The sequence below is a fragment of the Arcanobacterium sp. S3PF19 genome (assembly GCF_000758825.1).
Lineage (GTDB): Bacteria > Actinomycetota > Actinomycetes > Actinomycetales > Actinomycetaceae > Arcanobacterium_A.
Window position 1 is genome coordinate 230,687 of sequence record NZ_JRMX01000013.1, and the last position, 55,102, is coordinate 285,788.

General features: G+C 56.8%; 59 protein-coding genes and 2 pseudogenes (2 of these 61 cut by a window edge). 48 read left to right on the forward strand and 13 right to left on the reverse strand.

Annotated elements, in window-relative coordinates:
* The 28 genes from rplW to rplQ all read left to right on the forward strand — a co-directional run.
* A protein-coding gene (gene rplW, locus HMPREF1631_RS03660) for a 50S ribosomal protein L23 (protein WP_198017370.1) crosses the window boundary here: on the forward strand, nt 1-102 show its 3' end. It extends 192 nt beyond the left edge of the window; 102 of the gene's 294 nt are visible here — the last part of the coding sequence; its start codon lies off the left edge, out of view; its stop codon occupies nt 100-102.
* Nucleotides 103-133: 31 nt separating this feature from the next.
* Nucleotides 134-970, forward strand: coding sequence for a 50S ribosomal protein L2 (gene rplB, locus HMPREF1631_RS03665; protein ID WP_034232519.1), 837 nt, complete (start codon nt 134-136; stop codon nt 968-970).
* A gap of 17 nt (nt 971-987) precedes the next feature.
* Entirely contained in the window at nt 988-1,269 is a 282-nt protein-coding gene (rpsS, locus tag HMPREF1631_RS03670) for a 30S ribosomal protein S19 (RefSeq protein ID WP_034232521.1), read from the forward strand.
* 31 nt (nt 1,270-1,300) lie between these two features.
* The gene (gene rplV / locus HMPREF1631_RS03675) at nt 1,301-1,666 is read left to right on the forward strand and encodes a 50S ribosomal protein L22 (protein ID WP_034232523.1); all 366 of its coding nucleotides are present in this window, start codon (nt 1,301-1,303) and stop codon (nt 1,664-1,666) included.
* Nucleotides 1,667-1,668: 2 nt separating this feature from the next.
* Complete coding sequence (gene rpsC, locus HMPREF1631_RS03680; RefSeq protein ID WP_034232524.1) at nt 1,669-2,493, forward strand: 30S ribosomal protein S3; 825 nt, start codon at nt 1,669-1,671, stop codon at nt 2,491-2,493.
* A 5-nt stretch (nt 2,494-2,498) separates the two neighbouring features.
* Complete coding sequence (rplP, locus tag HMPREF1631_RS03685) at nt 2,499-2,915, forward strand: 50S ribosomal protein L16 (RefSeq protein WP_034232527.1); 417 nt, start codon at nt 2,499-2,501, stop codon at nt 2,913-2,915.
* Nucleotides 2,915-3,145 carry a 50S ribosomal protein L29 gene (gene rpmC / locus HMPREF1631_RS03690; RefSeq protein WP_034232532.1) on the forward strand — a complete coding sequence of 77 codons (231 nt, stop codon included), beginning with the start codon at nt 2,915-2,917 and terminating at the stop codon, nt 3,143-3,145. Before rplP ends, rpmC begins: the two co-directional genes overlap by 1 nt.
* Nucleotides 3,146-3,165: 20 nt before the next feature.
* On the forward strand, nt 3,166-3,432 hold the full coding sequence (rpsQ, locus tag HMPREF1631_RS03695; protein ID WP_034232828.1) for a 30S ribosomal protein S17: 267 nt from the start codon (nt 3,166-3,168) through the stop codon (nt 3,430-3,432).
* Between the two features lie 87 nt (nt 3,433-3,519).
* Nucleotides 3,520-3,888, forward strand: a complete 369-nt coding sequence (rplN, locus tag HMPREF1631_RS03700) for a 50S ribosomal protein L14 (protein WP_034232534.1) — start codon at nt 3,520-3,522, stop codon at nt 3,886-3,888.
* The gene (gene rplX, locus HMPREF1631_RS03705) at nt 3,888-4,232 is read left to right on the forward strand and encodes a 50S ribosomal protein L24 (RefSeq protein WP_034232536.1); all 345 of its coding nucleotides are present in this window, start codon (nt 3,888-3,890) and stop codon (nt 4,230-4,232) included. Before rplN ends, rplX begins: the two co-directional genes overlap by 1 nt.
* An 8-nt stretch (nt 4,233-4,240) precedes the next feature.
* The gene (gene rplE / locus HMPREF1631_RS03710) at nt 4,241-4,795 is read left to right on the forward strand and encodes a 50S ribosomal protein L5 (protein ID WP_034232538.1); all 555 of its coding nucleotides are present in this window, start codon (nt 4,241-4,243) and stop codon (nt 4,793-4,795) included.
* A gap of 2 nt (nt 4,796-4,797) precedes the next feature.
* Nucleotides 4,798-4,983 carry a type Z 30S ribosomal protein S14 gene (locus tag HMPREF1631_RS03715; protein WP_034232540.1) on the forward strand — a complete coding sequence of 62 codons (186 nt, stop codon included), beginning with the start codon at nt 4,798-4,800 and terminating at the stop codon, nt 4,981-4,983.
* A gap of 55 nt (nt 4,984-5,038) precedes the next feature.
* Entirely contained in the window at nt 5,039-5,437 is a 399-nt protein-coding gene (gene rpsH / locus HMPREF1631_RS03720; RefSeq protein ID WP_034232541.1) for a 30S ribosomal protein S8, read from the forward strand.
* A gap of 18 nt (nt 5,438-5,455) precedes the next feature.
* On the forward strand, nt 5,456-5,992 hold the full coding sequence (gene rplF / locus HMPREF1631_RS03725; RefSeq protein WP_034232543.1) for a 50S ribosomal protein L6: 537 nt from the start codon (nt 5,456-5,458) through the stop codon (nt 5,990-5,992).
* The gene (gene rplR, locus HMPREF1631_RS03730; RefSeq protein ID WP_034232545.1) at nt 5,992-6,363 is read left to right on the forward strand and encodes a 50S ribosomal protein L18; all 372 of its coding nucleotides are present in this window, start codon (nt 5,992-5,994) and stop codon (nt 6,361-6,363) included. The genes rplF and rplR overlap by 1 nt, the downstream gene beginning before the upstream one ends.
* A gap of 23 nt (nt 6,364-6,386) precedes the next feature.
* Nucleotides 6,387-7,091 (forward strand): 30S ribosomal protein S5, encoded by a 705-nt coding sequence (gene rpsE / locus HMPREF1631_RS03735; RefSeq protein ID WP_034232547.1) that lies wholly within the window; start codon nt 6,387-6,389, stop codon nt 7,089-7,091.
* A complete protein-coding gene (gene rpmD, locus HMPREF1631_RS03740) occupies nt 7,088-7,267 on the forward strand; it encodes a 50S ribosomal protein L30 (RefSeq protein ID WP_034232549.1) in 180 nt (59 codons plus the stop codon). The genes rpsE and rpmD overlap by 4 nt, the downstream gene beginning before the upstream one ends.
* The gene (gene rplO, locus HMPREF1631_RS03745) at nt 7,267-7,743 is read left to right on the forward strand and encodes a 50S ribosomal protein L15 (RefSeq protein ID WP_034232550.1); all 477 of its coding nucleotides are present in this window, start codon (nt 7,267-7,269) and stop codon (nt 7,741-7,743) included. The genes rpmD and rplO overlap by 1 nt, the downstream gene beginning before the upstream one ends.
* A gap of 207 nt (nt 7,744-7,950) precedes the next feature.
* Nucleotides 7,951-9,237 (forward strand): preprotein translocase subunit SecY, encoded by a 1,287-nt coding sequence (gene secY, locus HMPREF1631_RS03750; RefSeq protein ID WP_034232552.1) that lies wholly within the window; start codon nt 7,951-7,953, stop codon nt 9,235-9,237.
* Complete coding sequence (locus tag HMPREF1631_RS03755; protein ID WP_034232554.1) at nt 9,234-9,824, forward strand: adenylate kinase; 591 nt, start codon at nt 9,234-9,236, stop codon at nt 9,822-9,824. Before secY ends, HMPREF1631_RS03755 begins: the two co-directional genes overlap by 4 nt.
* 80 nt (nt 9,825-9,904) lie before the next feature.
* On the forward strand, nt 9,905-10,753 hold the full coding sequence (map, locus tag HMPREF1631_RS03760) for a type I methionyl aminopeptidase (protein ID WP_034232556.1): 849 nt from the start codon (nt 9,905-9,907) through the stop codon (nt 10,751-10,753).
* Between the two features lie 131 nt (nt 10,754-10,884).
* On the forward strand, nt 10,885-14,241 hold the full coding sequence (locus tag HMPREF1631_RS06810; RefSeq protein WP_052047035.1) for a hypothetical protein: 3,357 nt from the start codon (nt 10,885-10,887) through the stop codon (nt 14,239-14,241).
* Between the two features lie 293 nt (nt 14,242-14,534).
* A complete protein-coding gene (gene infA / locus HMPREF1631_RS03770) occupies nt 14,535-14,756 on the forward strand; it encodes a translation initiation factor IF-1 (protein ID WP_034232558.1) in 222 nt (73 codons plus the stop codon).
* A gap of 60 nt (nt 14,757-14,816) precedes the next feature.
* Nucleotides 14,817-14,933, forward strand: a complete 117-nt coding sequence (gene rpmJ, locus HMPREF1631_RS06985) for a 50S ribosomal protein L36 (protein WP_084707396.1) — start codon at nt 14,817-14,819, stop codon at nt 14,931-14,933.
* A 140-nt stretch (nt 14,934-15,073) separates the two neighbouring features.
* Nucleotides 15,074-15,442: a 30S ribosomal protein S13 gene (gene rpsM / locus HMPREF1631_RS03775; protein WP_034232560.1), complete on the forward strand. Its 369-nt coding sequence runs from the start codon at nt 15,074-15,076 to the stop codon at nt 15,440-15,442.
* A 46-nt stretch (nt 15,443-15,488) separates the two neighbouring features.
* A complete protein-coding gene (gene rpsK, locus HMPREF1631_RS03780; RefSeq protein ID WP_034232562.1) occupies nt 15,489-15,884 on the forward strand; it encodes a 30S ribosomal protein S11 in 396 nt (131 codons plus the stop codon).
* Nucleotides 15,885-15,985: 101 nt separating this feature from the next.
* On the forward strand, nt 15,986-16,987 hold the full coding sequence (locus HMPREF1631_RS03785) for a DNA-directed RNA polymerase subunit alpha (RefSeq protein WP_034232832.1): 1,002 nt from the start codon (nt 15,986-15,988) through the stop codon (nt 16,985-16,987).
* Nucleotides 16,988-17,019: 32 nt separating this feature from the next.
* Nucleotides 17,020-17,496 carry a 50S ribosomal protein L17 gene (gene rplQ / locus HMPREF1631_RS03790; protein WP_034232564.1) on the forward strand — a complete coding sequence of 159 codons (477 nt, stop codon included), beginning with the start codon at nt 17,020-17,022 and terminating at the stop codon, nt 17,494-17,496.
* Nucleotides 17,497-17,679: 183 nt separating this feature from the next.
* Here the strand turns inward: rplQ and HMPREF1631_RS07230 are convergent, their stop codons facing one another.
* The 4 genes and pseudogenes from HMPREF1631_RS07230 to HMPREF1631_RS03805 all read right to left on the reverse strand — a co-directional run bounded on the left by HMPREF1631_RS07230 (nt 17,680) and on the right by HMPREF1631_RS03805 (nt 21,088).
* Complete coding sequence (locus HMPREF1631_RS07230; protein ID WP_232215420.1) at nt 17,680-18,036, reverse strand: endonuclease domain-containing protein; 357 nt, start codon at nt 18,034-18,036, stop codon at nt 17,680-17,682.
* A gap of 354 nt (nt 18,037-18,390) precedes the next feature.
* A pseudogene (locus tag HMPREF1631_RS07300) lies at nt 18,391-18,513 on the reverse strand (type IV toxin-antitoxin system AbiEi family antitoxin domain-containing protein); the annotation flags it as partial.
* A 213-nt stretch (nt 18,514-18,726) separates the two neighbouring features.
* Entirely contained in the window at nt 18,727-19,566 is an 840-nt protein-coding gene (locus HMPREF1631_RS03800) for a purine-nucleoside phosphorylase (protein WP_034232570.1), read from the reverse strand.
* A gap of 97 nt (nt 19,567-19,663) precedes the next feature.
* The gene (locus HMPREF1631_RS03805) at nt 19,664-21,088 is read right to left on the reverse strand and encodes a cytosine permease (RefSeq protein ID WP_034232572.1); all 1,425 of its coding nucleotides are present in this window, start codon (nt 21,086-21,088) and stop codon (nt 19,664-19,666) included.
* Nucleotides 21,089-21,409: 321 nt separating this feature from the next.
* On the opposite strand from HMPREF1631_RS03805, the gene HMPREF1631_RS03810 reads away from it, so the two are divergent.
* Entirely contained in the window at nt 21,410-23,650 is a 2,241-nt protein-coding gene (locus HMPREF1631_RS03810) for a bifunctional UDP-sugar hydrolase/5'-nucleotidase (protein ID WP_052047037.1), read from the forward strand.
* 408 nt (nt 23,651-24,058) lie between these two features.
* Nucleotides 24,059-26,323 carry a hypothetical protein gene (locus HMPREF1631_RS03815; RefSeq protein WP_034232574.1) on the forward strand — a complete coding sequence of 755 codons (2,265 nt, stop codon included), beginning with the start codon at nt 24,059-24,061 and terminating at the stop codon, nt 26,321-26,323.
* Between the two features lie 426 nt (nt 26,324-26,749).
* On the opposite strand, the gene HMPREF1631_RS07170 is transcribed toward HMPREF1631_RS03815, so the two are convergent.
* Nucleotides 26,750-27,328: a TetR/AcrR family transcriptional regulator gene (locus HMPREF1631_RS07170; protein ID WP_034232578.1), complete on the reverse strand. Its 579-nt coding sequence runs from the start codon at nt 27,326-27,328 to the stop codon at nt 26,750-26,752.
* Between the two features lie 101 nt (nt 27,329-27,429).
* Nucleotides 27,430-28,227: an ROK family protein gene (locus HMPREF1631_RS07100; RefSeq protein ID WP_052047039.1), complete on the reverse strand. Its 798-nt coding sequence runs from the start codon at nt 28,225-28,227 to the stop codon at nt 27,430-27,432.
* A gap of 106 nt (nt 28,228-28,333) precedes the next feature.
* On the opposite strand from HMPREF1631_RS07100, the gene truA reads away from it, so the two are divergent.
* The 4 genes from truA to glmM all read left to right on the forward strand — a co-directional run bounded on the left by truA (nt 28,334) and on the right by glmM (nt 31,845).
* A complete protein-coding gene (truA, locus tag HMPREF1631_RS03835) occupies nt 28,334-29,188 on the forward strand; it encodes a tRNA pseudouridine(38-40) synthase TruA (RefSeq protein WP_232215421.1) in 855 nt (284 codons plus the stop codon).
* 260 nt (nt 29,189-29,448) lie between these two features.
* Nucleotides 29,449-29,892, forward strand: a complete 444-nt coding sequence (gene rplM, locus HMPREF1631_RS03840) for a 50S ribosomal protein L13 (RefSeq protein WP_034232581.1) — start codon at nt 29,449-29,451, stop codon at nt 29,890-29,892.
* A 37-nt stretch (nt 29,893-29,929) separates the two neighbouring features.
* Nucleotides 29,930-30,418: a 30S ribosomal protein S9 gene (rpsI, locus tag HMPREF1631_RS03845; RefSeq protein ID WP_034232583.1), complete on the forward strand. Its 489-nt coding sequence runs from the start codon at nt 29,930-29,932 to the stop codon at nt 30,416-30,418.
* Nucleotides 30,419-30,513: 95 nt separating this feature from the next.
* Nucleotides 30,514-31,845 carry a phosphoglucosamine mutase gene (gene glmM, locus HMPREF1631_RS03850; protein ID WP_034232585.1) on the forward strand — a complete coding sequence of 444 codons (1,332 nt, stop codon included), beginning with the start codon at nt 30,514-30,516 and terminating at the stop codon, nt 31,843-31,845.
* Nucleotides 31,846-31,847: 2 nt separating this feature from the next.
* Here glmM and coaA read toward each other — a convergent pair whose 3' ends face one another.
* Complete coding sequence (gene coaA, locus HMPREF1631_RS03855; RefSeq protein ID WP_052047042.1) at nt 31,848-32,939, reverse strand: type I pantothenate kinase; 1,092 nt, start codon at nt 32,937-32,939, stop codon at nt 31,848-31,850.
* 69 nt (nt 32,940-33,008) lie between these two features.
* On the opposite strand from coaA, the gene glmS reads away from it, so the two are divergent.
* From glmS to HMPREF1631_RS03905, 10 genes are all read left to right on the forward strand, one after another.
* On the forward strand, nt 33,009-34,868 hold the full coding sequence (glmS, locus tag HMPREF1631_RS03860; protein WP_034232586.1) for a glutamine--fructose-6-phosphate transaminase (isomerizing): 1,860 nt from the start codon (nt 33,009-33,011) through the stop codon (nt 34,866-34,868).
* 25 nt (nt 34,869-34,893) lie between these two features.
* Nucleotides 34,894-36,483 (forward strand): bifunctional ADP-dependent NAD(P)H-hydrate dehydratase/NAD(P)H-hydrate epimerase, encoded by a 1,590-nt coding sequence (locus HMPREF1631_RS03865; protein ID WP_034232588.1) that lies wholly within the window; start codon nt 34,894-34,896, stop codon nt 36,481-36,483.
* The gene (gene alr, locus HMPREF1631_RS03870; protein WP_232215422.1) at nt 36,476-37,621 is read left to right on the forward strand and encodes an alanine racemase; all 1,146 of its coding nucleotides are present in this window, start codon (nt 36,476-36,478) and stop codon (nt 37,619-37,621) included. Before HMPREF1631_RS03865 ends, alr begins: the two co-directional genes overlap by 8 nt.
* Nucleotides 37,622-37,675: 54 nt before the next feature.
* Nucleotides 37,676-38,206, forward strand: coding sequence for a tRNA (adenosine(37)-N6)-threonylcarbamoyltransferase complex ATPase subunit type 1 TsaE (tsaE, locus tag HMPREF1631_RS03875; RefSeq protein WP_034232590.1), 531 nt, complete (start codon nt 37,676-37,678; stop codon nt 38,204-38,206).
* 13 nt (nt 38,207-38,219) lie between these two features.
* Nucleotides 38,220-39,128, forward strand: coding sequence for a hypothetical protein (locus HMPREF1631_RS03880; RefSeq protein WP_034232592.1), 909 nt, complete (start codon nt 38,220-38,222; stop codon nt 39,126-39,128).
* Entirely contained in the window at nt 39,109-39,813 is a 705-nt protein-coding gene (tsaB, locus tag HMPREF1631_RS03885; RefSeq protein ID WP_052047044.1) for a tRNA (adenosine(37)-N6)-threonylcarbamoyltransferase complex dimerization subunit type 1 TsaB, read from the forward strand. Before HMPREF1631_RS03880 ends, tsaB begins: the two co-directional genes overlap by 20 nt.
* Nucleotides 39,813-40,367, forward strand: a complete 555-nt coding sequence (locus HMPREF1631_RS03890) for a GNAT family N-acetyltransferase (RefSeq protein WP_052047046.1) — start codon at nt 39,813-39,815, stop codon at nt 40,365-40,367. Before tsaB ends, HMPREF1631_RS03890 begins: the two co-directional genes overlap by 1 nt.
* A gap of 199 nt (nt 40,368-40,566) precedes the next feature.
* Nucleotides 40,567-41,232, forward strand: a complete 666-nt coding sequence (locus HMPREF1631_RS03895) for a succinate dehydrogenase cytochrome b subunit (RefSeq protein WP_052047047.1) — start codon at nt 40,567-40,569, stop codon at nt 41,230-41,232.
* Nucleotides 41,233-41,246: 14 nt separating this feature from the next.
* Nucleotides 41,247-43,220: a fumarate reductase/succinate dehydrogenase flavoprotein subunit gene (locus tag HMPREF1631_RS03900; RefSeq protein ID WP_034232595.1), complete on the forward strand. Its 1,974-nt coding sequence runs from the start codon at nt 41,247-41,249 to the stop codon at nt 43,218-43,220.
* Nucleotides 43,217-43,948, forward strand: coding sequence for a succinate dehydrogenase/fumarate reductase iron-sulfur subunit (locus tag HMPREF1631_RS03905; protein ID WP_034232597.1), 732 nt, complete (start codon nt 43,217-43,219; stop codon nt 43,946-43,948). Before HMPREF1631_RS03900 ends, HMPREF1631_RS03905 begins: the two co-directional genes overlap by 4 nt.
* A 73-nt stretch (nt 43,949-44,021) precedes the next feature.
* Here HMPREF1631_RS03905 and HMPREF1631_RS03910 read toward each other — a convergent pair whose 3' ends face one another.
* The gene (locus tag HMPREF1631_RS03910) at nt 44,022-45,236 is read right to left on the reverse strand and encodes a class I SAM-dependent methyltransferase (protein ID WP_034232599.1); all 1,215 of its coding nucleotides are present in this window, start codon (nt 45,234-45,236) and stop codon (nt 44,022-44,024) included.
* 243 nt (nt 45,237-45,479) lie between these two features.
* Here HMPREF1631_RS03910 and groES point away from each other — a divergent pair, with 243 nt between their 5' ends.
* The gene (groES, locus tag HMPREF1631_RS03915; RefSeq protein ID WP_034232601.1) at nt 45,480-45,776 is read left to right on the forward strand and encodes a co-chaperone GroES; all 297 of its coding nucleotides are present in this window, start codon (nt 45,480-45,482) and stop codon (nt 45,774-45,776) included.
* Between the two features lie 185 nt (nt 45,777-45,961).
* Nucleotides 45,962-47,812 carry a phosphoenolpyruvate carboxykinase (GTP) gene (locus HMPREF1631_RS03920; protein WP_034232603.1) on the forward strand — a complete coding sequence of 617 codons (1,851 nt, stop codon included), beginning with the start codon at nt 45,962-45,964 and terminating at the stop codon, nt 47,810-47,812.
* Between the two features lie 137 nt (nt 47,813-47,949).
* Here HMPREF1631_RS03920 and HMPREF1631_RS07235 read toward each other — a convergent pair.
* A pseudogene (locus HMPREF1631_RS07235) lies at nt 47,950-48,255 on the reverse strand (WhiB family transcriptional regulator); the annotation flags it as partial.
* A 201-nt stretch (nt 48,256-48,456) separates the two neighbouring features.
* Here HMPREF1631_RS07235 and guaB point away from each other — a divergent pair.
* On the forward strand, nt 48,457-49,968 hold the full coding sequence (gene guaB, locus HMPREF1631_RS03930; RefSeq protein ID WP_034232605.1) for an IMP dehydrogenase: 1,512 nt from the start codon (nt 48,457-48,459) through the stop codon (nt 49,966-49,968).
* Nucleotides 49,969-50,127: 159 nt separating this feature from the next.
* On the opposite strand, the gene HMPREF1631_RS03935 is transcribed toward guaB, so the two are convergent.
* Nucleotides 50,128-50,865 carry an exonuclease domain-containing protein gene (locus HMPREF1631_RS03935; protein ID WP_156956219.1) on the reverse strand — a complete coding sequence of 246 codons (738 nt, stop codon included), beginning with the start codon at nt 50,863-50,865 and terminating at the stop codon, nt 50,128-50,130.
* A gap of 205 nt (nt 50,866-51,070) precedes the next feature.
* Between HMPREF1631_RS03935 and HMPREF1631_RS03945 the strand changes: the two genes are divergently transcribed.
* Complete coding sequence (locus tag HMPREF1631_RS03945; RefSeq protein ID WP_034232611.1) at nt 51,071-52,186, forward strand: GuaB3 family IMP dehydrogenase-related protein; 1,116 nt, start codon at nt 51,071-51,073, stop codon at nt 52,184-52,186.
* A gap of 204 nt (nt 52,187-52,390) precedes the next feature.
* Here the strand turns inward: HMPREF1631_RS03945 and HMPREF1631_RS03950 are convergent, their stop codons facing one another.
* From HMPREF1631_RS03950 to pta, 3 genes are all read right to left on the reverse strand, one after another.
* Nucleotides 52,391-52,846, reverse strand: a complete 456-nt coding sequence (locus HMPREF1631_RS03950; RefSeq protein WP_034232613.1) for a GNAT family N-acetyltransferase — start codon at nt 52,844-52,846, stop codon at nt 52,391-52,393.
* A gap of 167 nt (nt 52,847-53,013) precedes the next feature.
* Complete coding sequence (locus HMPREF1631_RS03955) at nt 53,014-54,192, reverse strand: acetate/propionate family kinase (protein ID WP_034232614.1); 1,179 nt, start codon at nt 54,190-54,192, stop codon at nt 53,014-53,016.
* Nucleotides 54,193-54,229: 37 nt separating this feature from the next.
* Nucleotides 54,230-55,102, reverse strand: partial view of a phosphate acetyltransferase gene (gene pta / locus HMPREF1631_RS03960; protein WP_034232847.1) — the 3' portion only. The gene runs 756 nt beyond the window's last position; 873 of the gene's 1,629 nt are visible here — the last part of the coding sequence; the start codon falls outside the window, past its right edge; the stop codon is at nt 54,230-54,232.

A 55,102-nucleotide genomic window follows, 5' to 3' on the forward strand; every position in this document is an offset into this window, starting at 1 on the left:
CGTCGGACCCGTGATGGCATCGGTCGCCGCAAGGCAACCAAGCGTGCTATCGTCACCCTGCGTGAGGGCACAATCGACATCTACGGCGAGATCGCCGGCTAAAGCCGACGAGGATATTGAGGAATAAGATCTCATGGGAATTCGTAAGTACAAGCCGACGACTCCGGGTCGTCGCGGTGCGAGCGTTGCCGACTTCGCAGAAATTACCCGGACCACACCGGAGAAGTCGCTGCTTCGCCCACTCCACAAGACCGGCGGCCGAAACAACAGCGGCCGCATCACAACACGCCATAAGGGCGGCGGCCACAAGCGTCAGTATCGTGTGATTGATTTCCGCCGTCACGACAAAGACGGCGTGCCTGCCCGCGTGGCACACATCGAGTACGATCCGAACCGCACTGCGCGGATTGCCCTGCTGCACTACGCAGACGGCGAAAAGCGCTATATTCTGGCTCCGGAAAATCTGAAGCAGGGAATGACGGTTGAAAACGGTCCGAGTGCCGATATTAAACCCGGCAACAGCCTTCCGCTGCGCAACATTCCGGTCGGTACCGTGATCCACGCTGTCGAGCTGCAGCCGGGCGGCGGGGCAAAGATTGCCCGTTCCGCAGGTACGTCTGTGCAGCTGGTGGCGAGAGAAGGAAAATACGCGCAGCTGAGGATGCCCTCCGGGGAAATCCGAAATGTCGATTCGCGCTGCCGCGCTACCGTCGGCGAAGTCGGAAATGCCGAACAGTCCAATATCAACTGGGGTAAAGCCGGGCGTATGCGCTGGAAGGGTGTCCGCCCGACCGTCCGCGGCGTGGTTATGAACCCGGTCGACCATCCGCACGGCGGCGGTGAAGGAAAGACTTCCGGCGGCCGTCATCCGGTTTCGCCCTGGGGTCGGAAAGAAGGCCGTACCCGCCATCCAAACAAGCCCAGCGACAAGCTCATTGTACGCCGGCGCAAGACTGGCAAGAAGCGCTGATCAGGAGGTTATGAGCGATGCCGCGTAGTTTGAAAAAAGGGCCGTTCGTTGACGGACATCTTCTGAAGAAAGTTGATGAACAAAACGAAAAGGGCACGAAGAATGTAATCAAGACCTGGTCACGCCGGTCGATCATCACACCGGATTTCCTTGGTCACACGTTTGCCGTTCACGACGGACGCAAGCATGTTCCGGTATTCATAACGGAGTCTATGGTTGGGCATAAGTTGGGCGAATTCGCTCCGACGCGCACTTTCAGAGGCCATGTTAAGGAAGACCGTAAGGGTCGCCGCCAGTAGGCAGCAGTACGAGAAAGAGATAGGCAAAAATATGGAAGCTAAGGCGCAGGCACGATTTGTGCGCGTCACGCCCCAGAAGTCGCGTCGCGTGATTAACGAAATCCGCGGAAAGCGTGCGCTGGATGCCGTCGACGTGCTGCATTATGCACCACAGGCTGTAGCCCGGGATGTAAAGAAAATTTTGGAATCCGCAATCGCCAATGCGCGTTTCGCCGCCGACCGTGCGGGGGAGAAGTTCGACGCCGCAAATCTTGTGGTATCGGCAGCGTATGTGGATGAAGGTCCGACGATGAAACGTATTCAGCCCCGGGCGCAGGGCCGGGCGAACCGTATTCTTAAGCGGAGCAGCCACATCACCGTTATCGTCAGTGATGTCAAGAACGAGAAGGGAGCCTAATCGTGGGCCAGAAAGTAAACCCAACTGGGTTCCGTCTCGGTATTACCACCGATCACCGTTCCAAGTGGTTCACCGATTCAGGAAAAGAAGGTCAGCGTTATGCCGACTATCTGGGTGAAGATATCAAAATTCGCCGTCTGATGGAGAAGAACCTGGACCGTGCGGGAATTTCGCGTGTAAACATCGAACGCCGCACGGAACGCGTGGTAGTGGATATTCACACTGCCCGTCCCGGAATCGTGATTGGACGCCGCGGCGCGGAGGCCGACCGTCTTCGCCAGGATTTGGAGAAGCTCACCGGCAAAGCCGTGCAGCTGAACATTCTCGAAGTGAAGAATCCGGAAGCGGATGCGCAGCTTGTTGCGCAGGGAGTTGCCGAACAGCTGGCAGCCCGTGTGTCTTTCCGCCGTGCGATGCGTAAGGGTATTCAGTCCGCGCAGCGCGCAGGGGTGAAGGGAATCCGCGTGCAGTGCTCGGGCCGTTTGGGCGGCGCCGAAATGTCGCGCGCGGAATTCTACCGCGAAGGAAGAGTACCGCTGCACACACTGCGTGCAAATATCGATTACGGTTTCTATGAAGCACGGACCACCTTTGGCCAGATTGGCGTAAAGGTTTGGATTTACCGCGGCGATGTTACCGACAAAGAGTATTTCCGCAGCCTTGCGGAAGCTCCCCGCGGACGCGGCAGAGGCAATGACCGCCGCGGACGCCGCGCAAACCGCGCGGCGCGTAATCAGCGTCCGGAAAAGAATGCAGCACAGGCAGCGGAAGCGCCCGCAGCGCAGCCCGCAGCCGAAGCAGCAACTACACAGGAAACGGAGGCCTGAGTTAAATGCTCATTCCCCGCCGCACAAAGTATCGTAAGCAGCATCGTCCGGACCGTCACGGGATGGCGAAGGGCGGTACACAGCTCGCTTTCGGCGAATACGGTATCCAGGCACTTGGCCCGGCATACGTAACGAACCGTCAGATTGAGGCCGCGCGTATTGCCATGACCCGTCACATTAAGCGTGGCGGAAAAATTTGGATCAACATTTTCCCGGATCGTCCGCTCACAAAGAAGGCTCTTGGTTTGCGTATGGGTTCCGGTAAAGGTCCGGTTGAAACATGGGTTGCAAACGTGAAGCCCGGCCGTGTGATGTTTGAACTTTCGGGTGTTGACGAGACGCTTGCCCGCGAAGCCATGCTGCGCGCAATGCATAAACTCCCGATGAAGACCCGTTTTATCAAACGTGAGGATGGTGAATAATGGCTAAGGGTATCAGTACCGCAGATCTTGACCGGCTTACAGACGATGAGCTCGCCCGGAAGCTGAAGGAAGAGAAGGAAGAACTGTTCAACCTGCGTTTCTCGGCTGTTACACACCGCCTCGAGGACTCGGCCCGTCTGAAGGAAGTGCGGGGCAATATTGCCCGCATTTACACCGTTGCCCGCGAGCGTGAGCTCAAAATCCGTACGGCTCCAACCGCTAAGAAGTGAGGTTCCAGGTGAGTGAAGAGATGACTGAAACCGCAGCACGCAACCACCGTAAGGTGGAACGCGGATATGTGGTTAGTGACAAAATGGACAAGACCGTTGTGGTTGAGGTGCAGGACCGCCGGAAGCATTCGCTTTACGGCAAGGTTATGACCCGCTCCCGGCGTGTCAAAGCCCATGATGAGAATAATGAAGTTCGCGTAGGCGATCTTGTACGTATCATGGAAACCAGACCGTTATCCGCAACCAAGCACTTCCGTGTGGTTGAGATTATCGAGAAGGCAAAGTGATTTTCGGCCGGCTTCGGCCGGCTGATTTAACCATCCGTTCGGCAAGGCTCAAATAATGAGAACCGGCACGACGACAGGAGATAATAAATGATCCAGCAGGAGTCTCGGCTAAAGGTCGCCGACAACACAGGTGCAAAGGAACTGCTCTGCATCACTGTTCTCGGTGGATCCGGCCGGCGCTACGCCGGAATCGGCGACGTAATCGTCGCCGCCGTCAAGGATGCAATTCCCGGCGGAAACGTTAAGAAGGGCGACGTCGTAAAAGCGGTAGTCGTCCGGGCAAAGAAAGCAACACGTCGCGTTGATGGATCCTACATCAGCTTTGACGAAAATGCTGCAGTTATTCTGAAGAACGAAACGGAGCCGCGCGGTACCCGTATTTTCGGACCCGTGGGCCGCGAACTTCGCGACAGGAAGTTCATGCGTATCGTTTCTTTGGCACCGGAGGTGATCTGATGGCGAAGATTAAGAAAGGTGATCTGGTACAGGTCATTGCAGGCCGCGACAAGGGGATGCAGGGACACGTATTGCAGGTACTTACTCAGTCCGACCGTGTGATCGTTGAAGGCGTGCAGCGCGTAAAGAAGCATACCAAAGTAGGGCGTACCGACCGCGGTGCGGCCACAGGCGGTATCGAAACGGTTGAAGCTCCGATTCACATTTCAAATGTTGCCCTCGTGGGCCCCGACAAGAAGCCGGTTCGCGTCGGTTTCCGCCCGGTTCCCGTTGAGCGCAACGGAAAGAAAAAGATCATGCGTGAGCGCATCGGTCGCCGTGGCGGAGAGGAGATTGAGCTGTGAGCGAGAACATGGAAAAGGTAACCCCGCGTCTGAAGACGAAATACCGGGAAGAGATTACCAAGAAGCTTCACGACGAGTTCAATTATTCAAACATTAACGAAACAGCCGCTCTGGTAAAGATCGTTGTGAACATGGGCGTTGGCGAAGCGGCCCGTGACGCAAAGATCATGGAAGGCGCAATCGCCGACCTGACCGCGATTACGGGGCAGAAACCGCAGATCACCAAGGCCCGCAAATCCATTGCGCAGTTTAAGCTGCGTGCCGGACAGGCGATTGGTGCGCACGTCACCCTGCGCGGCGACCGGATGTGGGAATTCCTCGACCGGCTGCTGTCGACGGCACTTCCGCGTATCCGCGATTTCCGCGGTCTTTCCGCGAAACAGTTTGACGGACACGGCAACTATACTTTCGGCTTAACCGAACAGTCCGTATTCCATGAAATCGACCAGGATAAGATCGACCGCGTCCGCGGCATGGATATCACCGTTGTTACAAGCGCAAAGACGGATGATGAGGGAAGGGCGCTGCTGCGTCACCTCGGATTCCCATTCAAGGAGAACTGAACATGGCGAAAACGGCTTTAAAAGAAAAAGCAAATCGCAAGGCGAAGTTCGCTGTCCGCGCCTATACGCGCTGTCAGCGCTGCGGCCGTCCCCATTCGGTATACCGCAAGTTCGGTCTTTGCCGTATCTGCCTGCGTGAGATGGCCCTGCACGGCGAGCTCCCAGGCGTAAAGAAGTCCAGCTGGTAAGAAATCTACGTCGTAGGTCTGAATAGGAAACCACGACGGGAAAGGGCTTTGCCCGATGTCAATGACAGACCCAATTGCAGACATGCTTACACGTCTGCGGAATGCCAATTCGGCATTCCACGAGTCGGTTTCGATGCCGTACTCAAAGATGAAGGCAAACATTGCCGAGATCCTCGAACGCGAGGGTTACATCGAAAACTTTGAAGTTGAGGACGCGAAGGTTGGAAAAACCCTCGTTCTCAACCTGAAATTCGGTCCGGGCCGCGAGCGGGCGCTTGCGGGACTGCGCCGGATCTCCAAGCCGGGACTTCGCGTATATGCGAAGTCGACGAACCTCCCGAAAGTGTTGGGCGGACTTGGTGTGGCTATTCTTTCCACATCTTCCGGTCTGCTTACCGACCGTGAGGCACAGGAAAAGGGCGTAGGTGGGGAAGTCCTCGCCTACATCTGGTAATGAAAGGAGCGTTGGACAATGTCACGTATTGGTAGACTCCCGATTGCCATTCCTGCCGGTGTGGAAGTAAAACTTGCTGACGGTACGGTCACGGTGAAAGGTCCCAAAGGCGAACTTTCCCAGACTGTGCCCGCCCCGATTGAGGTTCGGGTTGAGGGAAACGAAGTCCTCGTAACCCGTCCGAACGACGAACGCGAATCGCGTTCGCTGCACGGACTGACCAGAACGCTGATCAACAACAATATTATTGGCGTGACCGAAGGCTACTCCAAGACTCTGGAAATTGTCGGTACCGGTTACCGCGTAGTGGCCAAGGGCAAGGATCTGGAATTCTCCCTGGGCTATTCGCACACGATTGTGGTGAAAGCACCCGAAGGTATTTCCTTTGCGGTGGAAAACGCCAACAGGTTCAGTGTGAACGGCATTTCAAAGCAGCAGGTGGGAGAACTTGCGGCACAGATTCGCAAGCTGCGCAAGCCCGAACCCTACAAGGGCAAGGGCGTTATGTACGCGGGTGAACATATCCGCCGCAAGGCTGGAAAGGCTGGTAAGTAATGGCTGTATCATTCAAAGGCAAAGGCAAATTTGTGGCGCGCGCACGCCGTCATGCACGTTTGCGCAAGCGTCTCTCCGGTACCGCCGAGCGTCCACGCCTCGTAGTTACCCGTTCCAATCGTCACATGGTGGCTCAGATTGTGGACGATACGGTGGGCAGAACTCTGGTTTCGGCATCTACGCTTGAAGCCGGGCTGCGCGCAAAAGAAGCGAACAAGGTTGATAAGGCACGTGAAGTTGGCGAACTCGTGGGGAAGCGCGCTTTGGAAGCAGGTATTTCCGAAGTTGTGTTCGACCGCGGCGGCAATAAGTATCACGGCCGTGTGGCCGCCGTTGCCGACGGCGCACGTGCTGCCGGATTGGCTTTGTGATGGCACAACGAGAGGAAAAGGATATGGCTGCAGAGCAGCAGGTACACGCCACCTCAGAGCAGGGCGGAGAGCGCAGAGCGCGCGATAACCGTCGCGAAGGTCGCCGCAGCGACCGCCGCACCGATCGTCGCGCCGAAGACAAGAATGCTTACGTGGAGCGCGTCGTTACGATTAACCGTGTGGCAAAGACCGTTAAGGGCGGCCGGCGGATGTCTTTCACCGCTCTTGTGGTGGTCGGCGACGGTAACGGCACCCTGGGTGTGGGTTACGGAAAAGCGAAGGAAGTTCCTTCGGCAATTGCAAAGGCTACTGAGGACGCAAAGAAGAATTTCTTTAAAGTTCCCCGGATCGGAACCACAATTCCGCATCTGGTACAGGGCAGAGACGCGGCCGGCGTGGTTCTTCTCCGCCCGGCTTCCGCAGGTACCGGTGTAATCGCCGGCGGCCCGGTGCGTGCCCTGATGGAGTGCGCGGGAATTCATGACGTTTTGAGCAAGTCGCTCGGTTCGTCGAACGCGATCAACATTGTGCGCGGGGCGGTTGCCGCCCTGAAGCAGCTCGAACAGCCCGAAGCCGTGGCCGCCCGCCGCGGACTTCCGCTGGATCGTGTCGCGCCGGCGCAGATGCTGCGCAAACGGGCTGAGTTTGAGGCCAAGGAACGCGAAGAAGCTCAGATTGCGGCACAGGTTGCCGAAAATGAAGCGGCGGCGGCAGGAGTTGGCGCATGAAACTCAGAATTACACAGGTAAAAGGTCTTGTGGGAGCGAAGCGGAATCAGCGCGAATCCATGCGCACGCTTGGACTGCGCAAGATTCATCAGTCCGTTGTACATGAAGACAACGAGGTAACTCGGGGTCTGATCCGTACAGTTGCCCATCTTGTAACTGTGGAGGAGGAGAAATAATGTCTGCAGCAGAGACTGTCGAATCCGAAGAACTCCTGAAGATTCACGATCTGCGTCCGGCTGCGGGAGCGAAGAAGTCGCGTACCCGTGTCGGCCGAGGCGAAGGATCGAAGGGTAAGACGGCGGGCCGCGGTACCAAAGGTACGAAAGCACGCTATCAGGTCCCGATGGGCTTTGAAGGCGGTCAGATGCCGATGCATATGCGTCTGCCGAAACTTCGCGGATTTAAGAATCCTGCCCGCAAAGAATATCAGGTAGTTAATCTGGATAAGCTTTCCGAGCTCTTCCCGCAGGGAGGAACGGTGACCGTTGCCGATCTCGTGGCAAAAGGCGCCGTGCGCGATAATCTCCCGGTGAAGGTTTTGGGCCGGGGCGAAATCTCGGTGAAGGTAGATGTGGTTGCAGACGCATGGTCTGCTTCCGCACAGGAAAAAATTACTGCCGCCGGCGGTTCGCTGAAGTCGCAGGAAGCATAATTGACAGAGGTGCCGGCCCAAAGGGCCGGCACCTCTGTATCCGCCTGCGGACCAAAGGTCCGCGGGTGCAAAACGTGACCTAAACACTTAAATATCATTATCATTGAAAATAGTTGTATAATTTTAACCTGGCGCGTCATTATTTTCCGATGACGCCTATTCTTGCAGGGATGCCCATGCACAGCGGGCTGATCGGGAGGAAAACTCTTGTTTAAAGCACTTGGATCTGCGTTTCGCACGCCGGACCTTCGCCGTAAATTACTGCTGACGATGTTCGTGATGACGATTTACCGTCTCGGCACATACGTTCCGGCGCCCTTCGTTTCGTATAAAAACATTAAAGTGTGTTTAGACCAGTCCGGTTCCGCCGATCTGCTGACCATGATGAATATGTTTGCCGGCGGCGGATTGCTTCAGCTGTCGGTGTTTGCTCTCGGAATTATGCCCTACATTACCGCTTCCATTATTGTGCAGCTGATGCGTGTGGTGATTCCGCGTTTCGAGGAGCTGCACAAAGAGGGCCAGACGGGAACGGCAAAACTTACCGAATACACCCGTTATCTTACGATTTTCCTCTCCGTTCTGCAGTCTTCCGTGATTGTTTCCGTGGCCAATACCAGCCTGTTTGTGGGATGCACGGTGAAGCCGATTCCCAATGATTCCATTGCCAACAAGCTGCTTGCGATTCTGGTGATGACGGCCGGCACGTCACTCGTGATGTGGCTGGCGGAAGTAATTACGGAACGCGGTGTGGGCAACGGTATGTCGCTGCTTATCTTCACCGGTATTGCCGCCTCGTTCCCGACCCTGCTGGGAACGGTGTCGAAGTCTGCCGGCGGATGGGCCCACGTTGCGGTGGTTGTGGGAATGTTCCTGCTGATCACTGTTGTGGTTGTGTTCGTTGAGGAATCCATGCGTAAAATCCCGGTGCAGTATGCGAAGCGCGTGGTGGGCCGGAGAACATACGGGGGAACATCTACCTACATTCCGCTGAAGATCAATATGGCGAACGTGATTCCGGTGATCTTTGCTTCCTCGATTCTGTCTCTTCCGCAGATGATCGGGCATTTCGGCGACCGCAATTCCAAGTGGGTGCAGTGGCTGAGCACCAACTTTACCTGGACATCCGTGTGGTATATGCTCACCTACGCGCTTTTGATTATCTTCTTCTCGTTCTTCTACACCTCGATTACGTTCAATCCCGAAGAAATTTCCGACAATATGAAACGTTACGGCGGTTTTATTCCGGGGATCCGGGCCGGCCGTCCCACGGCGGATTATCTGCGTTATGTGATGAACCGTATTACCTGGGTGGGTGCGCTCTATCTGGCAGTTGTGGCTTTGATTCCGCATATCGTGTTCAATTATCTGGGTATCCAGTCGGCCCGTTTCGGCGGCACGTCCATTATCATTTTGGTGGGTGTCGGCCTGCAGACCGTGAAAGACATTGATGCCCAGCTGCAGCAGCGCCATTATGAAGGTTTCCTGCGATGAAGGCACGTGTAATTTTGATAGGCCCGCCGGGTGCGGGTAAAGGTACGCAGGCAAAAATGCTCGCGGAAAAACTGGATATTCCCGCGATTTCCACGGGTGAGATTTTTCGTTCGCATATTTCGCGGCGCACCGAATTGGGCGTTTTGGCGCAGTCCTATATTAAAAACGGTAATCTGGTGCCCGACGAAGTAACCGACGCGCTTGTGCGCGACAGGCTCGGGGAAGCCGACGCCGTCGCAGGATTTTTGCTTGACGGCTATCCGCGCAATGTGCATCAGGTGGAGGCTCTGGACGCAATTTTGTCTGATTCGGGCCTGGCACTTGACGCTGTGGTGGAGCTGACCGTTCCGGACGGCGATATTATGGGCAGACTGCTCCGCCGTGCCGGGTTGGAAAACCGTGCCGACGACACGGAAGAAGTGATTGCCCATCGGATTGCGCTCTACCACCGGGAGACGGAACCGCTGATGTCTGTGTACCGGGAGCGGGGGATTCTCCTTAATGTGGACGGCCGGGGCACGATTGCCGAAGTGCTGACCCGCCTCACGGAAGAACTGACGGACTTTCTGTGCAAAAACCCGCTTTGATCCCTGCCCGGCGCATGGGTGTATTGCGGCAGGCAGGAGGCTTATTTACCGGAACACGGATTTGCTGAAAAGAGAAAAACATGGCGCTGTTGGGAAAAGACCGGATCGAATATAAGACGAATGCCGAGATGCTGCAGATTCGCAAAGCGGCACTGATTGTGGCGCAGATTCACCGGGAGCTGGCGGCGGCGGTCCGTCCGGGAATTACAACTGCCGAATTGGACGCAATTGCGCTGCAGGTGCTGCGGAGCAACGGTGCGAAGTCAAATTTTTTCGGCTACTATGACTATCCGGCACAGACCTGCATTTCGGTCAATGATACGGTTGTGCACGGAATCCCGGGCGCACAGACGCTTGCTCCCGGGGATATTGTTTCCCTGGACTGCGGTGCCGTGCTGCACGGCTGGCACGGGGATGCGTGTTTCACGGCAGTTGTGCCAGGCGGGGATGAGAAAAAACGAAAGGAACGTGAGCGTCTTTCGCGCATTACCCGCACGGCGATGTGGCACGGCATTGCCGCGATGGCCACAGGGAAGTACGTGCGTGACATCGGCAGTGCGATTGACGACTACGTTATGACTCTTTCGCCCGAAATACGCCCGGATATTGTGCTCGATTTTATCGGCCACGGGATCGGAACCCGAATGCATCAGGCACCCGACGTGATGAATTACCGTACGCGGGGGAAAAGTCCCCGGCTGAAGCCCGGCATGGTGCTGTGCATCGAACCGATTCTCACGGCGGGAAAGCAGGATAATTACACGCTTGCCGACGGGTGGACGGTAAAAACCAAAGACGGTTCGGATGCCTGCCATTGGGAGCATGAGGTAGCTTTGCATGATCGGGGAATCTGGGTGCTGAGCGCACCGGACGGCGGAGCGCAGGAGCTGGCGCAGTTTGGCATTGTGCCTGTTCTTCCGGGGCAGTAGCCGCTGTTCTTCGGCAGCGGGACACAGGCGTCCGTTTTTTTGACGGATATAACATAAATTTCAAAAATTTACTTTTCTCCGATTATAATTTTTCCGTGACCCACCTTTCGTACACACAAGGAGCAGAAAATATGCCCGACAAGAAAAAGACACTGTTTTCCCGTACTGCCGCCAAGGCTGCGGCAGCTTCGCTGGCTGCGGGTACGATGGCCGCAACGCCCCTGGCTTTTGCGGCCGCTGATTCTGTTCAAAACACCGCTGCTTCGGATACGCCTTCGGCCGGGCAGTCCGCGCAGGGTGTCGCGCTTCCTGCAGAGGGGGAGAATCTGAAAGAAAAGACGGCCGCCGATCTGGAGCGCGCCGAAAAAGCAAGGCAGGCGGCTGCGGAAAATGTGCGGAAGGCAAAGGAAAAGGCGGATTCCGCCGCTTCTGCCGCAGCAGCTGCGCACAGCGCCGTGCAAAGCGCGGAAAAGGATGGGCAGAGGGCAAAGACGTCCCTGGAAGACGCACAAAAACATGATCTGCGGGTATCGGAACGGATAAAGCAGGCACAGACGCGCCGGGAAACGGCGGAAAAGAATGCGCAGGCGGCAAAACAGGGCGTGGCGGACAATCCGTTCCCCGACGAAAACGCATTGCATGAAGCGCAGAATGCCGCAAAGAAAGCGGAAGAGGACGCCCGGGAGGCCGAAGCGAAATATAAGGCCGCGCAGCTGAAAGCGGACGGGGCAAAAACAGAAAGTGCCGGCGCCGAAACCGCGCTGGATGCCGCAAAAGTCAAAGAGCAGAAAGCAAAAGAGGCAAAGGTTTCAGCCGAAACCGCGCTGAGGGAAAAAACCGCGTTGGTTGCGGAGAAAACCGAGGCTTTGAAAAAGCTGCGTGACGAAGCCGGTCCGAAACTGAAAGAGGCGCAGGAAGCGGTTTCCGCCGCGCAGACGCAGCTGGAAGCGGAGAAACAAAAACTTACGGCTGCGGAAACCAAATATTCGCAGGCCGATGCCGCACTGAAAGAAGCCCAAACCGGTGCGCAAAACGCAAAAGCGAAGCTTGAATCGGCGCTGAAAGATCTGAACAATGCCCGGCAGGCCGCGGAAAAGCAGAAGGAAATACTGGAAGGTAAAAAGACGGAGCTTTCCGCTGCGGAGCAAAAACTGGCTGCGGCGCGCAAAGGAACCTCGCCTTCTGCGCAAGCCGCCGCAAAATTGGCAGCCGAGCAGGAAAAACTGCGGGAGAAACAGGACGTTCTGACGCGTGCCCGCGGCGCGGCGGACGAGGCAAAGAAACAGGCGGACGGCGCGCAGGCGGAATTTGCCAAAGGCGCAAAGGGTTTCTTTGAATACACACTTGCCCATTCCCTGGACGAAAAGGAAAAAGAAGGCGCCAAGGCTGCTCTGGCCGTATTTGAGACGGAAAAACAAACGCAAAAAGGCGACAGCTATTTGGAGCCCACCAGGAACGCGGGCGAGAAGGACTCCCGCACGCTCGAACGGATGAAAACCGCTCTGGAGCTGGCAAAAGAAGTAAACGCAAAACGTCAGAAAGACGGGGGAATAGACGGCCGGCATCTTTCGGTGCTCGGCGTGAACGATTTTGTGATGGCCGTCGCGCAGACAAATGCCAATTACTCAGCCGAATATATCGGTCATTCCGTTGCGTACAATCCGCCTTTTGAGGATCTGTATTGGGGCCCTTCGATGAAGACGTCGGAAGAATTCGGCGGAAAAATGATGGGTTCCCTTGACGGTTGGTGGGACGAAGAAAAAGTTATATTCGACAGAATGCGCAAAGAAGGAAAGAAGTCGCGTACGGAAATGGACGCCGCCGCGGCTGCCGCGGGGAAGGGTGAACAGGTCGGGCACTATACGAACCTGGTTGACGATCTGATGTGGGGCGGAAATATCCCCAAATACGATTCAAAAGTGATCGGGTATGCACTTCGCCCGGGCCACTACGGATATGTTCACTCAATGGTGCTGGATTATAACGAAACAGGAAAAACGTTCACGTTGGACGAATACACCGAACGCTTTATGAAGTATTACAATTCCGTTGATCCGCAGCAGGCGCGGCAGCGTTATCTTTCTGCCGAGCAGAGTGTAAGGGAAGCCGAAACTGCCGTGACACTGCAGGAGAAAGCCGTACGGGAAGCGGCCGGGGCCGCGGCGCACAACGTTCCGGATCCCGCAAAGATTGCGGAATACGAGGCGCAGGTCTCCGCACTTCGGCAGGATGCGGACACTGCACAGCAGCAGCTGAGCATGTTGGAAGGGAAAGTTTCGGCCGCACAGGAGCAGCACACTGCCGCAGATACGCAGGTGCGGGCCGCAGATGAGACGGTGCGGCAGAAGCAGGCGGATCTCGCAGAGCCCGCCGCCGGAGTGAATAAGGCAAAAGCGGCAGTGCAGGAAGCGGAAGGCAATCTGCGCACGAAGCAAACTGAACTGAGCCGGATTGAGGGCGGCAGTGCGGTTGCCGCGGCAGCTGCGGCCCTGGAAAGTGCCGGGAAAGAAGCCGCATCTGCCGAAAAAACCGTGAACGAATTAACCGCGCAGTGGCAGAAGCTCGAAAAAGAACGGCAGGATGCAGAGGCTAATCTCGATGCTCTCCGTGAAGCCTGCGTGCAGGCGGATAATGCCGTGCGGCAGGCAAAAACGGATCTGGAAACGGCAAACGGGGAAAAGAGTACAAAAGAAGCTGCGCTCGCGCCGCTGGCAGCCCTGAATGCCGCCGCTTTGCAGGCGCGCGAACGGCAGAGTGCCGCGCAGGCCGAGCTGAGCGCCGCGCAGGCGGAGGTGAGCGCCGCGCAGGCGGACAAAGTCCGTGCCACGGCCGAAATTTCCGCCGCCCGCGAGCGTATTGCGGCAGCTTCGGCGGCCGCGGAAAATGCGAAACGCACAGCTGAGACGGCAGCTGCGGCCCTGGGCCGGGCGCAGGCCGAACTGGCTGAGAAGACGCGTGTGCTGGAAGAAAAGGAAACCGCCCTGAATGCGGCAAAAGCCGCCTTTGCTCCGTATCACCGCCGGCAAAAAGCGGTAAGCGGCGGCGCGTGGGCAGGCGGGAGAGCGAAATACGTTCCCGGAGCGGAATTCACGGTCACATTTACCGGTTTCAGTCCGTACACGAAGAATACGGTGGTGCTTGCCTCCACGCCGGTTGTTCTGGGCGTGTTCACTGCCGACGGATCCGGTTCTTTCACGGTGAAAGTAAAGACGCCGTTTGAACTGTCGCGGCATACGGTAACGGCCACAAACAGTTGGGGAGAGCGGGCGCAGTTTGTCTTTGAGGCATATCTGCCGCAAAACGGTTCACACCCGTCTGCCGCGCATTTGGCGGGCAAACGGGGAATGCGCGGGGCATCCGTATCCGCTGCCGGGCGTTTGCCCCAAACCGGGTATGCTACCGTGATGCTGGGTGCGCTGTCGGCGGCTTCCCTGGCAACGGGCGCGGGAATTCTTTTCGGCAGAAGAACCGGAAAACACCGCGCATAATATACCGGCAGCCTGCTGAGGATTATTTTGGGGTCGGAGGGGCGCGGCAGACATCTGCCGCGCCCCTCCGACCCCCGGTTTTTCCGCCCTGCCGGCTGTTTTTCTTCCGGCGCAGGGCGGAAAATAAAATTCAAACGTCCAAAGTGACGGGATACACCGTATTCCCTTTTGTTTTTCCTTTCGGATTCACATAGAATTGATTGTTGGTACTTTGCGCCCAAAAGCGCAGTGTGCCGGTGCCGCGGTCTTTTGGGGTCCGCGGCGGCAAGCAAGAAACCGAAGAAGCGGGGAACATGGGTAAAAAAGAAGGCGTCATCGAGGTAGAAGGCACCGTAATTGAAGCGAAGCCGAATGCGATGTTTAACGTCGAGCTGGAAAACGGGCACGTCGTGCTCGGATACATCTCCGGCAAAATGCGTCAGCACTACATCAAGATCCTTCCCAACGACCGCGTTGTCGTAGAGCTTACGCCCTACGATCTGAACCGCGGCCGCATCGTTTACCGGTACAAGTAACCGGTAAACCGTCTCCGCACAGAAATAATGTTCTAGAAAATAGGGCAGAGGAAAAGACATATGAAGGTCAAACCAAGCGTGAAGCGAATTTGCGACCATTGCAAAATCATTCGCCGTCACGGCCGCGTTATGGTCATCTGCGACTCTAATCCGCGGCATAAGCAGCGCCAGGGTTAAACCCGGCAATTCCCTGTAGGGAACGTAAACAACAACACTGCCGGCTTCCGCGGAAGCAACCTCCGGTCCGAAGGCCGGGGCTCGGAAAACCGGGATGGCAGTGTTCCACACCTTCGGAATGACACAGAGGAGCCAATCTGATGGCACGTCTTTCAGGTGTTGATTTGCCCCGTGAAAAGCGGGTGGAAATTGCACTCACGTATATTTTTGGTATCGGGCGTACACGTTCCGGGCAGGCACTTGCCGCTACCGGCGTAAATCCCGACACACGCGTTAAAGATCTCACTGAAAATGACTTGGTCAAACTCAAGAATTACATCGATGAGAACTTCAAGGTTGAAGGCGATCTGCGTCGCGAAATCCAGGCGGATATTCGCCGCAAGGTTGAAATCGGATGTTATCAGGGTCTGCGTCACCGCCGCGGTCTGCCCGTACACGGCCAGCGGACCAAGACCAATGCCCGTACCCGCAAGGGTCCGAAGCGTACCGTAGCAGGTAAGAAGAAGTAAGCAGTTCCACTTAGGTGAGAATCGACGATTTTCAGGAGAATAAAGAATGCCCCCAAAGACACAGTCCCGCCGTCCGCGGCGGAATGCGCGTAAAAATATTGCTGTAGGTCAGGCGCATATCAAATCTACCTTCAACAATACGATTGTTTCCATTACCGATCCCAACGGTGAAGTTATTGCGGCCTGCTCTTCGGGCATGGTCGGATTTAAGGGTTCGCGCAAATCGACTCCCTACGCCGCCCAGCTGGCTGCCGAGAATGCTGCCCGCCGTGCAATGGATCACGGGATGAAGAAAGTAGACGTATTTGTGAAAGGACCGGGTTCCGGCCGCGAAACAGCTATTCGTTCACTGACCGCTTCAGGCCTGGAAGTTACCTCCATTTCCGATGTAACTCCGCAGGCACACAACGGATGCCGTCCTCCCAAGCGGCGCCGCGTTTGATTTTTCGGGAATATTCCCTTCCGGCAGTCGATGCCATTGCGACCGAAAGGTCTGAAACGAAATTGGACGTCATATAGTGGTCGTCCGTGAAAGGAAAAACAGTGATTATCGAACAGCGTCCCACGCTGACTGAAGAGAAGGTTTCCGAGACCCGTTCACGGTTTACGCTTAATCCGCTGGAACCGGGATTCGGTTACACCCTGGGAAATTCGCTTCGCCGCACGCTGCTGAGCTCGATTCCGGGTTCCGCCGTGACATCCGTGCACATTGACGGCGTACTGCACGAATTTTCCACAATCGAAGGGTGTAAGGAAGATGTTGCCGAAATAATCCTCAATCTGAAAGAACTGGTTGTTACTTCGGAGCACGACGAACCGGTTTTGATGTATCTGCGCAAGCAGGGACCCGGCGAAGTTCTGGCTTCGGATATTACGCCCCCTGCCGGAGTGGAAATACACAATCCGGATTTGGTGATTGCCACTCTGAACGAAAAAGGCAAGATTGAAGTAGATTTGACGGTTGAACGCGGCAGAGGATATGTTTCGGCGCAGCAGAACAACTCTCCGGATTACGAAATCGGAAGGATTCCGATCGACTCCATTTATTCGCCGGTGGTTAAGGTGTCTTACAAGGTAGAAGCGACCCGTGTGGGACAGCGCACCGATTTTGACAAGCTGGTTGTCGATGTGGAAACGAAGCCTTCGATGGCTCCGCGCGATGCTTTTGCGTCTGCGGGCAAGACCCTCGTTGAATTATTCGGTCTGTGCACCGAGCTGAACGAAGAAGTGGAAGGTCTGGAGCTGAAAGAAGCGCCCGTGCAGGAGCAGCAGTCTTCCGATCTGCAGCGTCCGATCACTATTTTGAATCTTCCGGCCCGTTCGCAGAACTGCCTGCAGCGTGAAGGAATTCATACTATCGGTGAACTGGTGCTTCGTTCGGAAGCCGATTTGCTCGATATTCGCAACTTTGGTGCGAAGTCGATTGAAGACGTGAAAGACGAGCTGGCGAAGCTGGATTTGCGTCTGAAGGATTCGCCTCCGGGATTCATGGCAGGATTCGGCGGCGATGACTATTCGATGAATTTTAGTGACGGTTTGCAGTAAAATCTGCAAAGACAAGACTTATAGGAGAAAAAATGCCTAAGCCCACAAAGGGTGCGCGTCTGGGAGGCTCCCCGGCGCATGAGCGTCTGATTATCGCCAATCTGTGCAAGCAGCTCATTCACAATGAAGCGGTGGTAACGACCGAAGCCAAAGCCAAGCGTGTACGCCCCTACATGGAAAAGCTGATCACGAAGGCCAAGAAGGGCGATACATATAATCGCCGTCTTGCGCTGAAGGTTCTGCGCGACCGTGAATCCGCCTATGTTCTGTTTGAAGAACTTGCGCCGAAGTTTGCGGACCGCAACGGCGGATATACCAGGATTGTGAAACTCCCGGCGCGTAAGGGGGACAATGCCCCTCTTGCCGAGATTTCTCTTGTGCTGGAGCCCGTGGCGGGCGCAAAGCCGGCTGCCGTTAAGCCGGAAGCGGCTGCGGTGAAAGACGAACCCGCGGCGGAAGCTGCGGCCGAGGAGACTGCGGAAGCAGCAGAAGAGGCCGCAGCCGAATAAGCTGCGAAAACTTTTCCGGGGTCCACCGCTGAAAGGCGGTGGACCTCTTTTGTTGCCGCTCTTGTGGTGTGTGGGGTTTGGCTGCCGCCGCGGTTTTGTTCATTTCGGGCAACCCGGCGGCGTCATCTTCCCATATAGACGCACATCTTCCCGCACGGTTGCCCGAAATGAACGGAAAATGGGCTAACGATAACTTTTCTTACGCAGGAAACAGCCTATTTCCTGTTTTGTGTTTTCCCACGAGAACCAGATCTGGCGGTAACTTAAACGCAGTACACTGTATCCCGCCTGCATTGAATGCATATTTCGGACGCAGTCCCGATGATAGTCCGCTTCTTTGCTATGAAAGGATTTGCTGTCTATCTCAACAATCAGACTGCGTCCGACCAGGAAATCCACTCTTCCTACATTGGGTATCCAAACCTGCTGACGGTAAGGGATGCGCAGAGAATGTAAGAACAGTTTAAATCTGGTTTCGCTGCCGGATTCGCTGAGATTATTCAGAATCGGGGAGAGACGGTTTTTCTTCTTGATCTGCATGGTGTTAAATATTCTTCTTTGTCCGCTTTGAGAAAGCAGATTTTTTCTGAGTGCCGATTCGAAAACGATTGCGGCTGTTTCGCAGTCATGGAAAAAACAGGCGTCTGCAAGTGCTGTTTCGGGCGGGTCAATCGGTGAAATAAATCGTCTGTTCTTACGATGAATGATCAGTGCGGAGCTGCACTGTCCGGATTTTGGTATGTGGTGACTATGCGATGACACAGTAACATGCAATCCGGATTCCGGCGGTACCCACAGCCCGTGTTCCCGCAATGCGCTCAGACAGCCCAGTGAACCATGCAGACGGACAGCCGTTACCGCTTTTTGATTGCTGTTTGCCGTTGCGTAAAATCCGTGTCTTATTTTTGTCAGCTGTCCCTTTGCCGTCATTTCGCGAATATGGCGGGAATTTGTGATCCCGATATCTGCGAGCTCTCTGCGTGTGAAAATTCCTTTGTTGCAGTCAAAAAATACCATATGCGGATGGTAATTATTTTTTGCAAAAGGAGATACTCACAATTTTAATTCTGTGGATAAGTGTGCCGTGTGTTGTGTGCCAGGGTTTGGTGTTGCCGCGGTTTTGTCCGTTTCGGGCAACCGTGCGGGAAGATGTGCGTCTATATGGGAACATGGCGCCGCCGGGTTGCCCGAAATGAACGGAAAGGAATCGGCAACGGCAACGGCGGAAGATCAGCCTATTTTATCCAGTACGGAGAGGACGCATTCACGCACACACGGAAGAGAATTCCGCACGGCATTCAGCACCGCATTGTGCTCGGTCGGCGTATCGCTAAATGACAGATCCGATGTGACGGATATGCCGCACACTCTCACACCCAGCTGATGCAGGGCGATCGCCTCAAGAATTGTACTCATACCTACCATATCGATACCGTTGCTGCGCATCATAACCGACTCGGCTTTGGTCTGGAATTCGGGTCCGCGCAAAATAGCGTATATTCCTTCTCTCGAAGTATGACGGCGCAATGCGGCCGTCAGTTCGGCATCCCATATCTGCCAGATATCGACGAACACCGGCCCGTTAAAGGGTGACGCCCCCGACAGATTAACATGGTCGGTGATCGCCATAACGTCGCCGAGATTCCAGTCGTGCAGGCAGCCGCCCGCATTGGTAAGAAAAGCCGCTTTGACTCCCGTCATTGCGCAAATTCTTGCCAATCTGCACAACAGCTGCGGATCGTATCCCTCATAAAGATGCGAACGCCCTGTGCAGACAAGCAGGTGATGTGTTTTGCCGCCGTGTTTTACATCCAGGGAAACAAGTTCTTTCCCGTGCCCTTCGGCGGCGGGTACGGGAACGGAAGCGAGATCCGAAATGGGAATCCGAATCCGTTCGGTGCCCAGACCGCAGATTGTATTTACCAGACCCGAACCCAGCACGAGAAGTAAATCATGCTGTTTTACGCCCGTTTTTTCGGTTATATACCGGGCATCTTCAATAATCCGCTCCGCCTCGGCAGGTTCTTTGGGGAAACAGTAGGCAAGGGCTTCTTTTCGTTGGTCACACATAATAATCTCGGTTCGACGGTAAATGATCTGTTTTAATTCTGTCCGGTTTTGACTGTGGCGGCAAAATCGCAGCCGATTTTGCCGCCACAGCGGATGTTTACTTTTCCTGCCGCCGTACGCGGTTTCCGCAAACTGCGAAATAGGCAATGTAGCCGACGGCAAGGGCGAGAATTACGCCGATGTTGCCGCCTCCCCAGGGGCCTTCCTTCCCACCGATAAAGCGGAGAAGGTAACCCTGCCAGTTATTGAAAGATGCATCGGAGTAGCCGTTCACCACAAGCCCCCAGCCGAGGACGCAGCAGACAACCAGAATTACCAACGCGGCCGGATTGTAGCTCCCGTAACGTCCCCGGGGGTCAAACAGCGCGGTCTCGTCGTAGTCTTTCCTGCGCAGAGTAATATCGGCCATCATGATTCCCGTCCATGCCGCCAAAGGCACACCCAAGGTGACAAGGAAAGACTGGAACGGGCCGATAAACGTCGGGGAAAAGAAAGTGACGTAGATTGTGCCTGCCGTAAGAATCGCACCGTCGATAAGTGAGGCGAGCGGACGCGGAATTTTAATTCCCAGAGTCAGAAGGGTCAGTCCGGAGGAATAGATACCGTTGATCGCTCCCGACAGGAGAGAAAGAATCGCCGTGATCAGGAAGGGAATGAGGAACCATGTGGGCAGGATGGTTGCCAGGGATCCGACCGGATCAATCCCGATTCCTTCCGCCAGTTTCTGATCCGAGCCCGCGAGCATCAGACCGAAAGTGATCAGAACAACGGGCCCGAGAGATCCGCCGAAGGTATTCCAGAACACGATCTGCGATCCGCGTGCGTCCCGACGCTGGTAGCGTGCCCAGTCGGCGGCGATATTCACCCATCCCAGGCCCATGCCCGTCATTACCATCACGAGTGCGCCGATCATGGCCGGCAGAGAGCCGTTGGGCAGGGATGTAAGTGTGGTCCAATCAATGTGCGGCACAACAAGGAAAACATAGATAATTGTGATGATTCCCGTGATCCATGTCAGCCAGGCCTGCATTTTCATAATGATGTGGTAGCCTGCCACGGCGCCGAGCACAATCAGTGCCGCTACCAGCGCGGCGGCAATAATTTTCACGGTGGTGGAATTTTCCCCGGCCCAGCCGAGTCGGGAAAGAATCGTGTTTGTGGCAAGCACCGCGGTAATCGCGAGGGAAGTTTCCCAGCCGATGGAGACAAACCAGGAGATGATGCCCGGTATCTTTGCGCCGTTGACTCCGAACGCGGAGCGGGACATAACCATCGTCGGTACCGAACCGCGTTTTCCGCCCAGGGCAATTACGCCGCAGATCGCGAAAGAAAGAATGACGCCGACAATGGCAACCACAGCCGCCTGCCGGAAAGAAATTCCGAATCCGAGAATCCATGCGCCGTAGCTCATCCCGAAAACGGAGATATTGGAGGCGAACCAGGGCAGGAAAAGGTTGCGTGGTTTTGCGGTGCGTTCCGCATCCTGCACGATTTCAATGCCGGTCATTTCAACATTTGCCATGTGAAATCCTTTGTTTTGATATTGAATGAAAGTGTATGAGCAGGCTTCACTGCCGTTTACCCGATGTTTCACGGTACCACTCCGCGGGAAAGGAAACAAGTATCTGCGGGAAAGGATTTCTGCCGAAGTGTGTGCGCTTGCCCTATGCCCGGGATGTTCGGCGCGATTTCGATAAAAACGGAGAATTCGGGGGTGGGTGCCTCGCATGTGTTATTCGGCATAAAACCGTGTATTATCTGTTCAAAGCCTATTTTGCGCCGGCAAAACAGTCGAAAACCGTATTAGGTCGGCGTGAAATAACAAACTTAAGGAGAAGTGCCAATGAGGACACTGAAAAAAATCGGAGCAATGATGGCCGTGGCGGCGGCTGCGGGTGCGGTCGGCGTTCCTGCGGCAGCCGATACGCAGACGGCCGGTGCAGGCGGTTCGCAGCAGTCGGATATCGTGACGCTCGATCTGTATAATCTTACGGATATTCACGGCCATATTGAGCCGGTATTCGATAAATACACTTCGGAGGCGGGTCTGTCGCATATGGCCTGCTACCTCGGAAAAGCGCGGAAAGCCAATCCGGATTCGCAGTTTACGCTGCTCGGAGACAATATCGGTGCTTCCCCTTTTACTTCGGGAACGCAGAACGACAATCCGACTGTAGAAGCGCTGAACAAAATGGGCGTGTTTGCCTCCACAATCGGGAACCACGAATTCGACAAGGGTCTTGACGTGCTTAAAGCGCGAATTGACGGCAGCGACCCCACGCATTACGCAAAGATAAATTTCCCGTATCTGGGAGCGAATATATCGGGGATGGGGACTTATCTTAAAAATTACCGGATGTGGCAGTCCCCTTCGGGAGTGAAGGTTGCTTTTATCGGGGCGATTGAAGACGACGTGGCAACGAAGCTGTTCCCCGGCACGGTAGATTCGCTCACATTTGCCAAGCCCGTTCCGGTAATCAACGATCTGGCCCGGGAGCTGAAAACCGTTGGCGGTTATGTGACCGGGGCGGACGGTTCGACGGGCACCGAAAAAGTGAAGGCAGACGTGGTGATTGCCATGTTTGACAACGACGTGGAGCGTTCCTATCCGCAGATGGGCAAATACGTGGACGGATTAATGGGCGGGGATACCCATAAACCGTATTACTTCACGAAAGTCAGAGGCGCGGAAGGGAATATCCTGTCGGCCGTTGCCTCGGGATCTTTCACCGACAACCTCGCAAACCTGCAGCTGAAGTACGACAGGAAAGCCGGGAAAGTGGTGGATTCGGCGGCAGTGCGCATTCCCGCCGCCGAAGTGAAGAAATGTGGGGACGATCCGCAGGTGAAAGCCGTGACGGATGCGGCCGCGGCGAAGTCCGAATCGATTAAAAATACGGTGATTACTTCCAAAGCGGGTAAGTTCTACCGCGCGTCCCAGGAAGACGCCAATCATGTAAAGGGCGAAAACCGGGGAGCCGAGTCCACTTTGGGCGGTCTGATCGGCGACGTGATGAAAAACAGCTTCCGGACTTTGGATAACAGGCCGATCGACATCGGAGTTGTTGTTGCCGGCGATATACGCTCGGACCTGGCAACGGATAGCGGGAAAATAACTGTCGGGGACGTTTTTAAGGTTATGCCCTGGAGTAACGAAATCAATTATGTGACGATGACGGGCGCACAGTTCCAAAAACTTCTTGAGCAGCAGTGGAAAGAACTGGATGCCAAATCAAGCCGTCCGATGCTGAAGCTTAATTTCTCTTCCAACGTGAAATACACCTATGATCCGGCGCGCGAAAGAGGGCAGCGGATCACTTCGGTTCTGATTGACGGAAAATTGATTGATCCGCAGGCGAAATACACGGTTGCGGGAAGCAGTTTTCTTCTTTCGGGAGGGGACTCTTTTACGGCTTTCGGCGACCCGGAGGTAAAAGCTTCCAAACGCACTGTTCCCAACAGGCTGGACCGCGAGTGGTTTGGGCAGTACCTGGAAAAGAATCAGAACGTGCAGCCGCGGAAGGCCAAATCCTCCGTGGGTGTGAGTGTGAAGGAAGAACCGTTAAAAGACGGTATGGTGAAAGCGAAAGTGTCGCTGCGCGGACTGTCGTTCTCCGGTGTGGGTGAGCCTCGGGTGGAGAAAGTGACGGTTAAATTCGGCGCGAACAGTGTGACTGCTTCGGTCAACAATACTTTGTACGACCCAAATGCCGCGCAGTACAGTGCGATTGTTACCGCTGACGGGATTGGGCACACGGATACTCCGGCGGATGTTTCCGCACGTGTGCGGTGCTCGGGGAGAGCGGGGCAGACTGTGCATATTCCGCTTACCGTGGAGAATGAAGCGGGAACGGAATTGGTCGGTGCCGTTCAGGGACTGGGCGTGGATGTGACCTGCCCGGCGGCAGACGGCAGTGTTGCCGGCGGCGGTGCGCCCGGAGCGGGAGCTTCCGTGAGTGCAGACAAAACGCCGGTGAAAGTAAACAGGCTTGTCAGAACGGGTGCCGGAGTTTCGGCGATACTCATTTTGTCGGCCGGTCTGCTCGGCATGGGCCTGTCTCTGCGGAAACGCAAAATAGGCTGATCTGATTTGGCGGGGGCGGATATCCGCCCCCGCTGTTTTGTGCCCGCGCCCGCCTGTATTTTCAATTTCCGTTTATTTCGGGCAACCGGGAGGGCAGATGTGTGCCTATAAGGGAACATATGGCTGCCCGGTTGCCCGAAATGGAAAGGTTTGCGGCCCGGGTGTGGGTGCGGGCCGGGCACGGGTGTGCGCCGAAAGAGTAATAAGCCGATGGAGAACAAATTTCAGGCATTGTATTTCGGATGTAAGACACCAGGTGAGAGTGCTGAAAACTCTTTTGTGAAATGTTTTTCCGCAATTATTTCCGGAAAAATGCACATTTGGGGGCGGCGAATAAATTTACACTAATGCCCTTACGTGTTAATTTTAAGAGAATTATTTTCCGTTTCCAGAAAAAGGAGTTCAGATATGCGTAACCAAGGCAAGAAAACAGCCAAAATTCTTACGGCGGGCGTCTGCGCCTCCGTGCTGTTTCCGCTTGGTGTAACGGATGCGTTTGCCGCGCCGAATCATACGGGTAATACACCGGCGGCTGCCGCCCCGGTTTCGCCGCGCGATGCTATTGGGGAAAAGCTGCGTGCCGCCGAAAATGCGCTGCGTGAGGCGCAGAAAGCGGCCGCGCGCGCCGAAAAAAAGGTTTCCGATATTGAAGCGCAGGCAGGCAAAGCGGATGCGGAGCTGAAAAATTTGCGGAATGCCACAGATTCCCGAAAGAAAGAAGCCGAAGAAAAAAGAAACAATGCCGTGGCAGCCGTAATGCGCGCCGGGCAGGAAGCCGGTGAGCGTCTGTCGGCCGCGCAGGCGCAGCATGAGCTGAAACGCAAAGCGGCGGATCTGGCACAGTCGAAGGTTTCGGCCGGAGAAACCGCGCGTAAAGAAGCGGAACTGCGCCGGCAGACCGCGGATAAAAACGCCCCGGATGCCGCCCGCGTGCAGCAGGCAAAACAGGCTGCCGGCGATGCCGAAACCAACATAAAAGATACGCAGCTCGCGGCAGAGCGCAAGAGCGCCGAAGTCCGGCAGCTGAAAGAGAAGGCACAGAATGCCGCAGATCTGCTGAAGCGCAGGGAAGCGGACAGCGAAGTCCTGAAGCAGAAGCAGAAAGCCGCGCAGGAGGCACTGTCTGTGGCGGAACAGAAAGTAAAGGAAGCTCTGGCGCTGAAGAACAGGCTGCAAAAAGAGCTGAATGAAAATCAGGATTATGTGCAGGCGGCAAAAGAAGCCGAGGCGGCAAAAGAAGGCGCGGCCGCCGCCGAATCCGAACTGCAAAATGCCCTCTCTTCCCAAAAAGACGTGAATGCGCAGTATGAAAAAGCGGCGCGGGCCCTGCAGGAAAAACAGAATTCGGTCAGGGAAGCGGACGCTGCGGTTTCGGCGAAAAACAGCGAAATAGCGGCGATAGTGCAACAGCAGGTGCAGGCGGAAAAGGACCTGGCGAAAGCGCTGGGCGGTGTGCCGCAGGATCTGCAGACCATCAGAAAAGCACAGGAGAAAGCGGATAATCTTTCGCGGCAGAAACAGCAGGCCGAAGAAAAGCTGGAAGAGCTGAAGAAAGAAAAACAGAAAAGAGAAGCGCAGGGGGCGCAGGCCGCAAACGAAGTGGCGAAGCAGAATCAGAATAAAATCAATGCCGGCGAAGAAGTTGCCAAAAAACAGAGCGCCGTGAGGGAAGCGCAAAAGCGCAATGCCGCCGCGACGGAGGAACTGGCAAAATTTGACGCGCAAAAACAGGATATAGAGAAGGCGGCGCAGAAAGCGGCCGCGGAAGAAGCGGAAAAGGAGCAGGCGGCGGCGCGGAAAACAGGTGCCGATAATGCCGTGCGGGATGCCGAACCCATGTTGCGCGATGCCCGCCGCGAGGCAGACTCGGCCGTGCAGAATCTGAAGCAGGAGGAAGAAAATCTCCGTCTCGCCACAGAGGCGGTTGCGCAGGCCAAAGCCGAAAAAGCGAAACTTGACGCGGCTGTGGCGGATTTGCGGGCGAAGCTTTTGGAACAGCGGGAGGCTGCCGCCGCACTGAAGCAGGCTGCCGCACAGGCCGACGCAACCAAAGCCGAAAGTGAAAAAGCAGAAGCGGAGCTGAATGCGGCACAGGGGAAACTTACGGCCGCGCAGCAGGCGCTCCGTGAAGCTGTGCGGGACAAACAGGCAGTTGATGACGTGCCGCCTTTGGCGCAGTGGCTTGCCTCGCAGATACACTCCGGCATTTCCATGCGCTCTGCCGCGGTTTTCCCCTCTGCCTCCACTGCACGGCAGATTCAGGAGATTTATGCCTCTTACCGCTCCTACAGGAGCGCCGTAATGGCGGCAGATGCGGCGGCTGTAAATGTGCGTGCCCTGCAAAGCAGAGTGAATGCTGCCCGCGAAGAACTGCGCGGTGCGCGGCATACTCTGAATTTGGCGCTGAAAGCGAAAGAGGCTGCCCTTGCGGCACTTCGGGATGCACAGACGCGGGAAGAACACCGGTTTATGCCACAGCGCAGTGTGCCCCGGTCAAATACGTCTGCGGCGCGGCGAAACGGGAAACCGCAGCTGCCGAATAAAGAAACTCTGGCGCAGACGGGTTTTGCGGCCGGGGAAATGGGTATCCTGCCGGCTTCGGCAGCCGCTCTTGCGGGCGCGGCACTCGCACTGCTTGCCTCCCGCCGCAAAACGGATTCCGGGCAGAAGTAAAACCGCTTCCCGTGCGGGCGGCGAATTTTAAAACCGCCGCCCGCACAGAAGCGCGTGTCCGTCTCTGCTTTGTATGCGGGTGCGGGTTGGCGTGACTTTGTGTACGTTCCCGTGCGCGGATTTGTATGCTCTTGGCCTGCGCCGCCGTACGATAAACGCGTGCAGCACATAAGGTCCGGGGCCGGGAATCCCCATTGATTCCCGGCCCCGGACGTTTTGCACAAGCCTGTCTGTTTTACTGCGCGATTCCCGGTTGCTTCCGTGCTGTTTGGCAGCCTGGGACGCTGCCGGTGTGTGCCGGCCGGGGCGCATCGGCAGCGTATGGGGCGCCGGCAGTTTCGCACGCGGAATACCGCAGCCGCAAAAGCCGCACACATCTGCCGAATATTATCCGCCGGCCTTCCCAATTTATTTTCGCACGGATTGTCAGCGAATGAAATTTTGGACGTGAAGAGACTGCGCAAGGAGCAGTCTTACGGTTGAGGCACTGATGTCGGGCGTGGTTCTGATCAGTGCAACCAGTCCGACCAGAAGAACGTAGACGGTGTCTTCGATGTTTTCCAGTGCCGTATTCTGCGTCTGTGCGCGCAAAGCGCCGAGCTGCGTGAAATGTGCGGAAATCTGGCGTGCCGTGCGGTCCATAAACCGCAGGTACAGGTCTTCGCCGCCGCCGAGGGAAAGCCCCTCGCGGAAGGGGCCGTCTTCACGCACGATGTGAATCAGCAGTTCGGCAAGGTCAGTGAGAGCGGTGTTGATTTCGGCGGAGCGGTGTTTTTTGTCCCACAGGATGAGGTCGTTCACGAAATCGTCGATTACGGCGTCAAGCGCCGCGGAAACGGCTTCTTCCTTATCGGCAAAATAGTGGTAAAACAGAGAACGCGTAATCCCGATCCTGGACGTAATGGCCGAGATTGACGTTTTTGCCGGGCCTTTGGCGATAATCTCGGCTTTTACGGATTCTACGATTTTCTTTCTTGTGCCTATTCCGCGCGAATTTGATGCCATTTTTCCTCCGTTGTCGATACCTAATGCAAAGGTAAAATTATTTTGACGTATTGTCAAGAAGGTGACAGAAAAACGGAGGACCCAAAGCGAAAAACGGCGGTTTACCCTGCGGATGTGTCGGGTTTCGGGAGCAGAGCCCAGGCACGGGCCCCGCCGTTCGTGCCGGCGGAATTTTCGATCGTGGCGAACGCATTTTCCCTGCCCGTTTCCCGGGCCGAAAAATCCGCCAGTTTCCGCAGCGTATCCCGTCCCAGAAGTGCGGTATTGCCGCCGCCCAGATACAGATAATCCCAGCGGAAAACAGGCCACAGGGAGCGCACTGCGGCGTAAACGCGGCCGGCCCAGATTTCGCTGCCGATCTGCGTGCGTGCTTTTTCCCCCAACGCTTCGTCGTAAGTCATGCCCGGCAGAAAAGGAGCGTGCGATATTTCCAAATGCGGCATCAAAACACCGTCCGTGAAAAAAGTACAGCCCAAACCCGTCCCCAGTGTGAGCACCAGTTCGCTGCCGTTTCCGTGCACCGTGGCGCATGCGGCCACTTCCGCGTCGTTGAGAGCCAGGCACGGCAGCTCAAAATGACTCTCCAACAGCTGCGCCAAATGCAGATTCGTCCACTCGTCTCTAAGCCGGGAATTGATTTTTGTGTGCGGACCGTGTTCGCGGATGTAATGCGGCGTGTATACGATTCTTCCCCTGCGCACAATACCCGGGATGCCGATCGTGATCCGATGGGGACGGCAGCTGCCCAAAGCCAGGTGCTCGGCCAGGTGGCTGCGGATAATCCGCAGCAGATCCTGCGGGGCAAACGGATAGGAAACGGCCGTGCGCAGAGACGGAGTGAGCGGCCGGTCGTCCTCTCCGATCAGCGCCGACTTTATTCCGCCGCCCCCGCAGTCCACGCAAAGTGTGACTTTTTCCGTACTGTTGCCGGGCCTGGGGGGTGTGGAACTGGAAAAGCCGGTGCCGGTGTGCGAAGCTTCTCTCATGATCTCGACAATATCGCAAATGTGTAGGGTTCGTCTAAATATCGCCTATTTGGGTGGCGGATTCCACGGCTGGGCAAGTCAGCCGGGACTGCGTACGGTACAGGGTGAACTGGAGGCCGCACTGGCGCAGGTTTTGCATATTCCGGCAGGTCGGGTGGTCCTTACGGTGGCGGGGAGAACGGATGCGGGAGTGCACGCCACCGGTCAGGTGGCACATTTTGACGTCCCCGCCGCCGTTTGGGAAGCACTGCCGGGCAGAGCGGCCGTTTCCCCGCCGGAAGCCCTTGTGCGCAAGGTGAATGCGGTACTGGCCCGAGGCTGCCCGGGCGTGCGCGGATATACCGATGTCGTGGTCAACAGCGCCCGGCAGGTGCCCGAAACGTTCGATGCCCGGTTTTCGGCACTGTGGCGTGCCTACACTTACCGGATTGCCGACGGTCCCGCCCGCTGGCGGCCTCAGCGCCCGGACGTGCTGTGGGTTGCGGCGCCGCTCGATGTGTCTTTGATGAACCGCGCGGCACAGCCTCTTTTGGGGGAGCATGATTTTCTCTCGTACAGCAAACCGCGTCCGGGAGCCTCAACCGTGCGTACTTTGCAGCGTTTGGAGGTAATCCGCGAAGAGGGAATCGTCTGCGTGCACGCCCGTGCGGACGCGTTCTGCCATTCCCAGGTCAGAACTTTGGTCGGCACATTGGCGGAAGTGGGCAGGGGTGCGAAAGATGTTGGCTGGCCGCAGCGGCGGCTGCTGGAAAGGTCACGCACCGGAGAAGTGAAAGTTGCCCCCGCGCATGGTCTTACCCTGGAATCCGTGGGGTATCCGCCGCCCGGGGAATATGCTTCCCAGGCTCTGCGGGCGCGGCGTTACCGCGGTTAAAAGAGCGCGCCTGTGCGGTTAACGGCCGCCGCGGCCCGGTTTGGATGAAATGAATCGTCTCACAGCTGCCGAAATCTTTTTGACTGCCGGCGCGGAAACGGATAGAGTTTATTATCGCTGTGCATACTGTGCAGATGTATTCCCACTCGTCTGCGGGAACGTACGGCATTGGACATTATAACCATTGGATTCTTAGGCCTGTCGCGGGAAGCCATGCCGGATGGGGAAGGAATCCTTGAACAGAAACGAAGGCTACGCAAGTGCGCACGTATTCACCAAAGCCCGGCGATGTAGAGAAAAAGTGGTACATCATTGATGCAACCGACGTCGTCCTCGGCCGCTTGGCAGCTCAGGTTGCCACCCTGCTCCGTGGGAAGCATAAGCCAAATTTCGCACCTAATGCGGACACCGGCGATTACGTTGTAATCATTAACGCGGAGAAGGTCGCTCTGACCGGTTCCAAGCGTGAACAAAAAATTGCCTATCACCATTCCGGTTATCCGGGCGGACTGAAGGCAACATCTTACACCGAACTTCTTGCGGCAAATCCTGAAAAGGCTGTGATGAAGGCGGTAGCTGGCATGCTTCCAAAGAACACTCTGGGGCGTCAGCAGCTCACAAAGCTTAAGGTTTACCGCGGTGCCGAGCATCCGCATACTGCTCAGCAGCCGGAACCCTATGAGCTTAAGCAGGTCGCACAGTAACCCCGGCAGTGAACCGGAATAGATTTTAAGGAGTACCGTGGCTGAGACCACCGTCGAAACCGAGGAACTGGAGGAAGCTCCAAGTTCGTATACCAGCGAGAGCGAAGCTCCGCAAACGGGTAAGGGCGCATCCCTTACCGCACCGGGACAGGGCTTAGGCCGCCGTAAGGAAGCCATTGCCCGTGTCCGACTCATTCCAGGTACGGGAGAATGGAAGATCAACGGCCGTTCTTTGGACGACTACTTCCCGAACAGACTGCACCAGCAGCTTGTCAATTCTCCGTTTGTGCTTCTCGACATCGAAGGCCGCTTTGATGTCGTGGCGCGGATCAACGGCGGCGGACCTTCCGGTCAGGCAGGTGCGCTGCGTCTTGGAATTTCCCGCGCACTGAACGAGATCGACCGTGAGGCAAACCGTCCGGCCCTGAAGAAGGCAGGATTCCTTACGCGCGATGCCCGTGCGGTGGAACGGAAGAAGGCGGGTCTGAAGAAAGCCCGCAAAGCTTCTCAGTTCTCCAAGCGCTGAGTATTTTTCAAATTTGGGGACGGACCTGTGGTCCGTCCCCATTTTTCTGTAAAAGTGGAATAATTGTGTGCGGATGGATGATTTTAGGAGGAAATATGGCACGACTATTCGGTACCGACGGTGTGCGCGGTCTGGCAAATGCGGAAATTACGGCTCCTTTTGCGCTGCGTCTGGGGGAGGCCGCTGCGCGTGTGCTGACCGGGAAAAACATTTCCCACCGTCCGCGGGCAATCATCGGCAGGGATACCCGGCAGTCTTCGGGAATGCTTTCGCACGCTTTGGCGGCCGGCCTGGCGAGCGCGGGAGTGGATGTGGAGCATGTGCGGGAAATACCCACTCCCGGAGTGGCTTATCTGACCGCCGAGGAAGACTATGATCTGGGGGTTGTGATTTCGGCGTCGCACAATCCTTTTCAGGACAACGGGATTAAATTTATCAATGGCGACGGGTTTAAACTGGACGACGCAATAGAAGACGAGATCGAGGCACTTTTGGGCAAAGACTGGGACCGTCCCACGGGCGCCGGTGTGGGTGCCATTTCCGAGAGTGCGGCCGTATCCGACCGTCTTTATATGGATCATCTGATTGACTGCGGAAGGGATCTGCACGGTTTGCGCATCGCGCTGGACTGCGCGAACGGCGCCGCTTCCGATGTTGCGCCGCGGGTGTTCCAGAAACTGGGAGCGGACGTGGTTGTGATCAATGCCGCGCCCGACGGAAAGAACATCAACGATTCGTGCGGATCGACGCATCCGGGGCAGCTGCAGGCACTGACCGTGGCAACCGGTGCGGATTTCGGTTTCGCTTTTGATGGGGACGCCGACCGCTGTCTGGCCGTGGACCATGCCGGGAACCTGGTGGACGGCGACCAGATTATGGGGATGCTTGCCGTGGCAATGAAACGCGAGGGACAGCTGAAACGCAATACGCTCGTGCTGACGGTGATGTCGAATCTGGGGCTGCATCTGGCAATGCGCGACAGGGGAATAAAAACCGTATCCACGAAGGTGGGAGACCGCTACGTGCTCGAAGAAATGCTGGCGCACGGATATAACCTGGGCGGCGAGCAGTCCGGGCACGTGATTAATCTGGACCGGGCAACAACGGGCGACGGCACGCTTACGGCCGTATCGGTGGCGTCCGAGGTGGCAAAGCAGGGCAGAAAACTGGCGGAGATGGTGGAATTTGTGCAGCGTCTGCCGCAGACACTGATTAATGTGCCCAACGTGGACAAAACAAAAACCGAATATGTGGAACGGGAAGTGGCGCAGGCGGAAGCGGAACTGGGAGAAACGGGCAGGGTGCTGCTCCGCGCTTCGGGCACAGAGCCGCTGATCAGAGTGATGGTGGAGGCGCAGACGCAGGAAGAGGCAGACCGTATTGCCCGCAGTTTGGCCGATACGGTCCGGGAAAAGCTGTCTTTGTAACGTTACGCCGCCGGCGCGGATTTTCCTTCCTGTTTGCCGGGCCGGATCTGCGGACCGCTTTTTCGCAAAAACAGTTCGCGCACGCGGTGGTCTGAGTCTTTGCACAGGACCGCCGTGGCCCGCGCGCGCGTGGGGGCAATGTATCGGCGCAGATTGGGCAGATTAATCCGGTTCCATACGTCAAGGGCGTATTCCCGTGTTTCTTTTTCGCTCATCCGCAGATAGCGCCGGAAAAAAGAATTTTCGTCCGTGCGCGCCATTTCGCGCAGTTTAAAGACGCGCTGCAGGTACCAGCGGCACAGGTCGTCTTCCGCGGCGTCCAGATACAGCGAAAAATCAAGATAATCCGCGGGGTCCGCACTCTTTGCCCCGTCCTGCGCCAAGTGTGCCGGGTTCGCGGAAAAAGGCTGCGTCTGCAGCACATTTATTCCTTCGATAATCAGAATATCCGCTTTGCCCACTTTTATGCGGCGGTTGGGCACAATATCGTATACCGCGTGATCGTACAGGGGAACCTGAAGGTCATCCGCGCCCGATTTGGCCGCCGCCAGAAAATCCGTCAGTGCGTGCGGTCTGTAGGACTGCGGAAATCCCTTCTTTTGCATCATATCCGCGGCGATAAGCTCTTTATTCGGCAGCAGAAAACCGTCGGTGGCGATCAGCCGCACTTTCGGTCTGCCCGGCAGGCTGCCGAGCAGAGAGCGCAGAATCCGGGCTGCGGTGGATTTTCCCACGGCAACGGAACCGGCAATCCCGATAATCCACGGCGGCTCCGTTTTCCCCGTGCGCGCCGTGTGCGGCGGAAAATGCGCGGCGGAAGAGTCCGTGCCCCGGGTTTTGCACAGGTCGGACATCAGCGCACAGAGCACGCGGTACGCGCGATCCGTGCCGCCGGATATGCCCCAGGTTTCGCCGCAGGGGTGCGGATTTGCGTTCCCGCCGCCGGCCGGCTCAAAAAGCGAATCGGCCCGGCGGATAAGGTCCGGCCACTGCCGGGCCGGGATATCCGTAAAATAGCTTTTCCAATGCCGTTTTGCGTCCATAAATGTCTTTCCGTGTCTGCCGATATCCGTATTGTGCCTGTTTTCCGCCACAGTGCGAAATTATTTCGCTGCCGGAGAGTCAGATAAAAAAATTCCGCAAAATTATTGTAGTCTGTTCCTATGTGCGGAATTGCAGGATACATAGGTTCAGATAATTTGTCACAGCATCCTCTGGAAGTCGTATTGGAAGGTCTGTCGCGGCTGGAATACCGCGGATATGATTCTTCGGGTGTGGCTGTGAACACGAAAAAAGAAATTGCGATTCGGAAAAAAGTCGGACGGGTGGAAAATCTGCGTCGGGAAATCGAGAAAAATCCCGTCCCCGACGGTGTCTGCGCAATTGGGCACACGCGATGGGCAACCCACGGCAAACCGACCGACGCCAATGCGCATCCCCACTGCTCACAGACGAATAATGTGGCAATCGTGCACAATGGGATTGTTGAAAACCATCAGGAGCTGCGCAACGAATTAATTGCCCTCGGGCACACTTTCCGTTCCGAGACGGACTCCGAAGTTATCGCCCATCTGCTGGGGATTGCACTCGATGAGTGTGCAGATCTGCCCCGGGCGATGGCGAAGACGGTTGCGCGTCTGGAAGGATCATATGCGATTGTGGCCATTGCGCCTTCCCAGCCGCAGATGATAGTGGCGGCGCGGCGTAATTCCCCGCTGGTGGTGGGCCTGGGCGAGGGAGAAAATTTTCTCGGCTCGGACGTTGCCGCTTTTGTCGGGTATACGCGTTACGCAATGGCAATCGACCAGGATCGGATCGTTACCGTTTTTCGCGACCGCGTGGAAGTTACGGATTTTGCCGGAAACAGGGTGGAACCGACCGTCTACGAAGTGGACTGGAATGTGGATGCCGCGCTGCATGACGGGTACGACACGTTTATGGAAAAAGAGATCCACGAACAGCCGCAGGCCGTGGCGGAAACGCTGCGCGGACGTCTGACGGCCGACGGGCATCTGAAACTCGACGAGCTGCGTATCGGCGAGGAAGAGCTGCGCAGTATCGACAAAATTATCGTGGTTGCCTGCGGTTCCGCAGCTTATGCCGGGCATGTGGCAAAGTATGCGATCGAGCATTGGTGCAGAATACCGGTGGAAGTGGAGCTGGCCCACGAATTCCGTTACAGGGATTCGATCGTGAATGCCAAAACTCTCGTGGTGGCCATTTCCCAGTCCGGCGAAACGATGGACACGCTGATGGCCGTGCGCCATGCCGCGGAACAGGGCGCGCGCGTGCTGGCAATTGTGAACGTGTTTGGGTCCACGATTGCCAGGGAGGCGGATGCCGTGCTGTACACGCACGCGGGCCCGGAAGTTGCGGTGGCTTCCACAAAGGCATTCTCCGCCCAAATTACGGCAGCCTATCTTCTTGGTCTGTACCTGGCGGAACTGCGCGGAAACAAATTTTCCGACGAAGTGGCCGCGTATCTTGAAGAATTGGGGAAAATGCCGCAGCGGATCCGTAAAGTGCTTGAGCAGGAAGACAGGGTAAAAGCCCTGGCGGCACAGATGTCGGATGTGGACTCGGTGCTTTTTCTGGGCAGACACGTAGGCTTTCCGATCGCTTTGGAAGGCGCGCTGAAACTTAAGGAACTGGCCTATATCCACGCGGAGGGATTCGCCGCCGGGGAACTGAAGCACGGGCCGATTGCCCTGATCGAAAAGGATCTGCCGGTGTTCGTTATCGTTCCCACGCCGCGCCGGCCGCTGCTGCACGCCAAAGTTGTTTCCAATGTGTCGGAAGTGCAGGCGCGCGGGGCACGGGTAGTGGTTATTGCCGAGGAGGGGGACGATGCGATCGACGATTCCGTGAAGAACGTGATCCGCGTGCCCCAATCCACACCGACGCTGATGATGCCGCTGGTCACTGTGGTTCCGCTGCAGATATTTGCCTGCGAACTGGCTAAGCTGAAAGGCTATGACGTAGACAAACCCCGCAATCTGGCAAAAGCGGTAACCGTGGAATAGAAATTTATGTATCGGGGAGGGCACAATGCATGAAGCGTTTGCGGAGCGTGATGTGTGCCGTGCCGTCGGTATTTTACGCAGACAGGACGGGCAGACCTGCGCGAATGCGGCCTATGCCGCGGCGCAGGCTCTGCTGCGCATTATCCGCCGCGTCCGGGGAAAAGTCTCCGGAAGCAGCGTTTTGGTGTTGGCAGGTCCGGGGGAAAACGGGCGCATATCCCTGTCGGCCGGAACTTTTCTTGCGCGCCGGGGCGTGCGGGTAAAAGCGGTAACGGGCGAAAACACGCACCCGTGTGCCGCGCCGCCGCCGGAGGGATATATTTCCCGGTTTCGTCTCCCGGATTCGGACGTGCTGCGAAAACTTGCGGAAGAAGCGGATGTCTGGGTTGACGGAATTTTCGGAAGCGGAATTTTGGGTGAGATACGCGAGCCGTACCGTACGTGGCTGAAAACGCTGCGGGACGTCCGAAGCGCCCGTGCGGGGCATTATCCGCCGCCGGCTGTGGCCGTTGATCTTCCCTCGGGTATCTCCGCAGACGGCACCGTACACAGCGGGTATGTGCTGCCTGCGTCGTACACGGTGGCCCTGGGGTGTTTCAGGCCCGCGCATCTTCTTCCGGCGGTGAATGCCGCGGAAGAAAAAGACTTTTTCGGTGAAGTGATTTTGGCCGATACCGGAATCATGCACACCCTGCGCGCCATACACGCCGAGCCTGCCGTGCGTCGGGTTGGGCGCGGCGACGTACGCGGCGTACTGACTGTCCCCACGCCTTCGGACAATAAGTATTCGCGCGGCGTTCTGGGACTGTGCACGGGATCAAAGCGGTATCCCGGTGCAGGATACCTGAGCGCGGGGGCGGCTTTGAAAACGGGTGTGGGTATGCTTTGCTATCTCGGGGGCAGCCCGCAGATGCCGCTGAAATATCCGGAAGCGGTAATGGGCGGAAAAAACTGTGACGCGTATGTGATCGGCTGCGGAATTACGGATCGGGAATATCTGCGCCGGGCATACCGGAAGGCAGTTAGGGCAGGTGTGCCCGCGGTTTTGGATGCGGAGGCGATACCTGCCTGCGCCGGTCTGACGGGAAATGTGCCGACACTTTTGACGGCGCATCAGGGAGAATTAGTAAAACTCTATGCCGCGTGCGGGCAGTGGATTACTCTTTCGCAGATTCGCCGTAATCCGCAGCGGGCGGCAGCCGAGGCCGCCCGGATGACGGGCGCGGCCGTGCTGCTGAAAGGTTTTGTTACGGTGATTGCCGCGCCCGGGGGAGAGCTTTACGCGCAGGCCGATGCGCCGACCTGGCTTGCCGCCGCGGGCACGGGCGATGTGCTGGCGGGAATTGCCGGCTCACTGCTGGCATGTGCCGCTGCCCGGGCGAAACGGGAAACCGGGATGTGTTCCCGCGCCAAAGCCGAGGCCGACTCCCTGCCGGCAAAAATTGCCGCCTGCGCTGTGTTTCTGCACAGCAGTGCGGCTTCCCGGGCGGCGCGAGTTAAGACACATTCCCCGTCGTCTTTCGGAAATCCGATTTCCGCCGGCGATATTATCGGAGAGTTACCGGAAACTGTTTATCGGATTCTTTCTTCAAAGGAGGCAGCGTTCAGTGAGTAATTACCGGATTCACGGAGCAAATTTTCCTTCCCGCGCCCTGATTTCGAAGAAAGCTTTTGTGCACAATCTGCGTCTTGCGCGAAAATGGGCAAAAGATGCGGAGATTATGGCGGTGATCAAAGCCGACGGTTACGGGCACGGAGCGGTCGAAGTAGGCGCATGGGCGCTCGGGGAGGGCGTGAACTGGCTTGCCGTCGCGCAGCTGGGGGAGGCTATTGAACTGCGCAAAGCATTAAACAGGCGGGGCAGGATGCTGGCATTGATTGCCGAGCCGGGAGCGCCTTTCAGGCAGGCTCTGGAGCTGGGGATCGATCTTTCGGTGAGTGCGTCGTGGGCGCTCGACGAAATCGTTGCGGCAGCCATCGAGACCGGGATTCCCGCCCGGGTGCACCTGGAGGTAGACACGGGAATGTCACGTGCCGGTTTTCTGCTTTCCGGGCTGAAAGAGATTATGCCGCAGTTTGCCGCCTATGTGCGTGGCGGTCTGATCCGCCCGGTGGGCCTGTGGTCCCATCTGGCGTGTGCCGACGATCCGCAGTCGGAGGTGACGGCGCGGCAGACGGCAGTGTTTGAAGAGGCGCGCGAAATTCTGCGTGAAGCCGGAATCACGGTGGAGTTCTGCCACCTTGCGGCCTCGGGCGGCATTTTGTGGCATCCGCAGACGCATTATTCCATGGTCCGCCCGGGATGCATCCTGTATGGAATCAGTCCCGAACCGAAAATTGCCACCGCGGAGGAACTCGGGCTGCGTGCGGTAATGAAGCTGGAAGCGGATGTGGTTTCGGTCCGTGACGTGCCCGCGGGAACCGGGGTGAGTTACGGGCATACCGCGGTGCTGGGGGAAACGACACGGCTGGCAACGGTTCCGCTCGGATATGCGGACGGAATTCCGCGTCACGCCTCAAATACGGCAGAGGTGGTGACCGGCCGGCGCCGCTGCAAAGTGGTCGGGCGAATCTGCATGGATCAGTTTGTGATTGAGGCCCCGCAGGCTGTTCCCGGCGATACGGTCACGGTTTTCGGTGACGCAAAAGACGCGGTGCCCACTGCCGATGACTGGGGTACGGTGTGCGATACTATTGGATATGAGATTGTGTGCCGGCTGGGCACACGGGTGCCGCGTTATTATGTGGATTAGGGATGTCCCGAATCGGCGGCCGGAAGAAGCAGAGAGAAAAGAAGGCGAAAAGGTATGGAATTAGTCCTGGAAGCGCCCTCCGTGGCCGATATTCAGGCCGTGGGCGCGGCGTTGGGCAGGCATGCGGCCGGCGGTGATTTGGTTTTGCTTAACGGCCCGCTGGGTGCCGGCAAAACAACAATGACGCAGGGAATCGCAAACGGTTTGGGAATTGATGCGAAGGTGTCTTCCCCGACGTTTGTGATCGTGCAGAATTATCACGGGTCCGGCTTGGATCTGGTCCATGTAGACGCATACCGTCTGGGATCGCTGGAGGAAATAGACGCTCTTGATCTGGACAGTTCCCTGGATGTTTCCCTGACCGTGGTGGAATGGGGTGCGGGCAAGGCGGAGGTTCTTTCCCAAAACCGCCTGGAGGTTGAAATTGACCGTCCTCTCGGCGCGCAGGAGGGGCAGGAGCCCGAAGATCTGTACGAGGATGCCCCGCGCGTGCTGAAGTTTCGTCCCTTCGGCGAACGTGCCCGCCGGTGGCTTGCGGACATCGCCGCGGACTGTGCGGCGTATGTGCCCCGGAAAGACGTCTGAGAGCGGACCGAAAATGCGGGCGAAGATATTTGCGGCAGGTGTGCTGGCGGCGGTGGGTGCCGCCGCGGGCGTGCCCGCCGGTTTTATTCCCCCGGCGGCCGGCGCCTGTGCGCCGTACGCGATGCACTCCGTACCCGTGCGCGCCATGTCCGACCACGATGTGCAGACATGGCTGGCCGATAACGGGAAGTCGCTGATTTTGGATCAGGTTGCCCATGTTTTTCCGGCTGTGGAAGCGGCCAAACGCGGGCAGTACGCATACGGCAGGATAAAACAGATCTCCGTGATTGTCCGCGGCGCCCAGGACCCGGCAGTGGCTTTTCGCGGCGGAGATTCCTGGGCTGTTCCCATTTTGGATCCGCTGCATAATCCGGTGGCGGTTTCGGTGATTAAAAATTCCCACGGCAAACCGATGCTTACGCACTCGTTTGCCGACGATACCCTTGCCGGGGAACTGCTCGTAATGCGCGATTCGGCAAAACTGTTTTACGATCCGCAGCTGAAGGGCTGGTTCAAAGAGTCAAACGAGTCGGTTGAGGCAGCGGACACGGATGCGCAGAACGTGCTGCTGGGCGCGCTGCCGGTGAAGAATTTTCTGCTGCAGCGGCAGGTGATAATTTCCGGGGGAAAAGATGCCAATTCCGTGGTTGCCGAAACGATGCCCGCCGGTGCGCAGGAGCAGAATTTTTCCTTCGTGCAGCAGCTTCTGATTGCGGCCACGATTCTCGCGGTTTTGGGAGTGTCGGTAATTTGGCTGCTCAGTGAACGCAAATACGTGAGAACGGGAACGAAAAACGTACACGGAAGAGGTTTTGGGCAGTCGCATTGGAATATCGTTGAGCATGTTACCCGCAGGGGAAAATTAAAAGTTTTGAAAAACATTCCGAATGTAAAGGAAAAAGATGAAGTTTCTGACGATTGACGTATCGGCAAATGTGACGGTGGGTGTCTGTGAGGCGGCAGACGGCAAAGTGAAGCAGCTGTCCGTGGCGCAGTCCGCGGATGGGCGCCATCACGTGGAAGTACTGTCTCCGCTTGTATCCAAGGTTTTGGCGGAGGCGCAGGTAAAGGTACCGGACGCCATTGTTGCCGGGACGGGTCCGGCGGCGTTTACGGGTCTGCGGGCGGGGCTGGTCACTGCCCGCACGCTTGCCGCCGCCTGGAATATTCCTCTGTACGGGCTGTCTTCGCCGGAGATTCTGGCACGCGCGGCGGCCGACAAAGGCGCAGACGTGACGGTTCCGATTATCGATGCGCGCAGAAAAGAGATCTATACTCTTCGGGCGCGGCCTCTGGGAGCCGATGATGTGGAAGTGACGGAGCCGGTAAGGGTCATTGCCCCCGGTGTGCTTGCCGCCGAACTGAAGGAAAACGATGCGGTTGTGGCGGCGCAGACGCAGGATCTTTATGCTGATCTGTTTCCCGTGCGCATGATTGTTTCCGCTTCTCCCGCGGTAATGACGCGTCTGGCGCTTTCGCGTCTGGCGCGGATTGATGCCGGTGAGCGTCTTTCCCTGGATGCGCGGGCACAGTATCTGCGTCGGCCCGACGTGCACGGCAGCGGTTCGTGCGCGCAGGCGCCGGCGGTCGGCAATCCGTACCGCTGATGCCCGGGCAGTGGGAATTTTTGGTCCCGGATCCCGGCTATGCTTCCTCTCTGGCCCGGTTTGACCTGCAAAATTTTGGCCGGGCGGCATGGCCGCAGGCTGTGTGGGAGGAAGCACTGCGGCGGAAGGAAGACCATTATCTGATTGCCGTTGCGTGCGGGCGTACTTTGCGTTCCCTGCCCCGGATAATTGCCGCGGGCGGAATCAGCGCCGGGCCGCAGTCCGAGGTGCTTACGGTTGCCGTCGCGCAAAGCTTCCGCCGCCGCGGTATCGCCCGGATGCTGCTGGGCAGTCTTCTGCGGTGGGCATATTCCGCCGGCGGCGCGCATGAGGTGTTTCTGGAAGTACGCAGGGCGGACGCGGGTGCGCAGGCTCTGTACCGGGAATTCGGTTTTCGGCCGGTGGGGTTAAGAAAACGCTATTATCCGGATGACGATGCACTGATTATGAAACTTGATCTTTCCGCACTGCGCAAAGCGGTAAATGTGTCGCAGGGGGAGCGCTTTCGCGGCGCAGAAAAAGAGAAATACGCAAATAAATTCTCACACAAATAGTTGAACTTCGTGTCTCTTTATCGGGCGGTGTATTTGCCTAATTTCCGGGGATAACGGGACGTCAAATATAGGGTGTCGCTAATTTTGCGCACCGGGGCGTGTTTTGGGTATTTCCGCCTCCATATTTGCCTGTTTAATTTGGTAATTTTTAGTTGTGACTAACTCAACTGTAAAAACTAATCGAGGCAGTAGGACTACCGTGGCACTGAAGGTGCTTATGGCAGCTACGGGCATTATTTTTGTGTTATTTCTTCTGTTCCATATGTATGGAAACCTGAAGGTGTTTTTCGGGCCGGAAGCATTCAACCATTATGCCGAATGGCTTCATCAGGATTTGCTTTACCCGATTCTGCCGCACAAAGGATTTCTGTGGATTATGCGGGTAACGCTTTTCCTGTGCATTGTTGTGCATATGTACTGCGCAATCACTTTGTGGGTCAGGGCAAAGAAGGCCCGGGGAGATGCATATAAAATCAATACGGGAAAGAAAGTGCGCCCGTCGCAGACGTACACCGCGGCAACAATGCGCTGGGGCGGTGTAATCATCGCGATCTGGATCGTGTTCCACCTGTTGCAGTTCACTGTGCTGAAAGCAAACGTCGGTGCGGAAAATTACGCCGCGCTTACCCCGTATCAGCGTCTGCAGGCAGGTTTTTCCGTGCCCTGGCTTTGGGCTTTCTATCTTGTTGCCATGTGCGCGATTGCCCTGCATATCCGGCATGGGGTATGGTCGGCGCTCGCCACGCTCGGTCTGTCGAGCCGCACGCGCGAACGGCTTTTTAAGCTCTGTGCCGATTTCGTCGCCGCGATTATTCTCGTCGGGTTTATGACGCCCCCGACCATGTTTCTGTTTGGGCTGCTCTGAGGAAAGGCAGGGAAATGGCTGAAAATTTAGTGCAGGGTCTCTACCGTGAGGGAGATCCGATTGCCGATACGAAGGCGCCCGGCGGTCCGATTGCAGAACGTTGGGAAAAACGCAAGTTCAGTGCAAAATTGGTAAATCCCGCCAATCGCCGTAAGCGTACGGTGATTGTTGTCGGTACCGGCCTGGCAGGCGGCGCCGGCGCGGCTTCTCTGGGCGAAATGGGCTATAACGTAAAAGCGTTTTTCTATCAGGATTCTGCCCGCCGCGCACATTCAATTGCCGCGCAGGGCGGAATCAACGCGGCGAAGAACTACAAGAACGACAACGATTCCGTGTTCCGCCTGTTCTACGACACCATCAAAGGCGGGGATTTCCGTTCGCGCGAATCGAACGTGTACCGTTTGGCCGAAGTTTCCGCGGCAATTATCGATCAGTGCGTGGCACAGGGTGTTCCCTTTGCGCGTGAATACGGCGGCCTGCTGGACAACCGCTCTTTCGGCGGCGTGCAGGTGTCGCGAACTTTCTATGCCCGCGGGCAAACCGGGCAGCAGCTGCTTATCGGTGCCTACCAGGCACTGATGCGCCAGGCGAAGGCGGGGACCGTTAAGCTCTACAGCCGGCATGAGATGATCGACCTGGTCGTTATTGACGGCCGCGCCCGGGGAATTGTCGCCCGGGATATGATTACCGGCGAGATAGAGACGCATATTGCGGATGCCGTTGTTCTGGCAACCGGGGGATACGGAAACGTATTCTTCCTTTCCACGAACGCGATGGGGTGCAACGGTTCGGCAATCTGGCGCGCACACCGCAGAGGCGCTTTCTTCGCCAATCCCTGCTACACGCAGATTCATCCGACCTGTATTCCCCAGCACGGAGAATCGCAGTCGAAGCTGACTTTGATGTCCGAGTCCCTGCGTAACGACGGCAGGATCTGGGTGCCGAAGAAGGCCGAAGACTGCGGCAAGGATCCGCGTGACATTCCCGAAGAAGACCGCGATTATTATCTGGAGCGGATTTATCCGTCATTCGGAAATCTCGTTCCGCGTGATATCGCTTCCCGTCAGGCGAAGAATATGTGCGACGAGGGCCGCGGTGTGGGGCCGAAGATCGGCGGGGTTGCGCGCGGCGTATACCTTGATTTTGCCGAGCCGATCGCCCGAATGGGCAAAGACCAGGTTTCTGCCAAGTACGGAAACCTCTTCGATATGTACGAGCGCATTACCGCGGAGAATCCCTACGAGGTTCCGATGCGTATTTATCCTGCCGTGCACTACACGATGGGCGGTCTGTGGGTGGACTACGATCTGCAGTCCACAATCCCCGGGCTGTATGTGGCAGGCGAGGCAAACTTCTCCGACCACGGCGCGAACCGTCTGGGCGCCTCCGCGCTTATGCAGGGTCTGGCGGACGGATACTTCGTAATCCCGAATACGATTAACGACTATCTTGCCGGCGCCTCGGCGTTTGAGGAGATCAGCGAGGACGATCCGCGGCTGCTGGCTGTGAGAAAAGAGAACGAGGAGCGTTTCGAACACTTCATTAAGAACGAAGGCACACGTTCCGTCGATTCCTACCATAAGGAACTCGGACAGATCATGTGGGAGTACTGCGGTATGGAGCGCACCGACGCCGGTCTGAAGAAAGCCATCGGTCTGATTCGGGAACTGCGTGCGGATTTCTGGAAGAACGTACGCGTGCCCGGCAGAAGCAATGAGCTGAACCAGTCTTTGGAGAAGGCAGGCAGAGTAGCGGATTTCCTGGAGATGGGAGAGCTGATGTGTATCGACGCTCTGCACCGCGAGGAATCCTGCGGCGGTCATTTCCGTGCCGAGTCGCAGACCGAAGAAGGCGAAGCACTGCGCCACGACGATAAGTTTGCCTATGTGGCGGCTTGGGAGTGGGGCGGCGAGGGCTGTCCTCCGGTTCTTCACAAAGAAGATCTGAATTACGAATTTGTTGAGATGAAGCAGCGGAGCTACAAGTGAAAATTAACCTTGAATATTGGCGTCAGGCCGGTCCGAAAGCTGAAGGCAGCTTCGAGACCCATACGATTGAGAACGTTGAGGAAGACGCATCTTTCCTGGAGATGCTCGATCAGCTCAACGAGGAACTCTTTGCCGAGGGTAAAGAGCCTGTAGCATTTGACTCTGACTGTCGTGAAGGTATCTGCGGTCAGTGCGGGGTAGTGATTAACGGCGATCCGCACGGCCCGGAGGTTACCACAACCTGTCAGCTGCATATGCGTCACTTCAAAGACGGCGACACAATTACCATCGAGCCGTGGCGTTCGACGGCTTTCCCCGTGCTGCGCGACTTGGTTGTGGATCGCAGTGCCCTTGACCGGATTGTGCAGGCAGGCGGGTATATTTCCGTAAACACGGGTGCGGCTCCCGACGCACACTCGGTGCCGGTGCGGAAAGAGAATGCGGACAAAGCCTTTGAAGCCGCAGCCTGCATCGGATGCGGTGCGTGCGTGGCAGCCTGTCCGAACGGATCGGCAATGCTGTTTACTTCGGCAAAGGTGGTACACCTGGGTCTGCTTCCGCAGGGCCAGCCGGAACGCAAGCGGCGTGTGGTGAATATGCTTTCCCAGCACGATGCCGAAGGTTTCGGCGGATGCACCAATACGGGTGCGTGTGCCGCGGCGTGTCCGAAACAGGTTCCGCTTGAGTTTATCTCGATGCTGAACCGGGATCTGATTACTTCTCTGTAAAATCTGTTACCGAGTTAGTCGGCGGTCTGCCTTTGGGCAGGCCGCCTTTATTTTTCCGCGGCGGGTGCGGACCTCACTTAGGCGCTTTTCGGATTCTCCGCGCAATTATTGCCCGGTGTTTTCCCATCACCCGGGTGGCAAACAGAGTGGCGGAATGCGGGGCGCGCGGATCGGTGCGCAGCGCTTTGCGCATTGCTTCGGGCTGAAGATCCGTGCCGCGTTTTTTGATTTCCAGGATGCCGATTTCCATCTGCCGTAAAATCTTTCCGGTCTTTTTCATGTTCAGCGTTCCCGTATAAAGCACTTCAAACGCGGTGCAGAAAGGAGTGGAAACGGGCACGTCGCCGCTGAGGTAGGCAATTTGGTCGGATATGGGGGCAAGCCCAAATTCGGTGCAGAGGCGGGAAATCTGTCCGCTGCGGATAATGGCGGGGTCGGGCTCGAAAATATATTTTCCGGGTGCGCGGGGAGTTACCGTTTTTGCCGCGGTGCGCGGATCGTGTGCTTCGCAGGGGGCATATATGTATGTGTGCCCGTTTCGGATCACCACTGCTTCCCGTTTCGGGGCAGGGCAGGCCGCTCCCGTCCATATCACGGCCTCCGGCAGCTCCCCGTCAACACTGATCCAGCTCACGGCGGAGTTTTCGGGCAGATGCGAATAGGGAATCCCGGGCGCGGTTTTTATTCCCGCGGCGGAAAAACGCCCGGCCAGATCAAGTGCCCGGGGCAGCGGCGGAATCCAATGCCCGGGGTCTTTCAGGCGGATTGCGTTTTTTCTCCGTGCGGGATCGATCCATATTCCCTCTGCGCCGAAAGCAGTCAGATCGGCGGTGAAACCGTCTGCGCAAAACACCGATGCGTTGCCGAAGCGACGCAGATTGTACCGGGCTGCCGCGGCAGCGTCGGGATCTTTTTCAAAAGAGCGGGTGTGCAGTCCGAGGTCTGCAAAAGCATAGGAATCCGCGCCGATTCCGCAGCCGAAATCCACAACCGTCTTTATTCCGGAATCCAGAAACCGGCGGGCGTGAACCGCGGCCACGGAAAGTCTTGTTGCCTGTTCCAGCCCGGCGGCCGTGTAGAGGAGGGACCGGGCGAGCGAACCGAATTTTTCCGCGGCTTTTGTGCGCAGACGCAGCTGTGTAAGTGCTTCGTTCACGTATTCTGCCGCATATCCGTCTGCGCGCAGCCGGGCGGAAAGTTTAAACACATCCTCCGGGCTGTACCCGTTGGGAAGTGCGCGCAGAAGCTGTTCTCCCAAGGGCAGGTGCAGAAGGGCGGCGATACTCACAGAACCATTTTGGCATTTTCGCCGGCCGGTGCGTGCGATGATGCCCGGTGCGGCGCGCCTGCGTTCGCGCATAGCGATGTTTTATACAAAATTGGCACTCGAATTGACCGAGTGCCGGAAATAGTCTTAGCCTATATATGTATGCAGCGAGAGCTGCTCCCGGCAGCCGGACCCGACCCCCGCGACGGCAGGTCCGAAGTCGGATTCATAACTGAAAATCGAGTTTAGAGAAGGGGGAGACGCATGTCGGTCTCCATTAAGCCGCTTGAAGATCGGATTGTGATCAAGCAGGTTGAAGCAGAAGAAACTACTGCGTCGGGTCTTGTTCTTCCGGGCAGTGCACAGGAAAAGCCGCAGGAAGGCAATGTCGTTGCAGTCGGACCGGGTCGGATTGACGACAACGGCAACCGTGTTCCGCTGGATGTGAAAGTCGGAGACGCCGTTATTTATTCGCGTTACGGAGGTACCGAGGTAAAGTACGGTACGGATGAATACATTATCCTTTCCGCGCGTGATGTACTGGCGGTTGTGGAACGGTAGTTAATTTTCCGAAGTTGGGCAGGGATGTTTGTCTCTGCCCAACTTTTTGTCCTTTTTATCCGCGGGCGCGGGAAATCGGCGACATGGGCCCGAATTGCCACACGGGAAAAAGTTTTGCGTATAGAATAATAAATGTTCGGTTAACCAAACATTTATCTATGATAAACCGAGAAGAAGGACGCAAAATGGACAATCCGGAACAGATCCTCGACGAGGCGGGCATACACAATTCCTATGTGCGTGAATACGTGCAGACGTGGGCGCAGATCACGCAGCCTGCGAAAATTGAGGTAATTAACGCCGAAGACGACGACCGTCTGCTTGCCGAATCGTTGGCGGAAGGGGAGATTCTGCCGGTCGAAGGAGACCGCTACTACTCCCGCTCCTATTGGAAAGATACGGCCCGCTCGGAAGAGCGCACCGTCGTTGCTACCGATTCCCCTGCGGATGCGGGGCTCTACAACAATTGGCGCGACGCAGAGGAAACGGAAAAAATTCAGATTGAGCGGATGCGCGGGGCTTCCCGCGGGAAAACGATGTACGTCATTCCGTATTTAATGTCGCCGCCCGGCTGCCCGCTGGAAAAATACGCCCGCGGGGTGGAGCTTACGGATTCGCGTACCGTTGTGCACCACATGATCAGAATGGCGCGCGTGGGAGTGAAATACCTGGAGAATCTGCCCGATCCCGATCATTTCGTGCGCGCGGTGCACGTTACGGGCGACCTGGAGAATTTGGGGCAGGGGACCGCGCACGACCGGCGTCTGTTTGCGACCGTTGCCTCGCGGCGCACAATTTTGCATTTCGGTTCTTCCTACGGCGGCAATGCCCTGCTGGGTAAAATCGCGCATGGTCTGCGCCTGGCTTCCTACGACGGGTGGGTGTCGAAAAAGTTCCTGGGCGAGCAGTTTATGCTGATCGGAATTACGGACAGAAAGACGGGCAGAAAATATCATATCTGCGGCGGTTTCCCCTCGGCGTCGGGGAAAACAAATCTGGCGATGATGCTTCCCCCGGACGCTTTGGGCGAGAGGTACACCGTTGAATTTTACGGAGACGACATCGTGTGGCTGTGGGTGAATCCCGATGACGGACGCGTGTACGGTATGAATCCCGAGTTCGGTGCTTTCGGCGTGGCAAAAGACACGAATGAAACGACCAATCCGACTGCGTTGGCCTCGCTTGCTCCCGGTACGAAAGTGCTGTTCACAAATGTTGCCTATAACGAAAATACCCATGAGGTATGGTGGGAGGGCCGCACGCCCGAGCCTCCTGCCGACGTTACGGGCTGGCGCGACTGGAAAGGACAGCTGATTTCCGAGCGGCCGGCGGAAAGGCAGCGTTCCGGGGCGAAAGAGGATTCCTGGGCGCATCCGAATTCCCGTTTCACAACGACATTGGCAAATGTGCCCAACGTGGCCCCGGATTTTGAACGTCCGGAGGGCGTGCCGATTGACGCGATCATTTTTGGCGGACGTGTGCGCGACCGCGAGCCGCTGATCCGTGCCCTGCGTTCTTTGCCCGAGGGTGTATATGACGGTCTGACGCTGGGTGCGGAAGCAACTTTTGCGGCGGAAGGAAAGGACGGCGTGCTGCGTTACGATCCGATGTCGATGCGTCCGTTTATGTCCTACCCCGAAGGGGAATATGCCCGTCATTGGCTGAGGATCATCGGTGCGGCGCGGCATAAGCCGATTTTCGCGCATGTGAATTGGTTTATGCGCGATACGGACGGACGTTTTATCTGGCCGGGATACCGCGATAACATCCGCCCGCTGCTGTGGCTGATGGATCTGAAGGAAGGGCGTGCCAAAGGTGTGGAAACGCCGGTCGGAATCGTGCCGGATCCGGCGGAACTGAATCTGACGGGAATGGATATCTCCGCCGCCGATTTGGAGCGCCTGCTGCATATTGATGAGGCGAAATGGAAAACGGAGATGGCCCGCCGTGAAGAACATCTGAGTGCGTTCAGGGATCTGCCGGAGGAGATAATGCAAGCGCACAGAGAAGTTCTGGCAAAGCTGGAACATCGGTAGCAAACGGCCGCGGCGGCACTTCCGCCGCCGCGGCCCGTGCGCGAAGTTTACATCGCGGGAGAGTCGATGCTGCCGGACGCCTGCCGGTTTTTTCGGTACGGTTTCACATTGCCGGAATGTGGTAAATTGGATGAGCTGGCGTGCGTCCGGTTTTCCGTGCGCAGAATTCCGCTTCTTTCTTCTTCCGACAGTCCTCCCCATACGCCGTACGGCTCGCGGTGAAGAAGGGCATACTGCCGGCATTCGCCGATTACCGGGCATTGCCGGCAAATATATTTTGCGTATTCTATGCGCCGGCGCCGGGGGCCGCCGCGTTCCCCCTCGGGGTGAAAAAACAGCTCGGGATCCATGGTGTTGCATTTTCCGTGCCGCTGCCAGGACCAAAAATCCAAGGGTGTTTTCTGAACGTTTCTTATCTGCACGGCCAAACATATGCCTTTCATAAACCGAAAGATCTTCTTTAGAGAGATTCCATTTTTAGATTACTGTCCGGGACGGCATTTTGCAAGGACCGTGGGGGCGGGGAAAGCGGATTTTTGCGGGCTGTGCAGATGTACACATTCACGCGGGCAAGGGGGATAAATTCCTTCGGGTTACTATAATTAAAGCAACTGCTAGCCGAATAAAAGAAATGAGTTTCAGCCGTGAATGAAAATAATCCCTTTGGTCTCGTGGGCTTAACGTATGACGACGTTCTGCTTCTGCCCAACGAAACAGACGTAATTCCTTCCGAAGTGGATACCTCAACGCAGCTTACACGGAATATCAATGTACAGTTACCGCTTTTGTCGGCGGCAATGGACACCGTGACGGAATCGCAGATGGCGATCGCGATGGCCCGGCAGGGCGGCCTGGGGATTCTGCACAGAAATCTGTCGATTGCCGATCAGGCCAATCAGGTTAGGATTGTGAAGCGTTCCGAATCGGGGATGGTTTCCGATCCGGTTACCGTCAATCCGCAGGCCACAATTTCGGATCTGGACCGTCTCTGCGGTAAATACCGCGTGTCCGGTCTGCCGGTTGTCGATGCGTCCAATGTGCTGCTGGGGATTATCACCAACCGCGATCTGCGTTTTATTCCCGAAGAAAAGTGGGACACGCTGCGTGTGCGCGAAGTTATGACGCCTATGCCGCTGGTAACCGGGAAAGTCGGTATTTCCGCGAAGGAAGCGACGGAGCTGCTGGCAAAGAATAAAATTGAAAAACTTCCGCTGGTAGACGAAAACGGGAAACTGGCCGGTCTGATCACGGTAAAAGATTTTGTGAAGTCGCAGCAGTATCCCCATGCAACAAAAGATGCCGGCGGCAGACTGCGTGTGGGAGCGGCAATCGGTTATTGGGGAGATTCCCGGCAGCGGGCGCAGGCCCTGGCCGAAGCGGGCGTGGACGTGCTGGTGGTGGACACCGCCAACGGCGAGGCAAAACTGGCTTTGCAGATGATAGAAAGCATCAAACACGATTCGGGATTTGCCGGAATCGACGTTATCGGCGGCAATGTGGCGACACGCGAGGGCGCCCGGGCTCTGGTAGACGCGGGAGTGGATGCGGTGAAAGTCGGTGTCGGACCGGGGTCGATCTGTACCACGCGTGTCGTTGCGGGAGTCGGTGTGCCGCAGGTGACGGCGGTTTATCTGGCCGCACAGGCGTGCCGCCCGGCAGGTGTTCCCGTGATTGCCGACGGCGGTCTGCAGTATTCGGGTGATATCGGAAAAGCGCTGGTGGCAGGGGCTTCCTCGGTTATGCTGGGCTCGTTGCTTGCCGGATGCGAGGAATCGCCCGGAGAGCTGGTATTTGTGAACGGAAAGCAGTTCAAGAATTATCGCGGAATGGGGTCTTTGGGGGCAATGAGTTCGCGCGGGCGCACATCTTATTCCAAAGACCGCTATTTCCAGGCGGACGTATCCACAGACGACAAGATCATTCCCGAGGGAATTGAGGGGCAGGTGCCTTACCGCGGTTCTTTGAGTTCGGTTGTGTACCAGCTGATCGGCGGTCTGCATCAGACGATGTTTTATACGGGTGCCCGAACGATTGCGCAGCTGCAGGAGAAAGGGAGATTTGTGCGGATTACCGCTGCGGGACTGCGCGAATCCCATCCCCATGATGTGCAGATGACGGTGGAGGCTCCCAATTATTCCGCTTCGCAGCGTAACTGAGCGAAACGAAATCTTCGGAAAGATAAAAGAAACAGCCGGGTGTTCGGTGTTGCGGCAGAAGATGCCGCAACACCGAACACCCGGCTGTGCGTGAAGGGAACATGCGGAGTTTGCCTTCACAGTTTTGCTCTCTGTCTGTTTTGCCCCGGGCTGCCCGTTTTATTTTGAAATCGGCCATCCTACCGGCTGCGTATATGCTCTTCCCGTTGCCTGTGCCCGTTTACGGAAGTATTCGGCGGTGTCGAGATGGATTGTTTCCTGAATCTTCATTAAACTGTCAAAATCCTGTTCCTGCAGCTGCGGATAACGTTTCAGGATTGCTTTCAACACGCGCAAAGTGGCGAGCACGTCCGCTTCCGCGTTGTGGAACGCATCGTTTTCCCACACTCCGTAATGTTTCGCCACCGCTTCCAAAGTGCGTTTTCCCCGTCTGTAGCGGTCTGCGGCTTTATCCAGCAGATAGGGGTCCAAGACGGGCGCGATCCGGTGCCCGATACGCGTTTCCAGTGAGGGCAGGCCGTGCCGGTCCAACTCCCGGTTTAAGAGAGTTAAATCGTAGCAGGCGTTGAAAGCGACAACGGGATTTCCCGCTTTCATCTGCTCTGCCAGGAGATCGGCCGCCAGAGTGAGGACCTCCTGTGCCGGCTGCCCTTCTTCCCGTGCCTTTTCCGTGGTAATTCCGTGAATATCCGAAGCCGCTTTGGGGATTGGTATTCCGGGGTCGGCAAGCCGGTAGTATTTCTCGGTAAAATCTCCGCCGTCGATTATCACCGAAACGGTAACGATTCGGGAAGTGAGGGGATTAACGCCGGTTGTTTCGGTGTCGAAGCCGACAAACGCTTTATTGTGCCACATAGTTCTCCGTCCGGAGTTTTCGTTTTCTGATGATCCAATCATAGTATCCTTCTCCGTGGGTTTTACCGTCCCGCGCCGGGTGGGCCACGGTTTTGCCTACGGACCGCGGAAAGCGGATTTGCGGACTGTGCCCGGTATGCTCGGCGGCGGATCCGGTGCGGCGGGTGGAAATTAAAATCCTGCGGAACAATGCGCTAGGCTTAATGGTGAATAGAATTTTGGCAGGTTTTCGGGCAGGAGAACGCGGATGGACAATGAAATAGAAATCGGCAGAGGGAAAAGAGCCACCGTCGGATATTCGTTTGACGATATTTCGGTGGTGCCTTCACGCCGTACCCGCGATGCGGCCGATGTGTCCGTAAGCTGGCAGCTTGATGCACATCTGTTGGAAGCGCCGATCATCGGTGCGCCGATGGATTCTGTTATTTCTCCGCAAACGGCGATTATGCTGGGGAAGATGGGTCTGCTGGGCGTATTGGATTTGGAAGGGATCTGGACGCGTTACGAAGATCCGCAGCCTTATCTCGAAGAAATTGCTTCTCTGAAGGAGTCTTCCGGTTTTGCGCGAATGCAGGAAATATACAGTGAACCGATTAAACCCGAGCTGATCACGTCCAGACTGGCGCAGATCAGAGATGCGGGAGTTCCGGTGGCGGGCGCGCTTTCCCCTGCCAGAACGCAGGAGTATTGGCATACGGTAGTGGAAGCGGGAGTGGATTTCTTTGTAATCCGGGGAACGACCGTTTCGGCGGAGCACGTTTCTTCAAACCGTGAGCCGCTGAATCTGAAACGTTTTATCTATGAGCTTGACGTTCCGGTTGTGGTCGGCGGAGTTGCCTCATATACGGCTGCACTGCATTTAATGCGTACGGGCGCTGCGGGAGTGCTGGCGGGATTCGGGGGAGGCGCCACCACGGCCAACCGCCGCACGGCGGGTGTTGCGGTGCCGATGGCCACAACAGTGGCAAACGTTGCCGCCGCACGCAGGGAATACATGGACGAAACCGGAGGCAGATATGTGCACGTCATTGCCGATGGGCAGATATCGACTTCCGGAGATTTAATTAAGGCGATTGCCTGCGGCGCGGACGGAGTAATGCTGGGAACGGTGTTGGCGCGCTGCAGCGAGGCGCCGGGTGCCGGCTATCATTGGGGAGCCGAGGCACACCACCGGCATCTGCTGCGGGGGGAAAGAGTTCATGTAGGCACTGTTGCGCCGCTGGAACAGATTATCAACGGTCCTTCTCTGGATGCTTCGGGAACCACAAATCTTGTGGGGGCTTTGCGTCAGGCAATGGCCATGACGGGTTATTCGGACGTAAAAGAGTTTCAGCGTGTTCCGGTAGCCGTGGAACACCGCTGAAAGATATGTCCCGCATTGCGGAGAAATCCAATGCGGGAATCTGCCGCCGCCGGCGGGCGGCAATGCAGGCTACGGCCGTCTCGGCATACACCGGGCTGTCTTTCGCGAAGCACGGCCGTCAACACTGTGGCAGGGCACGGCAGGACGCGGCGCTGCGGCAAAGCAGGCCGTCAATGCGGGTATATGGCAGTGCGGTGTCTGTTTTCAGTTCCGCTTTGGGCCGGCGTATCGGTAAACATTGGTTTCCCGCGCTGCGAATCCGCAGCGGCGGTAGAGACGGTTTGCCGCCTCGCGGTTCGGGCGGGAGGTGAGGTCAATGGATTTAACATCCAGTTTTTCCGCCAGTTCCACAGCGGCTTCCACCAGTTCCCGTCCCACACCCTGTCCGCGGGCATCTGCATCCGTAACCACGTCCTCAATCCAGGCGCGCCGCCCGGTGGGAATTTCAAAAGTAACGAGAGTGAGCATTCCCAGGATCGGCATTTTTCCCCCGGAATTTTCTTCCCGGCGGCAAACCAGCAGATAAATATGCGGCTGGGAAAGAAATTCTTCCAACCGGGCAAGATTCATGGGCGTGGAAGAACCGGAAAGCTGGGGAATAAGACGGGCGAAAGCCTCCTCCAATTCGGGAGTTGCATTTTCGATGATTTCGATGCTCATGACGGTCCTTTCGGGGGGGGGAGGGGAATAGAGAGGAAAAAGAGAGCGGCCGATTCCCGCAGGGCGGGCGGCGCAAAGTTCACAGTCTGCCGGCTGCCCGCGCAGCATGCGGGAAGGGGAGGACGGCGGGCCGGAGAGCCGGAAACGAAGTCCGGCCCGCCGATCCCTTATTGAATCAGTTCCATTGCCTGTCGGGCAATGGCCAGTTCTTCGTTTGTCGGAACAACATAAACCTTCACAGCGGAATCCGCAGTGGAAATTTCACGTGCTTCTTTTGCGCGCACAGCGTTCTTTTCCGCATCGTATTTCACGCCGAAAGGTGCCAGACGGTCGAGTACACGTGCCCGCAGACGGCTGTCGTTCTCACCGGCTCCCGCCGTGAATGTGACAACGTCCAAGCCGCCCATCACGGCCGTGTACGCGCCGATGTAGTGAACCAGACGGTGAACATAAACCTCAATTGCCTCAATTGCGTTTCGCTCTCCGTCATCGACTTTCTTCCAGACCATGCGCATATCGTTGTCGCCCGCCAGGCCTTTCAGCCCGGATTCCTTGTTGAACAGGCGGTCTACGCTTTCGCAGTCCATTTTTGCCTCGCGCTGCAGATGGAATACGACAGCCGGGTCAATATCCCCGGTGCGCGTTCCCATAACCAGGCCCTCAAGCGGAGTCAGCCCCATCGAGGTATCCACCGCGCGGCCGTTTACCACCGCGGAAGCGGAAGCTCCGTTGCCCAGATGAAGCACGATCTGTTTCAGGTCTGTGCGCCCAAGAATTTTGGTTACGGTTTCGGAAACGAATTTGTGCGAAGTTCCGTGTGCCCCGTATCTGCGAATCTCATATTTTTCTGCAATCTCGCGGTTCAGGGCGTACGTTGCCGCCTCGTCCGGCAGCTGCTGGAAGAACGCGGTATCGAATACCACCACATGGGGCACGTCGGGAAGAAGCTCCCGCGCTACCTCGATACCTCTGAGATTTGCCGGGTTGTGCAGGGGAGCAAGCGGGCAGAGCTGTTTAATCCGTGCCTGAACGGCATCGTCGACCAGTGCGGCCCGGTCAAAATACTTTCCTCCCTGCACCACGCGGTGTCCCACGGCTTTGATATCCGATTCGGCCAGGTGTGGACCGACCGTATCGAAGAATTCCAGCACTTTGCGCAGCCCCACGCCGTGATCGGCGATCGGTTCGGTTGCCTCCGTGACTTTTCCGTTGTATTTATGCTCGTAGTGGCCGATTTCCTCACCGATCCGCTCCACCAGACCCGTGCACAGCGATTCTCCGCTCTCCGGATTGACCAGCTGATATTTAATGGATGAAGAACCGGAATTAATTACTAGTACTGTCAATGTTTTTCCTTTGGATTGTTATTTGTGCCGCAGAGCGTTAATTCTGTGCCTGGATTGCCGTGATTACCACGGTGTTGACGATATCTTCTACCAGTGCCCCGCGGGAAAGGTCGTTTACCGGTTTGTTCAGTCCCTGCAGAATCGGGCCCACGGCGACTGCCTTCGCCGAACGCTGCACGGCCTTGTAACCGATGTTGCCCGCATTCAGACTCGGGAAAATAAACACGTTGGCCTTTCCCGCCACGGGTGAGCCCGGCAGTTTTGCCGCGGCAACCGCGCAGTCCACGGCGGCATCGTACTGAATCGGACCTTCCAGGAGAAGATCGGGTGCTTTTGCCCAGGCGAGTTCGGTGGCCTGCACAACGGCATCCACGTCCACGCCTTTTCCGGAAGTGCCCGTGGAATACGAAAGCATCGCCACACGCGGAGTTACGCCGAAGCGGGCTGCCGTTTCCGCAGAGGACACGGCGATTGAAGCGAGCTGTTCGGGTGTGGGATTCGTGTTTACGGCGCAGTCGCCGTAAACGTAAACCCTGTCCGCCATGAGCATCAGGAAGCACGAAGAAACAATATCGGCGTTCGGTTTGGTCTTAATGATCTGGAAAGACGGCACAATTGTGTGTGCGGTGGTATGTGCGGCCCCCGAGACCATGCCGTCCGCGTCTCCCATGTGAACCATCATCGTACCGAAATAGGACACGTCCTGGACTTTTGCGTATGCCTGCTCGTAGGTGACACCTTTGCGGGCGCGCAGCCGGGCAAATTCCGTGGCATATTTCTCCAGCAGGGCAGGGTCGTCGGTGCGCACAACAGTGGCATCGCCCAAATCCAGGTTCAGCTCTTCGGCACGCTTTGCAACCGCATCTTCCTCACCGAGCAGAATTATGTCTGCCACGCCGCGGCGCAGTAC

What these genes read in the sequence shown, in the direction of transcription:
- map (WP_034232556.1), top strand. Translation starts at nt 9,905, where the DNA reads ATGGCGCTGTTGGGAAAAGACCGGATCGAATATAAGACGAATGCCGAG.
- HMPREF1631_RS03945 (WP_034232611.1), top strand. Translation starts at nt 51,071, where the DNA reads ATGGACAATGAAATAGAAATCGGCAGAGGGAAAAGAGCCACCGTCGGA.
- tsaE (WP_034232590.1), top strand. Translation starts at nt 37,676, where the DNA reads ATGGAATTAGTCCTGGAAGCGCCCTCCGTGGCCGATATTCAGGCCGTG.
- HMPREF1631_RS03815 (WP_034232574.1), top strand. Translation starts at nt 24,059, where the DNA reads ATGCGTAACCAAGGCAAGAAAACAGCCAAAATTCTTACGGCGGGCGTC.
- rplV (WP_034232523.1), top strand. Translation starts at nt 1,301, where the DNA reads ATGGAAGCTAAGGCGCAGGCACGATTTGTGCGCGTCACGCCCCAGAAG.
- rpsM (WP_034232560.1), top strand. Translation starts at nt 15,074, where the DNA reads ATGGCACGTCTTTCAGGTGTTGATTTGCCCCGTGAAAAGCGGGTGGAA.
- HMPREF1631_RS03920 (WP_034232603.1), top strand. Translation starts at nt 45,962, where the DNA reads ATGGACAATCCGGAACAGATCCTCGACGAGGCGGGCATACACAATTCC.
- rpmD (WP_034232549.1), top strand. Translation starts at nt 7,088, where the DNA reads ATGAAACTCAGAATTACACAGGTAAAAGGTCTTGTGGGAGCGAAGCGG.
- HMPREF1631_RS03810 (WP_052047037.1), top strand. Translation starts at nt 21,410, where the DNA reads ATGAGGACACTGAAAAAAATCGGAGCAATGATGGCCGTGGCGGCGGCT.
- infA (WP_034232558.1), top strand. Translation starts at nt 14,535, where the DNA reads ATGGGTAAAAAAGAAGGCGTCATCGAGGTAGAAGGCACCGTAATTGAA.
- HMPREF1631_RS07170 (WP_034232578.1), bottom strand. Translation starts at nt 27,328, where the DNA reads ATGGCATCAAATTCGCGCGGAATAGGCACAAGAAAGAAAATCGTAGAA.
- HMPREF1631_RS03890 (WP_052047046.1), top strand. Translation starts at nt 39,813, where the DNA reads ATGCCCGGGCAGTGGGAATTTTTGGTCCCGGATCCCGGCTATGCTTCC.
- HMPREF1631_RS03900 (WP_034232595.1), top strand. Translation starts at nt 41,247, where the DNA reads ATGGCTGAAAATTTAGTGCAGGGTCTCTACCGTGAGGGAGATCCGATT.
- rpmC (WP_034232532.1), top strand. Translation starts at nt 2,915, where the DNA reads ATGGCTAAGGGTATCAGTACCGCAGATCTTGACCGGCTTACAGACGAT.
- rplQ (WP_034232564.1), top strand. Translation starts at nt 17,020, where the DNA reads ATGCCTAAGCCCACAAAGGGTGCGCGTCTGGGAGGCTCCCCGGCGCAT.
- HMPREF1631_RS06810 (WP_052047035.1), top strand. Translation starts at nt 10,885, where the DNA reads ATGCCCGACAAGAAAAAGACACTGTTTTCCCGTACTGCCGCCAAGGCT.
- rplE (WP_034232538.1), top strand. Translation starts at nt 4,241, where the DNA reads ATGGAAAAGGTAACCCCGCGTCTGAAGACGAAATACCGGGAAGAGATT.
- HMPREF1631_RS03880 (WP_034232592.1), top strand. Translation starts at nt 38,220, where the DNA reads ATGCGGGCGAAGATATTTGCGGCAGGTGTGCTGGCGGCGGTGGGTGCC.
- rpsE (WP_034232547.1), top strand. Translation starts at nt 6,387, where the DNA reads ATGGCTGCAGAGCAGCAGGTACACGCCACCTCAGAGCAGGGCGGAGAG.
- groES (WP_034232601.1), top strand. Translation starts at nt 45,480, where the DNA reads ATGTCGGTCTCCATTAAGCCGCTTGAAGATCGGATTGTGATCAAGCAG.
- rplX (WP_034232536.1), top strand. Translation starts at nt 3,888, where the DNA reads ATGGCGAAGATTAAGAAAGGTGATCTGGTACAGGTCATTGCAGGCCGC.
- rplF (WP_034232543.1), top strand. Translation starts at nt 5,456, where the DNA reads ATGTCACGTATTGGTAGACTCCCGATTGCCATTCCTGCCGGTGTGGAA.
- HMPREF1631_RS03805 (WP_034232572.1), bottom strand. Translation starts at nt 21,088, where the DNA reads ATGGCAAATGTTGAAATGACCGGCATTGAAATCGTGCAGGATGCGGAA.
- HMPREF1631_RS03755 (WP_034232554.1), top strand. Translation starts at nt 9,234, where the DNA reads ATGAAGGCACGTGTAATTTTGATAGGCCCGCCGGGTGCGGGTAAAGGT.
- truA (WP_232215421.1), top strand. Translation starts at nt 28,334, where the DNA reads ATGTGTAGGGTTCGTCTAAATATCGCCTATTTGGGTGGCGGATTCCAC.
- rplR (WP_034232545.1), top strand. Translation starts at nt 5,992, where the DNA reads ATGGCTGTATCATTCAAAGGCAAAGGCAAATTTGTGGCGCGCGCACGC.
- HMPREF1631_RS03950 (WP_034232613.1), bottom strand. Translation starts at nt 52,846, where the DNA reads ATGAGCATCGAAATCATCGAAAATGCAACTCCCGAATTGGAGGAGGCT.
- rpmJ (WP_084707396.1), top strand. Translation starts at nt 14,817, where the DNA reads ATGAAGGTCAAACCAAGCGTGAAGCGAATTTGCGACCATTGCAAAATC.
- rplB (WP_034232519.1), top strand. Translation starts at nt 134, where the DNA reads ATGGGAATTCGTAAGTACAAGCCGACGACTCCGGGTCGTCGCGGTGCG.
- rplO (WP_034232550.1), top strand. Translation starts at nt 7,267, where the DNA reads ATGTCTGCAGCAGAGACTGTCGAATCCGAAGAACTCCTGAAGATTCAC.
- HMPREF1631_RS03715 (WP_034232540.1), top strand. Translation starts at nt 4,798, where the DNA reads ATGGCGAAAACGGCTTTAAAAGAAAAAGCAAATCGCAAGGCGAAGTTC.
- HMPREF1631_RS03935 (WP_156956219.1), bottom strand. Translation starts at nt 50,865, where the DNA reads ATGATTGGATCATCAGAAAACGAAAACTCCGGACGGAGAACTATGTGG.
- rpsH (WP_034232541.1), top strand. Translation starts at nt 5,039, where the DNA reads ATGTCAATGACAGACCCAATTGCAGACATGCTTACACGTCTGCGGAAT.
- tsaB (WP_052047044.1), top strand. Translation starts at nt 39,109, where the DNA reads ATGAAGTTTCTGACGATTGACGTATCGGCAAATGTGACGGTGGGTGTC.
- rpsS (WP_034232521.1), top strand. Translation starts at nt 988, where the DNA reads ATGCCGCGTAGTTTGAAAAAAGGGCCGTTCGTTGACGGACATCTTCTG.
- rplN (WP_034232534.1), top strand. Translation starts at nt 3,520, where the DNA reads ATGATCCAGCAGGAGTCTCGGCTAAAGGTCGCCGACAACACAGGTGCA.
- glmS (WP_034232586.1), top strand. Translation starts at nt 33,009, where the DNA reads ATGTGCGGAATTGCAGGATACATAGGTTCAGATAATTTGTCACAGCAT.
- rpsQ (WP_034232828.1), top strand. Translation starts at nt 3,166, where the DNA reads ATGACTGAAACCGCAGCACGCAACCACCGTAAGGTGGAACGCGGATAT.
- HMPREF1631_RS07230 (WP_232215420.1), bottom strand. Translation starts at nt 18,036, where the DNA reads ATGCAGATCAAGAAGAAAAACCGTCTCTCCCCGATTCTGAATAATCTC.
- HMPREF1631_RS03865 (WP_034232588.1), top strand. Translation starts at nt 34,894, where the DNA reads ATGCATGAAGCGTTTGCGGAGCGTGATGTGTGCCGTGCCGTCGGTATT.
- HMPREF1631_RS03800 (WP_034232570.1), bottom strand. Translation starts at nt 19,566, where the DNA reads ATGTGTGACCAACGAAAAGAAGCCCTTGCCTACTGTTTCCCCAAAGAA.
- glmM (WP_034232585.1), top strand. Translation starts at nt 30,514, where the DNA reads ATGGCACGACTATTCGGTACCGACGGTGTGCGCGGTCTGGCAAATGCG.
- rplP (WP_034232527.1), top strand. Translation starts at nt 2,499, where the DNA reads ATGCTCATTCCCCGCCGCACAAAGTATCGTAAGCAGCATCGTCCGGAC.
- rpsK (WP_034232562.1), top strand. Translation starts at nt 15,489, where the DNA reads ATGCCCCCAAAGACACAGTCCCGCCGTCCGCGGCGGAATGCGCGTAAA.